Origin of the sequence: Streptomyces sp. Y7 (genome assembly GCF_043195415.1) — a bacterium.
Taxonomy (GTDB): Bacteria; Actinomycetota; Actinomycetes; order Streptomycetales; family Streptomycetaceae; genus Streptomyces.
In genome coordinates this window covers 1-57,671 of record NZ_JBIDDQ010000012.1, presented here as the reverse complement: position 1 = coordinate 57,671, position 57,671 = coordinate 1, and the positions used below count along the sequence as shown (strand labels likewise).

47 protein-coding genes, 2 tRNA genes and 1 pseudogene (1 of these 50 running past the window's edge) are annotated in these 57,671 nt (G+C 70.3%); 13 read left to right on the top strand and 37 right to left on the bottom strand.

Annotated features, from left to right (window positions below; genetic code table 11):
- The 8 genes from ACGFW6_RS26845 to ACGFW6_RS26810 form a co-directional block, all read right to left on the bottom strand.
- Nucleotides 1-639 carry the 5' end (the start) of a VCBS repeat-containing protein gene (locus tag ACGFW6_RS26845; protein ID WP_393514890.1) on the bottom strand. It extends 849 nt beyond the left edge of the window, so 639 of the gene's 1,488 nt are visible here — the first part of the coding sequence; the start codon lies at nt 637-639; the stop codon falls past the left edge of the window.
- 74 nt (nt 640-713) lie between these two features.
- Nucleotides 714-2,228, bottom strand: a complete 1,515-nt coding sequence (locus ACGFW6_RS26840) for an integrin alpha (RefSeq protein WP_393514887.1) — start codon at nt 2,226-2,228, stop codon at nt 714-716.
- A gap of 211 nt (nt 2,229-2,439) precedes the next feature.
- The gene (obgE, locus tag ACGFW6_RS26835) at nt 2,440-3,885 is read right to left on the bottom strand and encodes a GTPase ObgE (protein WP_393514884.1); all 1,446 of its coding nucleotides are present in this window, start codon (nt 3,883-3,885) and stop codon (nt 2,440-2,442) included.
- A 135-nt stretch (nt 3,886-4,020) separates the two neighbouring features.
- Nucleotides 4,021-4,275, bottom strand: a complete 255-nt coding sequence (gene rpmA, locus ACGFW6_RS26830; protein WP_010041940.1) for a 50S ribosomal protein L27 — start codon at nt 4,273-4,275, stop codon at nt 4,021-4,023.
- Between the two features lie 14 nt (nt 4,276-4,289).
- Entirely contained in the window at nt 4,290-4,610 is a 321-nt protein-coding gene (gene rplU, locus ACGFW6_RS26825; RefSeq protein ID WP_007381993.1) for a 50S ribosomal protein L21, read from the bottom strand.
- 247 nt (nt 4,611-4,857) lie between these two features.
- A complete protein-coding gene (locus ACGFW6_RS26820; protein WP_393514880.1) occupies nt 4,858-8,853 on the bottom strand; it encodes a ribonuclease E/G in 3,996 nt (1,331 codons plus the stop codon).
- A gap of 260 nt (nt 8,854-9,113) precedes the next feature.
- Nucleotides 9,114-9,905, bottom strand: coding sequence for a TIGR03936 family radical SAM-associated protein (locus ACGFW6_RS26815; protein WP_393514877.1), 792 nt, complete (start codon nt 9,903-9,905; stop codon nt 9,114-9,116).
- Between the two features lie 48 nt (nt 9,906-9,953).
- Nucleotides 9,954-11,072, bottom strand: coding sequence for a hypothetical protein (locus tag ACGFW6_RS26810; protein ID WP_393514874.1), 1,119 nt, complete (start codon nt 11,070-11,072; stop codon nt 9,954-9,956).
- 201 nt (nt 11,073-11,273) lie between these two features.
- On the opposite strand from ACGFW6_RS26810, the gene ACGFW6_RS26805 reads away from it, so the two are divergent.
- Nucleotides 11,274-12,716: a hypothetical protein gene (locus tag ACGFW6_RS26805; protein WP_393514871.1), complete on the top strand. Its 1,443-nt coding sequence runs from the start codon at nt 11,274-11,276 to the stop codon at nt 12,714-12,716.
- 16 nt (nt 12,717-12,732) lie between these two features.
- Here ACGFW6_RS26805 and ACGFW6_RS26800 read toward each other — a convergent pair whose 3' ends face one another.
- The gene (locus ACGFW6_RS26800; RefSeq protein WP_393514868.1) at nt 12,733-14,187 is read right to left on the bottom strand and encodes a hypothetical protein; all 1,455 of its coding nucleotides are present in this window, start codon (nt 14,185-14,187) and stop codon (nt 12,733-12,735) included.
- 230 nt (nt 14,188-14,417) lie between these two features.
- On the opposite strand from ACGFW6_RS26800, the gene ACGFW6_RS26795 reads away from it, so the two are divergent.
- The gene (locus ACGFW6_RS26795; RefSeq protein WP_393514865.1) at nt 14,418-15,260 is read left to right on the top strand and encodes an enoyl-CoA hydratase/isomerase family protein; all 843 of its coding nucleotides are present in this window, start codon (nt 14,418-14,420) and stop codon (nt 15,258-15,260) included.
- Here ACGFW6_RS26795 and ACGFW6_RS26790 read toward each other — a convergent pair whose 3' ends face one another.
- Complete coding sequence (locus ACGFW6_RS26790; protein ID WP_393514862.1) at nt 15,261-15,797, bottom strand: winged helix-turn-helix transcriptional regulator; 537 nt, start codon at nt 15,795-15,797, stop codon at nt 15,261-15,263.
- An 86-nt stretch (nt 15,798-15,883) separates the two neighbouring features.
- Between ACGFW6_RS26790 and ACGFW6_RS26785 the strand changes: the two genes are divergently transcribed.
- Entirely contained in the window at nt 15,884-16,231 is a 348-nt protein-coding gene (locus ACGFW6_RS26785; RefSeq protein WP_393514859.1) for a putative quinol monooxygenase, read from the top strand.
- Between the two features lie 7 nt (nt 16,232-16,238).
- On the opposite strand, the gene ACGFW6_RS26780 is transcribed toward ACGFW6_RS26785, so the two are convergent.
- From ACGFW6_RS26780 to ACGFW6_RS26770, 3 genes are all read right to left on the bottom strand, one after another.
- Entirely contained in the window at nt 16,239-16,595 is a 357-nt protein-coding gene (locus ACGFW6_RS26780; protein ID WP_393514856.1) for a carboxymuconolactone decarboxylase, read from the bottom strand.
- A 162-nt stretch (nt 16,596-16,757) separates the two neighbouring features.
- Nucleotides 16,758-18,368 carry an MFS transporter gene (locus ACGFW6_RS26775; protein WP_393514853.1) on the bottom strand — a complete coding sequence of 537 codons (1,611 nt, stop codon included), beginning with the start codon at nt 18,366-18,368 and terminating at the stop codon, nt 16,758-16,760.
- 255 nt (nt 18,369-18,623) lie between these two features.
- The gene (locus ACGFW6_RS26770; protein WP_393514850.1) at nt 18,624-19,037 is read right to left on the bottom strand and encodes an arsenate reductase ArsC; all 414 of its coding nucleotides are present in this window, start codon (nt 19,035-19,037) and stop codon (nt 18,624-18,626) included.
- A gap of 97 nt (nt 19,038-19,134) precedes the next feature.
- Here ACGFW6_RS26770 and ACGFW6_RS26765 point away from each other — a divergent pair, with 97 nt between their 5' ends.
- Together ACGFW6_RS26765 and ACGFW6_RS26760 are read left to right on the top strand one after the other, a co-directional pair.
- Nucleotides 19,135-19,443, top strand: coding sequence for an ArsR/SmtB family transcription factor (locus tag ACGFW6_RS26765; RefSeq protein ID WP_393514847.1), 309 nt, complete (start codon nt 19,135-19,137; stop codon nt 19,441-19,443).
- 36 nt (nt 19,444-19,479) lie between these two features.
- Complete coding sequence (locus ACGFW6_RS26760) at nt 19,480-20,250, top strand: aquaporin (protein ID WP_393514844.1); 771 nt, start codon at nt 19,480-19,482, stop codon at nt 20,248-20,250.
- 86 nt (nt 20,251-20,336) lie between these two features.
- On the opposite strand, the gene ACGFW6_RS26755 is transcribed toward ACGFW6_RS26760, so the two are convergent.
- Nucleotides 20,337-20,714: an ArsR/SmtB family transcription factor gene (locus ACGFW6_RS26755; protein ID WP_393514841.1), complete on the bottom strand. Its 378-nt coding sequence runs from the start codon at nt 20,712-20,714 to the stop codon at nt 20,337-20,339.
- Nucleotides 20,715-20,895: 181 nt separating this feature from the next.
- Here ACGFW6_RS26755 and ACGFW6_RS26750 point away from each other — a divergent pair, with 181 nt between their 5' ends.
- Nucleotides 20,896-22,260, top strand: coding sequence for an FAD-dependent oxidoreductase (locus ACGFW6_RS26750; RefSeq protein ID WP_393514838.1), 1,365 nt, complete (start codon nt 20,896-20,898; stop codon nt 22,258-22,260).
- Between the two features lie 249 nt (nt 22,261-22,509).
- The gene (gene gcvH, locus ACGFW6_RS26745) at nt 22,510-22,902 is read left to right on the top strand and encodes a glycine cleavage system protein GcvH (RefSeq protein WP_393514835.1); all 393 of its coding nucleotides are present in this window, start codon (nt 22,510-22,512) and stop codon (nt 22,900-22,902) included.
- A gap of 171 nt (nt 22,903-23,073) precedes the next feature.
- On the opposite strand, the gene ACGFW6_RS26740 is transcribed toward gcvH, so the two are convergent.
- From ACGFW6_RS26740 to ACGFW6_RS26690, 11 genes are all read right to left on the bottom strand, one after another.
- Nucleotides 23,074-25,047 (bottom strand): TIGR03960 family B12-binding radical SAM protein, encoded by a 1,974-nt coding sequence (locus tag ACGFW6_RS26740; protein ID WP_393514832.1) that lies wholly within the window; start codon nt 25,045-25,047, stop codon nt 23,074-23,076.
- An 88-nt stretch (nt 25,048-25,135) separates the two neighbouring features.
- The gene (locus tag ACGFW6_RS26735; RefSeq protein ID WP_393514829.1) at nt 25,136-26,638 is read right to left on the bottom strand and encodes a CHAD domain-containing protein; all 1,503 of its coding nucleotides are present in this window, start codon (nt 26,636-26,638) and stop codon (nt 25,136-25,138) included.
- A 165-nt stretch (nt 26,639-26,803) separates the two neighbouring features.
- Entirely contained in the window at nt 26,804-28,000 is a 1,197-nt protein-coding gene (rodA, locus tag ACGFW6_RS26730; protein ID WP_393514826.1) for a rod shape-determining protein RodA, read from the bottom strand.
- Nucleotides 27,997-30,258, bottom strand: a complete 2,262-nt coding sequence (mrdA, locus tag ACGFW6_RS26725; RefSeq protein ID WP_393514823.1) for a penicillin-binding protein 2 — start codon at nt 30,256-30,258, stop codon at nt 27,997-27,999. Before mrdA ends, rodA begins: the two co-directional genes overlap by 4 nt.
- 127 nt (nt 30,259-30,385) lie before the next feature.
- Complete coding sequence (gene mreD / locus ACGFW6_RS26720; protein WP_393514820.1) at nt 30,386-31,066, bottom strand: rod shape-determining protein MreD; 681 nt, start codon at nt 31,064-31,066, stop codon at nt 30,386-30,388.
- Nucleotides 31,067-31,079: 13 nt separating this feature from the next.
- Nucleotides 31,080-32,129, bottom strand: coding sequence for a rod shape-determining protein MreC (mreC, locus tag ACGFW6_RS26715; protein WP_393514817.1), 1,050 nt, complete (start codon nt 32,127-32,129; stop codon nt 31,080-31,082).
- 237 nt (nt 32,130-32,366) lie between these two features.
- Entirely contained in the window at nt 32,367-33,386 is a 1,020-nt protein-coding gene (locus tag ACGFW6_RS26710) for a rod shape-determining protein (protein ID WP_004001297.1), read from the bottom strand.
- 279 nt (nt 33,387-33,665) lie between these two features.
- Nucleotides 33,666-34,079, bottom strand: coding sequence for a nucleoside-diphosphate kinase (gene ndk, locus ACGFW6_RS26705; RefSeq protein WP_393514814.1), 414 nt, complete (start codon nt 34,077-34,079; stop codon nt 33,666-33,668).
- A gap of 81 nt (nt 34,080-34,160) precedes the next feature.
- Nucleotides 34,161-34,517: a DUF4233 domain-containing protein gene (locus tag ACGFW6_RS26700; protein ID WP_393514811.1), complete on the bottom strand. Its 357-nt coding sequence runs from the start codon at nt 34,515-34,517 to the stop codon at nt 34,161-34,163.
- Nucleotides 34,518-34,524: 7 nt separating this feature from the next.
- A complete protein-coding gene (locus tag ACGFW6_RS26695; RefSeq protein WP_393514808.1) occupies nt 34,525-36,027 on the bottom strand; it encodes a bifunctional folylpolyglutamate synthase/dihydrofolate synthase in 1,503 nt (500 codons plus the stop codon).
- Between the two features lie 171 nt (nt 36,028-36,198).
- Nucleotides 36,199-38,823 (bottom strand): valine--tRNA ligase, encoded by a 2,625-nt coding sequence (locus ACGFW6_RS26690; protein ID WP_393514805.1) that lies wholly within the window; start codon nt 38,821-38,823, stop codon nt 36,199-36,201.
- Nucleotides 38,824-38,959: 136 nt separating this feature from the next.
- Here ACGFW6_RS26690 and ACGFW6_RS26685 point away from each other — a divergent pair, with 136 nt between their 5' ends.
- On the top strand, nt 38,960-39,937 hold the full coding sequence (locus ACGFW6_RS26685; RefSeq protein WP_393514802.1) for a hypothetical protein: 978 nt from the start codon (nt 38,960-38,962) through the stop codon (nt 39,935-39,937).
- A 71-nt stretch (nt 39,938-40,008) separates the two neighbouring features.
- On the opposite strand, the gene clpX is transcribed toward ACGFW6_RS26685, so the two are convergent.
- The 5 genes from clpX to ACGFW6_RS26660 form a co-directional block, all read right to left on the bottom strand.
- On the bottom strand, nt 40,009-41,292 hold the full coding sequence (gene clpX / locus ACGFW6_RS26680) for an ATP-dependent Clp protease ATP-binding subunit ClpX (protein WP_030967070.1): 1,284 nt from the start codon (nt 41,290-41,292) through the stop codon (nt 40,009-40,011).
- A gap of 180 nt (nt 41,293-41,472) precedes the next feature.
- Entirely contained in the window at nt 41,473-42,153 is a 681-nt protein-coding gene (locus ACGFW6_RS26675) for an ATP-dependent Clp protease proteolytic subunit (RefSeq protein ID WP_107906539.1), read from the bottom strand.
- Nucleotides 42,154-42,203: 50 nt separating this feature from the next.
- Nucleotides 42,204-42,812: an ATP-dependent Clp protease proteolytic subunit gene (locus ACGFW6_RS26670; protein ID WP_030967072.1), complete on the bottom strand. Its 609-nt coding sequence runs from the start codon at nt 42,810-42,812 to the stop codon at nt 42,204-42,206.
- A gap of 359 nt (nt 42,813-43,171) precedes the next feature.
- Complete coding sequence (tig, locus tag ACGFW6_RS26665; RefSeq protein WP_393514797.1) at nt 43,172-44,566, bottom strand: trigger factor; 1,395 nt, start codon at nt 44,564-44,566, stop codon at nt 43,172-43,174.
- A gap of 218 nt (nt 44,567-44,784) precedes the next feature.
- Nucleotides 44,785-44,861, bottom strand: a tRNA-Pro gene (locus ACGFW6_RS26660).
- Nucleotides 44,862-44,992: 131 nt separating this feature from the next.
- On the opposite strand from ACGFW6_RS26660, the gene ACGFW6_RS26655 reads away from it, so the two are divergent.
- Both ACGFW6_RS26655 and ACGFW6_RS26650 read left to right on the top strand, forming a co-directional pair.
- A tRNA-Gly gene (locus ACGFW6_RS26655) sits at nt 44,993-45,063 on the top strand.
- Between the two features lie 217 nt (nt 45,064-45,280).
- Nucleotides 45,281-46,084, top strand: coding sequence for a hypothetical protein (locus ACGFW6_RS26650; protein WP_393514794.1), 804 nt, complete (start codon nt 45,281-45,283; stop codon nt 46,082-46,084).
- 99 nt (nt 46,085-46,183) lie between these two features.
- Here ACGFW6_RS26650 and ACGFW6_RS26645 read toward each other — a convergent pair whose 3' ends face one another.
- Entirely contained in the window at nt 46,184-48,325 is a 2,142-nt protein-coding gene (locus ACGFW6_RS26645) for a PQQ-binding-like beta-propeller repeat protein (protein WP_393514791.1), read from the bottom strand.
- Nucleotides 48,326-48,436: 111 nt separating this feature from the next.
- Nucleotides 48,437-48,631, bottom strand: coding sequence for a hypothetical protein (locus ACGFW6_RS26640; RefSeq protein WP_004001285.1), 195 nt, complete (start codon nt 48,629-48,631; stop codon nt 48,437-48,439).
- Nucleotides 48,632-49,242: 611 nt separating this feature from the next.
- Between ACGFW6_RS26640 and ACGFW6_RS26635 the strand changes: the two genes are divergently transcribed.
- Nucleotides 49,243-50,373 carry an acyltransferase family protein gene (locus ACGFW6_RS26635; RefSeq protein WP_393514788.1) on the top strand — a complete coding sequence of 377 codons (1,131 nt, stop codon included), beginning with the start codon at nt 49,243-49,245 and terminating at the stop codon, nt 50,371-50,373.
- Between the two features lie 57 nt (nt 50,374-50,430).
- On the opposite strand, the gene ACGFW6_RS26630 is transcribed toward ACGFW6_RS26635, so the two are convergent.
- Both ACGFW6_RS26630 and ACGFW6_RS26625 read right to left on the bottom strand, forming a co-directional pair.
- Nucleotides 50,431-50,913, bottom strand: coding sequence for an HD domain-containing protein (locus ACGFW6_RS26630; RefSeq protein WP_393514785.1), 483 nt, complete (start codon nt 50,911-50,913; stop codon nt 50,431-50,433).
- 23 nt (nt 50,914-50,936) lie between these two features.
- Entirely contained in the window at nt 50,937-52,118 is a 1,182-nt protein-coding gene (locus ACGFW6_RS26625; RefSeq protein WP_393514782.1) for a PP2C family protein-serine/threonine phosphatase, read from the bottom strand.
- 162 nt (nt 52,119-52,280) lie between these two features.
- Between ACGFW6_RS26625 and ACGFW6_RS26620 the strand changes: the two genes are divergently transcribed.
- Nucleotides 52,281-53,537: a GNAT family N-acetyltransferase gene (locus ACGFW6_RS26620; RefSeq protein ID WP_393514779.1), complete on the top strand. Its 1,257-nt coding sequence runs from the start codon at nt 52,281-52,283 to the stop codon at nt 53,535-53,537.
- A gap of 16 nt (nt 53,538-53,553) precedes the next feature.
- Here ACGFW6_RS26620 and ACGFW6_RS26615 read toward each other — a convergent pair whose 3' ends face one another.
- Together ACGFW6_RS26615 and ACGFW6_RS26610 are read right to left on the bottom strand one after the other, a co-directional pair.
- On the bottom strand, nt 53,554-54,363 hold the full coding sequence (locus ACGFW6_RS26615; RefSeq protein WP_393514776.1) for an Fpg/Nei family DNA glycosylase: 810 nt from the start codon (nt 54,361-54,363) through the stop codon (nt 53,554-53,556).
- 155 nt (nt 54,364-54,518) lie between these two features.
- Nucleotides 54,519-55,004: a ribose-5-phosphate isomerase gene (locus ACGFW6_RS26610; RefSeq protein ID WP_393514773.1), complete on the bottom strand. Its 486-nt coding sequence runs from the start codon at nt 55,002-55,004 to the stop codon at nt 54,519-54,521.
- Nucleotides 55,005-55,221: 217 nt separating this feature from the next.
- Between ACGFW6_RS26610 and ACGFW6_RS26605 the strand changes: the two genes are divergently transcribed.
- Nucleotides 55,222-56,688, top strand: coding sequence for an amino acid permease (locus ACGFW6_RS26605; RefSeq protein ID WP_393514770.1), 1,467 nt, complete (start codon nt 55,222-55,224; stop codon nt 56,686-56,688).
- Between the two features lie 90 nt (nt 56,689-56,778).
- On the opposite strand, the pseudogene ACGFW6_RS26600 reads toward ACGFW6_RS26605, so the two are convergent.
- Nucleotides 56,779-57,671: pseudogene (locus ACGFW6_RS26600) on the bottom strand (serine/threonine protein kinase); the annotation flags it as partial.

The window sequence follows — 57,671 nt, the reverse complement described above, 5'->3', positions numbered from 1 at the left end:
CTGCTCACCGCCGCCCGCCGCGCCGTCCCGCCCGAAGGGCCCCTTGACGACGCGGAGTTTGAACATGCTCTCGACGGCCACCAGATCCGGCGCACCGTCCCCGTTCACATCGCCGACGGTGAGCTTGCCCCGGTCGCTGAGCCGGTCGTAGGTGTCGTGCCCGTACGCCAGCGGGGCCCCGCCCGACAGCCCGTTCGGGCCGCCCCAGACGACCTGCACGAGGCCGGTCTCGGCACCCCCTTCCACGCTGTCCTCGCCGGTGACGCCGACTATGAGGTCGTCGTAGCCGTCCTGGTCCAGGTCCGCCGTGCTCACCGCGCTGCCGAACAGGTCGGCCGTCTCGGCGGAGTCCGTGACGCCGGGGGTGTTCTGGCTGATGACCTGCTTGGACGAGGTCTTCAGCCCGGTCGCCGAGCCGTACACCACGGCGACGTACCCGGCCTGCGTCTTCCCGTCGACGGTCGCCTCGGGCGCCGCCACCGCGAGGTCGGAGTAGCCGTCGCCGTTGAAGTCGTCGTGCCGCTCGACGGCGGCCGGCGCGCCACCAGCCGACGCCTGCGATGCGGGCAGGGCGACGGCCCCGGTGACGGCCATGACGACCGCGAGGCCCGTGCGCCAGGTTCCTCTGCGCCTGTTCATGGTGCTGTCTCCTGTCGTTTCGTGGGGGGATGGCCGTACGCGGATGTGGTCCTCGTACGAGGTCGTCGCCGCCGTCAGTCCGCCAGCGAGGCCCCGAACTTGGCTCCGGTCGCAGGGAGGCCCATCGTGGCGGAGCCGAACGAGAAGGAGCCGGCGGAGGTGATGCCGCCGGTAGTGGCGGAAAAGACCCACACGGAGCCGTTGTCGGCGTTCTCCGCGGGGTCACCGACGATCAGCCCGGCCTTCCTGTCGCCATCCGCGTCGACGAGGGCGGTCTCCGCACCGAAGCGGTCACCCTTCTCGGCGGTCCCGGGCACACCGCTGGTGTTCTGGCTGAACGCCTTGGAGCCGGTGCCGTTCAGACCCTTCGCGCTGCCACGCAGGACGAGCGCGGAGCCGGCATCGACGATGCCGTCCAAGTCCTCGCCGGGCAGCCCGGTCGTCACATCGAGGTAGCCGTCGCCGTTGGTGTCGGCGACGGACACGCCCGAACCCATGCCGTCCCCATGCTCGGCCGAGCCCGGCACACCTGCCGTGTCCTGGTTGATCCACACCGGCTCGCGGGTGGTGGAAACGCCGTTCGGACCGCCGTACACGACGGCCAGCCCGCCACCGCGGAAGGGCGGTTCGGCGCTGTCGTACATGTCGTCGGAGCGGCCGACGACGATGTCCCCGTATCCGTCCTTGTTCAGGTCGCCGATCGCCGCGTCCTCGCCGCCGATCATGCGGCCCTGGGCGTCCCTGAGCCAGCCCTTGAGGGTGAGCCCGCCGCTGCCGCCCGTGAGGAGGGCGGCGGCACGCGAGTCGGGCGACCCGTTCCTGCCCAGACGCACGACGACGTCGGCGACGCCGTCGCCGGTGACGTCACCGGACGTCAGGGAGTGGAAGCTGGTCGCCCGGTCGGAGGAGAGAGCGAAGTAGTCCTTCTTCGCGGGCTGTCCGGTCCGGGTGAAGGGACCGTGCCAGACAGTGCCGTCCCCGTTGTCCTGGTCGACGGTGTCGCCGTTCCAGTCGTCGGCACTCCCCGTCACCACGTCAGGTCGCTTGTCACCGTCCACGTCCGCGACAGTGAAGCCCCCCTGCCACTCCTCCTGCGGGGCCCAGGTCAGGGTCGTCGCCGTGGCCGAAAGCCCCTTGGGGCCGCCCCAGTTGACGACGAGGGCATATCCCTGGCCGATGTCCATCATGTACCGCCCGACGGACGACAGCAGGTCCGCGTACCCGTCTCCGTCCAGGTCGGCGCTCTGCAACCGGGTGCCGTACCCGCCGTTGTATTCGTCGCCGGGCCAGGTCAGCACCTGCCTGCGCGAGGTCGACAGCCCGCTGGAGGAGCCGTACAGCACACTGGCCGCGCCCACCTGCGTCTCGCCGTCCGGAGCGGTACCCGGCGCACCGATCGCCACGTCCGGATACCCGTCGCCGTTGAAGTCGTCGTGCAGCCGCTTGCTGCTCGGCGCCGCGGTCGTCGCCTCCGTGGCGGCGTCGACTGCCGGGATCGCCAGTGCGCCGGCGACGAGCGCGACGCCGGTGGCGAGGCCCAGGCGTCTGCGGCGGGACAGGGCGGTGCGGCGACGGGAACGCGGGGGCACGGCAACTCCGGCGGTCGAAACGGCGGTTGGAGTGCGTGAGAAGGACCAAGATCCTCATCCGCACCGCCCAGTACGACTCACCGGCATGCCGGGGGGTTGCCCTCGGGTACCCCGGGAATTTTCCCGTCGTTCACCGATTCGGCCGGCGCGGGGGCGGACACGACGACGCCGGGGCGCCTCACGGCACCCCGGCGTCGTCGGAAACGGCTGTCTAGAACGGCTCGAAGTCGTCGAACTCCCGCGACGCCTCGTCCCGTTCGGCCTCCTTGTCACGCCTGCGCTGCGCGGCGGGCCGCGGTGCCTCGAAGCGGTGGTCCTCACCCCGGCGCCCGAGCATCTCGGCTCCGGACATCATCGTCGGCTCCCAGTCGAAGACGACGGCGTTCTCCTCGGGACCGATGGCGACGCCGTCCCCGGCGCGGGCACCCGCCTTCATCAGCTCCTCCTCGACACCGAGGCGGTTGAGCCGGTCGGCGAGATAGCCCACCGCCTCGTCGTTGCTGAAGTCGGTCTGGCGCACCCAGCGCTCGGGCTTCTCGCCCCGCACCCGGAACAGCGGCTCCCCGCCGGTTTCCTCGGGCGTCACGGTGAACCCGGCGTCGTCGACGGCCTTGGGCCGGATCACGATCCGCGTCGCCTCTTCCGTCGGCTTCGCGGCCCGCGCGCCCGCCACCAGCTCGGCCAGCGCGAACGACAGCTCCTTCAGACCCATGTGCGCCACCGCCGACACCTCGAAGACCCGGTAGCCACGGGCCTCCAGGTCCGGCCGCACCATCTCGGCGAGGTCCTTGCCGTCCGGCACGTCGATCTTGTTCAGGACGACGATCCGCGGCCGGTTGTCGAGGCCGCCGTACTCCCGCAGCTCCGCCTCGATGATGTCCAGGTCGGAGACGGGGTCACGGTCGGACTCCAGCGTCGCGGTGTCCAGGACGTGCACCAGCACGCTGCACCGCTCGACGTGCCGCAGGAACTCCAGGCCCAGGCCCTTGCCCTGGCTGGCGCCCGGGATGAGGCCCGGGACATCGGCGATGGTGTACACGGTCGAGCCGGCGGTCACCACACCGAGGTTGGGCACCAGGGTCGTGAACGGGTAGTCCGCGATCTTCGGCTTGGCGGCGCTCAGCACCGAGATCAGCGAGGACTTGCCGGCGCTCGGGTACCCGACCAGCGCCACATCGGCGACCGTCTTCAGCTCCAGGACGATGTCCTGCAGGTCCCCCGGCTCACCGAGCAGCGCGAATCCGGGCGCCTTGCGCCGGGCCGAGGCCAGTGCGGCGTTGCCGAGGCCACCCCGGCCGCCCTGCGCGGCGACGTACGACGTGCCGTGCCCGACCATGTCGGCGAGGACGTTGCCCGCCTTGTCGAGCACCACCGTGCCGTCCGGCACCGGCAGCACCAGGTCCTGGCCGTCCTTGCCCGACCGGTTGCCGCCCTCACCGGGCTTGCCGTTGGTGGCCTTGCGGTGCGGCGAGTGGTGGTAGTCGAGCAGCGTGGTGATCGACTGGTCCACGGTCAGGATGACGTCGCCGCCACGCCCGCCGTTGCCGCCGTCGGGCCCGCCCAGCGGCTTGAACTTCTCACGGTGGACGGAGGCACAGCCGTGGCCTCCGTTACCCGCGGCGACGTGCAGCTCGACGCGGTCCACGAAGGTGGTCATGGTAGGTGCCTCCAGCACTGCGAAAACGTACGGATATGTCTCTTGCCTAACACGCGAAAGGCGGACCCGCCTTCCCACACGGGAAGTGAGGTCCGCCTCGCGAAACGTTCGGTCTGAGCCGTGAAGTCAGAAGACTCAGGCGACCGGAACGATGTTCACGACCTTGCGGCCACGGTGCGTGCCGAACTGCACCGAACCGGCCTGCAGCGCGAACAGCGTGTCGTCGCCGCCACGGCCGACGCCCGCGCCCGGGTGGAAGTGGGTGCCGCGCTGACGGACCAGGATCTCGCCCGCGTTGACGACCTGACCACCGAAACGCTTCACGCCGAGGCGCTGAGCGTTGGAGTCACGACCGTTACGGGTGGACGATGCGCCCTTCTTGTGTGCCATCTCTCCTCAGTCCCTTACTTCGCAGCCGCGGGGATCTCAGTGACCTTGATCGCCGTGTACTGCTGGCGGTGGCCCTGACGACGGCGGTAGCCGGTCTTGTTCTTGTAGCGAAGGATGTCGATCTTGACGCCCTTGTGGTGGTCCACGACCTCGGCCTGGACCTTGATGCCGGCCAGGACCCACGGGTCGCTGGTCACAGCGTCGCCGTCGACAACGAGCAGGGTCGAGAGCTCGACCGTGTCGCCAACCTTGGCAGTGGAAATCTTGTCAACCTCAACGATGTCGCCGACAGCAACCTTGTGCTGGCGACCACCGCTGCGCACGATGGCGTACACGCGGATCTCACTCTCTCGCTCGGGAACGGCACCCCCGCAGTCCAGCCGTCCGGCACGCGGACAGCCTCTCCAGGACACCCAGTGCTCCGGAGGAAGAGGTTTACGGGGATGTGGCGTGCCTATATCCACGGACACGCCGACGGTCAAGGTTACGGGGCGGTGGCCGAAGGGGTCAAACCGGGCCGGGCCCCAAGAGAGTGCGGCCGGTCACAGGGACCGGCCGCACCACACGTTCATGCGCCGTGTGTCACTCGTCGGTGGCGGCGGAGACCGTGGTCTTCTTCGCCGTCGCCTTGGCCGCGGCCGTCTTGGCGGTCGCCGCCTTCTTGGCCGTCGCCTTCTTGGCGGCCGTCTTCTTGGCCGCGGTCTTCTTGGTGGCGGCCTTCTTCGCGGTCGCCTTCTTCGCCGTCTTACGGGCCGTCTTCTTGGCCGGAGCGGCCTCCTCGACGCCCTCCTCCGCGACGGGCTCGGCCTGCGTCTCGCCCGCCGGGACGACCAGGACGGCCGCCTCCTCGGACGTGCTCGGCGCGGTGGCCTTGCGCACGGCACGACGGCGCGGACGGGCCGGGGCGGCGCTCTCCGCGGCCGGCCCGGGCTCGGCGGGAGCCTCCTCGGCCGGGGCCTCGGCGGCCGGCTCGGGCGTGGCGGCAGCCGTCTCGCCGACGGTCACCACGGTGGCCTCGGCCCCCGCGGGCGACCCGGCGGGCGCGGACACCTTGCGGGTGGCGCGACGCCGCGTACGGCCCTTGGGAGCGGCCTCCTCGGCGGCCGGGGCCTCGGTCGGCACGACCGCGTCCTCGACGGCGGCCGGCTCGGCCTTGGCCTCGGCGGCCGGCTCCGGCTGCACCGGACGCTCGATCTCCTCGGCGACGGTCACGTCCTGAGCGGTGGGCACCGTCTCGGCCTTCTTCGGCGCGCCCGCCGGAGCGGACACCCGCCGGCCCCCGCGACGCCGCGAACGGCCACCGCGTACGGCGGCCTCCGCCTCGGCGACGCTGCTGTACAGCTCCTCGTCGGGCGCGAACGCCGGCTCGGGCAGCGCGGCCGGCTCGGCGGCCTCGGCAGCGACCTCGGCCTCGGTCTCCGCCTCCTCCTCGGCCGTCTCGGCCGGCTCGGTGGCGACGGACGCCTCGTGGACGTGGTCGGGACCGGCACCGGCCCGCGCGCGCTTCTTGCGCTTGCCGCCTCCGCCGGTGGACGTCGGCTGCTCCATGTGCACGATGACACCGCGGCCGTTGCAGTGGACGCAGGTCTCGGAGAAGGACTCCAGCAGGCCCTGGCCCACCCGCTTGCGGGTCATCTGGACGAGGCCCAGCGAGGTCACCTCGGCGACCTGGTGCTTCGTACGGTCCCGGCCCAGGCACTCCAGCAGACGCCGCAGCACCAGGTCCCGGTTGGACTCCAGCACCATGTCGATGAAGTCGATGACGATGATGCCGCCGAGGTCGCGCAGCCGCAGCTGGCGCACGATCTCCTCGGCCGCCTCCAGGTTGTTCCTGGTGACGGTCTCCTCGAGGTTGCCGCCCTGACCGGTGAACTTGCCGGTGTTGACGTCGACGACGACCATCGCCTCGGTCCGGTCGATCACCAGCGAACCGCCGCTGGGCAGCCAGACCTTGCGGTCCAGCGCCTTGGCGAGCTGCTCGTCGATCCGGTACGTGGCGAAGACGTCGACCTCGCTGGTCCACTTCTGGAGCCGCTCGGCCAGGTCCGGCGCCACGTGCGAGACGTAGCCGTGGACGGTCTCCCAGGCGTCGTCACCGCTGACGACGACCTTGGAGAAGTCCTCGTTGAAGATGTCGCGGACGACCCGGACGGTCATGTCCGGCTCGCCGTACAGCAGCGTCGGGGCGTTGCCGTTCTTGGCCTTCTTCTGGATCTCTTCCCACTGCGCCTGGAGGCGCTCCACGTCGCGGCGCAGCTCGTCCTCGCTCGCGCCCTCGGCGGCGGTGCGCACGATGACGCCCGCGTCCTCGGGGACGATCTTCTTGAGGATCGTCTTCAGCCGGGCCCGCTCGGTGTCGGGCAGCTTGCGGCTGATGCCGGTCATGGAGCCCTCGGGGACGTACACGAGGTAGCGGCCCGGCAGGGAGACCTGGCTGGTCAGACGCGCGCCCTTGTGACCGATCGGGTCCTTCGTCACCTGGACGAGCACCGACTGGCCGGACTTCAGGGCGGACTCGATCCGGCGCGGGCCGTTGGCCATGCCCAGCGCCTCGAAGTTGACCTCACCGGCGTAGAGCACGGCGTTGCGGCCCTTGCCGATGTCGATGAAGGCGGCCTCCATCGACGGCAGCACGTTCTGGACCTTGCCCAGGTAGACGTTGCCGACGTACGAGGTGGCCTGCTCCTTGTTGACGTAGTGCTCGACGAGCACGTTGTCCTCGAGCACACCGATCTGGGTGCGCTCGCCGTGCTGGCGGACCACCATCACGCGCTCGACGGCCTCACGGCGGGCCAGGAACTCGGCCTCGGTGATGATCGGCACCCGGCGGCGGCCCTGCTCGCGGCCCTCGCGGCGGCGCTGCTTCTTGGCCTCCAGACGCGTGGAGCCCTTGATGGACTGCACCTCGTCGGACGGCTCGGCCTTCGGTCGGGGCTCGCGGACCTTGACGACCGTGCGCTCGGGGTCGCCGTCGCCGGGCTCGGTGTCCACGGAGGAGTCACCGGCGCGACGCCGACGGCGCCGGCGGCGCCGGCTGCTGGAGCTGGACCCGCCGCCGTCCTCGCCACGGGCGTCCTCCGCGTCCTCTTCCTCCTGCTCGGCGGTGTCCTCGGCGTCCTGCTCGGCCTGCGCGGCGGCGGTCTCGTCGCCGTCGGTGTCACCACCGTCGGCGTCCGCGGTCTCACCGCGACGACGACGCCGGCCACCACGCCTGCGGCGACGACGCGAACCGGTCTCCTCGGAGTCGTCGCCGTCGGCGATGTCCTCGCCGGCCTCTTCGGCTTCCTCGGTCTCGTCCTCGGCGGCGGTCTCGGCTGCCTGGGTCTCGGGCTCCTCGGCGTAGCCGCCGCGGCGCCGGCGACGGCGCCTGGAGGCGCCGGCCTGCTCCTCCGGGAACTCCTCCTCGACGTCCTCGGTCTCCGCCTCGGCGGCGGCCGCCGCGGCGGCGCGCTCGGGCGTCTGGAACTGGGGCTCGGTGAACACGGGCGCCTGGAACACGGCCACGGAGGGGCGCGCCGGACGCGGTGCGTCCTCGGCGTCCTCGGCGTTGCCGGAGGAGGCGGCCCGGGCGGGCTCGGCGAACCCGGCGGCGGCCCGGCGGACGACCCGACGGCGGCGGCGCGGTCCGGCGTCCTCACCGGTCTCGGCGGCCGGGGCCTCGGCGGCGGTCCCGGTGTCGCCACCGGTGGCCACGGGGGCCTCGGCCGTCACCGGCGCCTCGGTGGGCTCAGACGTCTCGGTGGGCTCCGGCGTCTCGGCGGCGGCCTCGGCTCCACGCCGCGTGGCACGACGGCGCGTGCGGCGCGGGGCGGTCTCCTCGGCGGCCTCGACGGGCTCGGCGACCTCCGCGGCGGCGGGCGCCTCGGCAGCGGCCGTGCTCTCGGCGGCAGGGGTCTCCGCGGCGTCCGGACCACCGGCGGGCGCGGTCACCCGGCGGGTGGCACGACGGCGCGTGCGGCGCGGGGCGGTCTCCTCGGCGGCCTCGACGGGCTCGGCGACCTCCGCGGCGGCGGGCGCCTCGGCAGCGGCCGTGCTCTCGGCGGCAGGGGTCTCGGCCCCCTCGACGGGCGCGGGGGCGCCGGCGGGTGCCGACGCGCGGCGCACGGCACGACGACGCGAACGGGGCGCGGCCGGCTCGGCGGGCGCCTCGGCGGCCGGGGTCTCGTCCTCGGCGACCGGCGCGGCGGCCGTCACGGGAACGACTGTCTCGGCAGCCTCGGCGGCCTCGGGCGACCCGGCGGGCGCGGACGCGCGGCGCACCGCACGGCGACGCGGACGACCGCTGGGCGCGGCCTCCTCGGCAGCCGCGACGGCCTCCGTCGTCTCTTCGGTCTCTTCGGCCTCGGCCTCGACGGCCTCGACGTTCTCCTCGGCCTTCTCGGCCTCGGTCACGGCCGCGACATCCGCGGCGTCCGCGACCGGTATGGCCGGCTCGACAACCTCCGTGGGCTGCGCCTCGGTGGCGGCCACGGGCGGTCCCGCCGGGCGGGACGCGGCACGACGCCGACGGCGCGGCGGCAGGGTGTCGCTCGGAGTGTTCAGTTCGGAACCCTCGGTGGGTTCGGTCGGTTCGAGCATGCGGGCGTTTCTCCCGTCAGGCTCCCGGGCGCCGCACCTGGTCCGGCGACATGCCGGTGACGTCCGCGGCTCGCGCGGTGCGCGACTGCCGCCGTCCGGGGCGCGGGCGCCGCACGGGAGCTCTCTGTGTCCTGTCTCGCCGGTTCCGTACGCCTCATGCGTACGGCCTGGCGAAAGTCTTCTGGTCGGTGCGCTGCCCGACCCAGGTGGCTCCCGAGTACGAGGGCGGCGCTTCGACGTCCGTCCCTACGGAACCTTCCTTACGCCGGCGCCGTCGCGGCGGCAGCGGGCTCGGCCTCGGTTGGGGCCGTCGCTGCCTCGCGGTCGGGCGCGAGCGGGTCGGTCACGGTGCCGGTCTCTTCATCGAACAGCCCCTGCGCCAGCCTGGTCACCGCTGCGGGGACCGGCGGCGCCAGGTCGGCCACGGCGCGGAGACCGGACAGGACGTCGTCGGGTCGTACGGCAGGCGTCACGTGCCGAACAACCAGCCGCAGTATCGCACAGGGCTGGTCGGTCGGCCTATCAGCCTGGGAACTGTGCGTTTCTGTTGTGTCTGAAGCGTCGGAGCTTTTCAGTTCGGCGACCGCGGGTCGGGCGTCGAAGGTGCGCACGCCGTTCTTGGTCATGCGCTGTACCTCGACGGACTCGGCGGCGTCGAACGCGGCGACCGCTCGCGCGGCGTCGGCCGGGTCCACACCGTCGAGCCGCAGCTCCCAGACGGACGCCGTGAGCCGGTCGGCGAGCCCGGAGACCCGGGCCTCGACCGCGTCCACGACGTCGAGCCCGGCGGGCAGCGACGCGTCGAGGAGCACTCTCAGCTGCTCCGGATCACGCGCCTCGGTGAGGGCGATCTCCAGATACTCCGCCTCACTGCCCGTGCCGGTGGGTGCGGCATTGGCGTACGACACCTTCGGATGCGGCGTGAACCCTGCCGAGTACGCCATCGGCACCTCGGCACGGCGCAGCGCACGCTCGAAGGCGCGCTGGAAGTCACGGTGGCTGGTGAACCGGAGGCGGCCGCGCTTGGTGTAGCGCAGTCGGATGCGCTGCACCGCGGGTGCGGGCGGCGGGCCTTCGGGCTGTCGCTTGCCCAGTGTCGTTCAGTCCTTCGTGAGAGCGGTCGTACTACTACCAAGAGTACGTGTCTCGCGGCCCCGAGGTTCCCGCGCGGGCACGGCTTCATGCTCCCGGGGCTCCCCGAACAGCATCCGCCGGAAGTCGGCGCGTGCCTGCCGTACGGACTCCCGGGCGGCGGCGAGGGCCTGCCGGGTGGCCCGGCCGACACTGCGCGCGGCTTCGGCCGCCGGCCGCAGTACCGCGTCCCGGACGACGTGCCCGACGGGCGTGAGCACCGTCCGGTACACCCAGCGGGCCGGCTCGACGAAGGTCCACCGGAAGACGTTCGCGAGGAACCGGCCGACGGCGAGCGAGATGTGGCCGGCGATCCGCCAGGCGTGCCCGAGGGCGTCCCAGATCTCCCTGCCGACGACGGCGAGCACCCGGCCGACCGGGGTGAGGACCCACCGGTACAGGCCCAGCGCGGGCAGCACGAACAGCACGCGCACGATCCAGTACAGGGCGATGCCGATGCCATTGACGACGGTGCTCACGAGCCACGCGACGCCCTTCGCGCACCAGGCGACGGCATGGCCGACCGGTCTGAGGACCCACTCGTACAGCCACAGGGCGGGTACCACGAGGAGGTACCGCGCCAGCCAGGCCACGGCGCCGAACACCCCGAGCCCGAGGGCGGCGAGCACCGCGCCGAGCCCCTTGAGAACCCACAGCACGGCGTGCCCGACGGGCGTGAGCACGCGCGCGTACAGCCATGTCAGCCCCGCGCCGATCCCGCGGGCGACCCACGCGCACGCGTGCCCGACGGGAGTCAGCACGTACCGGTAGAGCCACACCAGGGGTATGACCAAGAGCACGTTCCCCAGCCAGGCGAGGCCCTTGGCGACCGGCACCACGACGTACCGCCACAGCGCCACGAACGGCCACACGAAGAGCGCCCGGCCGAGCCACAGCAGCGCCCGGCCCAGCGGTCGCAGCACCGTGTCGCCGAGGAAGCGCCCCGCGACGACGAGGGCGTCCCAGGCCATCCGCACCGGCACGACCAGTACGAGCACGACGATCCGCACGGGCACCCGGATCGCGACGGCAAGACACCCCTCGGGCGCCGGGTGCTGCTGCCGAGCCGGTGGCTTCTCAAGGTCCATGCCCGTGTAGACGCCGGAGACACCTGTCCGGATCCCATTGCATCCCACAACTATCGGGATGTCCGCAGCGGTGGAGGCAACACCCGGCCCGGGGCGGGGCGTTCGCATTGCGGGATGCGCGGAGCGGGGGAACAGTGGAGGCACAGGCCCGGGTCGGCACACAGGTGAAGCGGTACAGCGCCCAGCGCATCTGGAACCATCATGGCCAGAACCACTCGGCGGTACGCCTTCCACAGGGTCCACGCATCCCTGCTCGCGGCGGCACTCGCGGTGCCGGTGGGGCTGACGGGTGCGGTGGCCCAGGCGGCGCCGGCCTCCACGCCGCCCCCGTCACCGACGTCCGACACACCCCCCTCCCCCGCCACGACGCCGCCGGCGGAGACTCCTCCGTCTCCCCAGCCGGAGGTGCCGAGCGATCCCCCGGCCGACTCCGCACCGGCCGACGAGTCGAGTCCGGGCGGCACAACACCCTCTGACCAGCAGTCAGACCCACCCGTCACCGAGGGCGAGACAACGGCCGAGCCCCCGCCGGAGCAGACCCGGGCGGTCGCGGAGGTGACGGCGGCTCTGCACGAGAAGCGTGACGAGGTGCCCGAGGAGCTCAGGTCGTCAGTCGACTCGCTGACGGCCACGCTCAGGGCCGTCACCGCCCCGGAGACGACGCCCCAGGACCGGGGCGCGGTCACCGAGAGCGCCGAGGCGCTGACCGCGACGCTCGATGTCATCGCCGACGACGGCACACCCGGCGAGCTGCGGGACCGGCTGACCGGGATCGTGCGGCAGGTGACCGCCACGCTGGAGGCGGGCCGGGGGCCGGAGGTGACGGCCGAGGACCGGTCGAGGCTCTTGCTGGTGTCGGCCCGGACGATGTCCGCCCTCGACATGATCGCGGACACCGGGACACCGGAGAGGGTGCGCGAGCAGCTCGCGACGATCGTCGAGGACCTCAACTACGCCATGGAGCACACCGGCGGTGGCGGAGAGACCGGGCGCACAGGAGTGCCCGTGAGTGCGTCGATCGGCTACCTCATCGACGGGGACCCGCCCCGGGGGCAGACCGGTTCGCACACGGCTGGGCAGCAGGAGAGCCCTTCGGGAGATCAGCAGGAGCTCCTGGACCGGGCCGAGCAGACCGGTCGGCAGATGAGGCGGGCGAGCGACCCCGATGCCTCGCGGGAGGACCGGTCCGAAGCCATGCGTGAGATGCGGAAGCAGACGGCCCGTATGAAGCACGAGCAGCGAAAGGCCGCCTCGGCTCAGAAGCCGTCGGGCGCTTCTCTCGGCAAGGCCGCCGAGGTGTGCGCGACCGCCCTGTTCGGTTCCGTCTCGGAGCGGAGACTTTCCGATGGGCTGGAGAAACTGACTCCCGAGAGCTGGGACAGCGTGGGAGTCAAGGACTTCTGGAAGGCCAGGGCCGAGGAGAGCGGCATGCTCGACGTCCGCGCCTTCCTGCGCAACAGCCAGAACACACACGCCCCCTTCCCGGTCACCGACCTCATAGCCGGTCTTGCCGACATCGTGCGGGTGGACGAGCTGAACTCGAAAGTCGGCGGGAAATCGGTGGCCCATTGCAAGCAGTCCGCCATGTACCTGGAGGAGCGGGGGATCTATGCGGGGGACTGGAGCGACAGCGACGATTCGTAGGCGGCGAGGACCCTCGTCACGGGCCGGCGGATCTCAGCAGTTCCGCGACCGGGACCTCGGCATCGGCCCGAATGTACGCGGCGCCGTACCGGTCCATCTCCCTCCGCACCTCGTTCTGCGAAGCGGCCTTGTCCCAGTGGGTGAGGGAGGAGACCGCGGCGAAGGGCTGACGCCCCGGCGCCCAGGTCGCCCACACGAAGCGGGGCTTGCGCGTCACGTTGATGAGGTTGTTGTTGTGCCGGACTCGTCCGCTGTAGACGAGCTGCTGGCCGCACGTTTCCCAGGGGCAGTAGTACCCCTCCTCGCTCGGCCGCCATGTGTAGTGCGGATTCTTGAACTCGTCTACGTCCAGTTTTCCCCGGTCCTTTCTCATGTAGGAGACCTGCATGGTCACGGCGACGGTCCCGAAAGGCGCGTCCTTGGGAATCTGGAACACGTGGTCCACCGAGTATTCCTGCCCGACTTCGAGCCAGTTTCCGGGTCCGTAGACGTGACCGCTGCTGATGACGACCTTTCTGAGGACGGCCGCGTAGCGCTCCAGGTCCCCGAGCGTGGTCCCCTTTCCCGCGCTCTGTCTCCACTCCCGCAACATGTCCGCGCTCCCGGGGGTTTCGGCGTACGTGGCGCCTCTGCCGCGGACCGTGTAGATGTCATTGGTGATGTAGACGGGAATGCCGCCGGTGTTCTTCACATGGAGCGTCACCGGCACATGCACGAAGGGCCTCCCCCGATCCGCCCGCGCCACCCCGAACTTCGCCTTCAGGGAGAGGTGCATGGGGGCCGCCGTCGGCTGGTACATGGTCGAGTACGCCAGGCTGACGCCGGTCAGGAGCGCGGTGACGACCACCCCGGCGGCGAACCGCTTCGGCCGCGGCACCCCCTTCCAGCAGTCCTCCCGCACCAGGACCACGAGCGCCCAGACGGACCAGCACCACAGCGGCAGGAACATCAGCAGGTACGGCGTGTACTCCGTCTCCTCGAGCCACATGAACAGCAGCAGGCTGTCCGTGGCCAGCGCGATGAGCACCCCGAGCAGGACGATCGCCCCGGACGCCCTGAACTGCCGTCTCCCGAAGTAGTCGAGGGCCGTCGCCGCGGCCACACCCTGCACCAGACCGGTCAGCACGAAGAGGACCCCGGTCATGCGCTGGGCGAAGGTGAGCGCCCCGGTGGCGTCCGGCCAGCCGACCATCGCGCCGAGCACCATGGAGGCCAGCAGCCCGGCCGTCATCAGGGCGAGGGTCGCGCGTCTTCGCCACGGGCGGTCCGGCCACGTACCGCTGTCGCCACCGCGCCAGCAGATGAACGCCGGGTCGTCCAGGTCGGTGTCGTCCGGGAAGCCGAGCCGCCGCAGGATGCGGCGCAGGTCGCCCGGCGACCAGGCACTGCCCACCGTTTCGCTGCCCCTGGTCACCCGGCGAAGCCCGCGGCTGTCCGGCGCCTCGACGACGACCCAGGGGCGAATGCTCATGCCCCCAGGCTCGAACGCAGCCCACCCTCACGCACCTGGGGCTCCCCCGTTCGGCAGCCCCCGGGCGGGCGCCGTCACGCCGTACGGGAATGGTGCCGCCGGGGTCCGATCGCGCCGGACGCGACGGCGCCCGTGGGCGCGCCCGCTCACCGCGTGACCCCGGGCGGACCCTCGTACAGTGAAGGGACGGATCGCCCCGAACGGCAGGTGCTCGTCGGCAAGGAGTGATCATGAGCTTCGCCTACTCGTCGATCCACACCCGGCAGGAGGACGGCGTCCTGTTCGCCACCCTCGCCGCGGGTCCCCTGAATCTCATCGGCGTCGATCTCGTACGCGACCTGGTCTCGCTCGTCGGCACGCTGTACGACGACCCCGGTGACGTGCGGGTCGTCGTCATCGAGAGCGCCTCGGCCGAGTACTTCTCGGCGCACGTGGACCTCACGGCGATCCCGCAGTACACGGCGGAGGCGGCGAAGGCCGGCGGTCCCGGTGACGCCTCGCTCGGCATGTTCCTGTACAGGCTGGCGCACGTCCCGGTGATCACCGTCGCGAAGGTGCGCGGCCGGGCCCGCGGCGGCGGCAACGAACTCGCCCTGGCCTGCGACATGATCTTCGCCGCCCGCGAGAACGCGGTCTTCGGGCAGTTCGAGGCCGGCACCGGAGCCATGCCCGGGGCCGGCGGGGTGCAGCATCTGACCCGGCGGCTGGGCCGTGCCCGCGCCATCGAGGCCATCGCCGGCGCCGACGACTTCGACGCCGACCTCGCCGAACGGTACGGCTGGATCAACCGCGCCCTGCCCGACGCGGAGCTGGACGGCTTCGTGGAACGTCTGGCCAAGCGGATCGCCGGCTTCCCGCCCGCCGGGGTCAGGGCCGCCAAGCGCGCCGTCAACGACCTCACGCTGCCGGCCCCGGCGAACGTGCGCTCCGACGCGGCCACGTTCGTCGCCCTGGTCGGGCTGCCCGAGACCCGTGCGCGGCTGGATCATCTGTCGAGCAGGGGCCTGCAGACACCCGGCGACGTCGAGCGCGACCTCGGCCGGGCCGTCACGGAGTTCGACGGCCTCCGATGATCAGCTGGGGGCCGGGGCCGGCGCGATCGGTTCGAGGAGTCGTCGTGGGGTGTTGACCGCCCTGGACACGGGGTCGCCGTCGGCGCCCTCCGGCTCGAATCCGGGCCCGGGTTCGATGCGCACCTCCGGGACCGGAACGACCGATCCGCAGTCCTGGCAGCGCCCCTCGGCGTCGAGCAGTCCGCCGTCCCGGTCGTGGCGCTGGGCCCGCTTCACTCCCGCCGGGGAGTAGAAGGTGTCTCCCCAGTTCATCAGGGCGCGTACGACGGGCCACAGTTCGACGCCCTTGGCCGTCAGCCGGTACTCGACCCCCGTGGCCGCGTCCTCGTCACGGGTGAGCACGCCCTCCTGCACGAGGGACTTCAGCCGGTTGGCCAGTACGGCGCGCGGGATCCTGAGCTGGGTGGCGAAGTCCCCGAACCGGCGCACCCCGAAGAACGCGTCGCGGACGATGAGGAGCGTCCACCGCTCCCCCACCACTTCCAAGGTGCGCGCCAGCGAGCAGTTGCCGTCCGCGTAGGTGCTGGGGAGTGTCATGGCCCCATTCTACCTGCACCGGTTCACTCACTGAACCGAGCCGTGCTACGGTCGATTCTCGAGGGCAGTTCAGTCACTGAACCGCCATGAACGAGCCGTGGAGGCTGACCATGTACCAGTTCCTCGTGTCCTTCACCGTCCAGCCCGAGCACCGCGACGACTTCGTCCGCGCAGCGGGCAGGACCGCTCGCGCCTCCCTCGCGAACGAGCCCGGCTCCCACCGGTTCGAGGTCATCGCGGACGAGCAGAACGCGGACGTCTTCTACCTCAACGAGGTCTACGAGGACGTCGACGCGTTCCACGCGCACGCGGGCGGCCCCTACTTCGCCGCGTTCTTCGCCGAGGCCGGCGCCTACGCGCAAGGCCCGACGTGGCTCATGCGCGGAAACCTCGTCACCGACGAGGTCTCCGCTCCTGCCGACCTGAGGCCGTGAGGCGAGCTCAGGACCCGGTGCGGCTCTGGGCCTCCGCCTGAGCGATGGCTTCGGCTTCGCTCTCGGCCATCGCCAGCGTGACACCGAACGCCTCGGCGATGTGCCCCGCGGCCGACATCACACGCGCGGTCCCCACGACGGGGGCGATCGCGACGAGCAGGTCCTGCAGGTGCTCGACGGTGAACTCGGCCTTGATCGCTGGGTTGATGTGCGCCAGATAGGAGATCGCCGGTGCGTCCATGGCCACGAGCGCGGCGATACGGGACAGGATGAGCGTCCGCTCGTCCATGTTGCAGTGCTCGAGGGAGTCGATCGTCATCGCGGCGATCGTGTCGAGTACGGGAGTCTCGGATGCAGTGGCCATGACGGGGACCGCCCTCCGGTGCCGGGAACGTGACCGCACCACCCGCGCGCGTCGAACCGCATCACCCGCTCCACGCGGGAATCGCCCCTGGGTGTACGGCGGTTGCCCCTCAAGCGTAGGCGCGGTCCGCCGGGGGCGCGCGTCGAGCCGGACGGGCCGCGCCTAGGTGGAGCGGGGCTGGGTCGTCGGGATCCTCGACGTGAAGAACAGCGCCAGGGCGCAGGCGAACCCGAGGATCGCGAGCGCGGCCCGCAGACCGTCGAGCCGGGCGTCGGCGTTGGCGTCCAGCGCCGCCTGAGCCACCTCCGGCGCGACGCCCGCCTCGTCGAGAGCGGACTTCAGCTGGGCGTCCGACAGGAACGTCACCCCGTCCTGGAGCTCGACGGCCGCCTGCTCGCTGACCTCGGCCGGGATCGCCGGGTTCTGTTCGAGGTTGGCCAGGAAGGACGAGGCGAGCGCGGCGATCAGGATCGACCCGGCGAGTGCCGTACCGATCGAGGAACCGAGGTTGGTGACGGCGTTCTGGATGCCGCCGACCTCCGCGCTCCGCTCGTCCGGCACCGCCGAGACGGTGACCGACCCCAGCTGGGACGCCAGAGCGCCGGTGCCCAGCCCGACCAGCAGGAACGGGATCGTCACGATCTCCGCCCCGGCGTCCGCGTCCAGCGCCGCCATCAGGACCACCGCGCCCGCCAGCAAGGAACAGATCCCGAGCCGGACCACCCGCCGCGGCGAGACGTCCGGCAGGAAACGGGGGATCAGGGTCGCGGCCGCCAGCAGGGTCAGGGAGAGCGGCAGCAGGCGGGCGCCGGTCTCCAGCGCGGACAGGCCCAGCGCGACCGACAGATAGAGGGGTACGACGAAGAACACGCCCATCAGGACGAGGTACTGGAAGAAGAACATGATCAGGCCGCCGGTGAACTGTCTGTTCTGCAGCAGCGCCGGCTCGATGAGCGGATCCCTGCGCCGCTCCACCAGGCGTGCCTCCCAGTGGAGGAAGAGCCAGATCAGCAGCACACCGGCCAGCATCAGCCATACGACCGGTGAGATCCCGAGCCATGCGGGCCCCTCCGGCTTCGGCCGGAACCACCCCCACTCGTCCGAGCGGAGCACGCCGTAGACGAAGACCCCGAGCCCGAGGGCGCACAGGACCGCGCCCACGAGGTCGATGCGCGGGCGCTCGCCGGCCACGGTGTCGGAGATACGGCGGGCGAGCACCAGGATGCCGAACACCACCAGCACCTCACCGGCGAACACCCAGCGCCACGACAGATACGTGGTGGCCAGCCCGCCGATGAGCGGCCCGAGCGCGATCGCCACGGCGCCGGCGGCCGCGACGAGTCCGTAGGCGGCGGGACGTCGTTCGGCCGGGAAGTTGCCGGCCACCAGCGCCACGATCGCGGGCAGGATGAGGGCCGCTCCGATGCCCTCCAGGAAGGACCAGCCGAGCAGCAGTACCGGCAGGTTCGGGGCGAGCGCCGTGGTGAGGGAGCCGCATCCGTAGACACAGCAGCCGATCATGAAGGCCCGTCTGCGGCCGATCAGCGCCCCGACCTTGCCGCCCGGGATCATGAACATCGCCATCACCAGCGTGTACGCCGTGATGGCACCCTGGATCCCGGTCACCGTCGTGCCCACGTCGTCGGCGACCGACGCGATGGAGACGTTCATGACGGAGCTGTCGAGCGCCATCAGGAACTGACCGGCCGCGAGTGTCCACAGGACGAGCCGTGCCCTCGCCGAACCCTCGGCCGTACCTGTCCTGGACGTCATGGCCCAAGCATTGCCGTCGCCCGGGCCCGGATCCTTGCCCCGCCACGGAGTTCAGCCGCTCGGCGCACAGAATCGGACGGGTGGGCGGGGCTGCCGCGAGCGCGTGAGGACGCCACCGAAGACGAGCCCGGGGTTGCCGTCGGACCATCGTGAACTCACCGACGAGGACGCCGCCGGCCATGTCGACGTCGAGGCCCGACCCCGCACGCCGTGCCGGGTGGGGCGACGACCGGCCTGAGGGTGCGCGGCAAGCGCTCAGTGCTGTGGCGGTGCGTCGAGTTCGGTGAGGAGGGTGCGGACGCGGCGCTCGATTTCGTCGCGGATCGGACGGACCGCCTCGACGCCCTGCCCCGCAGGGTCCTCCAACTGCCAGTCCAGGTACCGCTTGCCGGGGAAGACCGGGCAGGTGTCGCCGCAGCCCATGGTGACGCAGACGTCGGACTCCTTGACCGCGTCGACGGTGAGCATCTTCGGGGTCTCGGCGGAGATGTCGATGCCGACCTCGGCCATGGCCGCGACGGCGGCCGGGTTGACGCCCGCGCCCGGGTCGGAGCCCGCGGAACGCACCTCGACGCGGTCCCCGGCGAGGTGGGTCAGCCACGCCGCGGCCATCTGGGAACGGCCGGCGTTGTGGACACAGACGAAGAGCACGGAGGGCTTGTCGGACATCGGGATCTCTCTTGATCTCACGCCTGCACGGCGGCAGAGGAGGGCACGCATCAGCACCCGGTGGTGTCAGCCACCACTGATGTGAGAGTATCAGCGCATGCTGACGTCAGTCGACACTGATCTGATGCGGGTTCTGGCCGACCCGCTCAGGCTCCGGATCGTGACCCTGCTCGCCCAGGAGACCCTGTGCACCACCCACCTGGTGGAGGAGACCGGCGCCAAGCAGACCAACCTCTCCAACCACCTGAGGGTGCTGCGCGAGGCCGGGATCGTGGAGACCGAGCCGTGCGGCCGGTTCACGTACTACAGGCTGCGCGCGGACGTCATCGCCTCGCTCGCGGGCCAGTTCGCCGACCTGGCCGAGTCCGCGCGCACCGCGGCCGGCAACAAGCGGTCCTGCCCCTGATCTCTCGCCGACCCGGCGACCGCACCAAGGAGTCCTGTGACCGCCACGCGCGAGTCCGCCGCGGAATCGGCGATACCGTCCGCCGAGCCACAGCCCGCTCCGGGCGCCACGCCGCCCCGCAGGCCACTCGCGGCCCGGGCCGCCGCCGAACTGGTCGGCACCGCGGCCCTGGTGGCGATGGTGATCGGCTCCGGCATCCAGGCCACCGAGCTGACCCGGGACGTCGGCGTGCAGCTGCTGGCCAACTCCCTGGCCACCGTCTTCGGCCTCGGCGTCCTGATCCTCCTGCTCGGCCCGGTCTCGGGCGCGCACTTCAACCCGGTCGTCACCCTCGCCGAGTGGTGGACCGGCCGGCGCGGCGGCGCGGGTGTGACGCTCCGCGAGGCGGCCGTCTACGTCCCCGCGCAGATCGTCGGCGCGATCGCGGGCGCGATCCTGGCGGACGCGATGTTCGGCAGGCCGCTCGTGGAATGGTCCACGCACGACCGGTCCGCCGGGCATCTGCTGCTGGGCGAGGTCGTCGCCACGGCGGGCCTGATCCTGCTGATCTTCGGCCTGGCCCGCACCGACCAACTGCGCTTCGCGCCCGCTGCCGTCGCCTCCTACATCGGCGCCGCGTACTGGTTCACCTCGTCGACGTCCTTCGCGAACCCGGCAGTGACCATCGGCCGCACCTTCAGCGACACGTTCGCGGGCATCGCGCCCGGCTCCCTCGCGGGCTTCATCGGCATGCAGCTGATCGGCGCCACGGTCGGGCTGGCACTGGTGGCGCTCATCTTCACGCCGGGGCCAGAAGCCGCCAGCTGACACGAGCGCTCGCGAAACGCCCCAACTGACGCGGACGCTCCAACCGACACGGACGCCGCAGCCGACGCGGACGCTCCAGCCGACGGTCAGGCGGCCTGAGTTCCGGTGATCAACAGCCGGCCCATGGCCGCGAGGACGGACGGCTCGACGCGGTAGTAGACCCAGGTGCCGCGCCGCTCGGAGGTCAGCAGGCCGGCCTCCTTCAACTTCTTCAGGTGGTGCGAGACGGTCGGCTGGGAGACACCGACGTCGGAGATGTCGCACACGCACGCCTCGCCGCCCTCGTGCGAGGCGACCGCGGAGAACAGCCGCAGCCGGACCGGATCCCCCAGCGCCTTGAACATCCGGGCAGCGGTCTCCGCCTCCTCCGCGGTGAACGGACGCTCGGTCAGCGGCGGGCAGCACGGCGCCCCGGCCTCCGACGCCTCGGAGTCGAGCAGCGGCAGAACCCTCGTATTCGACATGCATCTATGTTGACATACGTCGAACCAGCCATCCAGGGCCTCACCGAGCACCCCCACCCCCACCCCCACCCGGCGGCACCAAGCCTGATTCGACATACGCCTATATTGACACCCATCAACACAGGTGTGATCCTGAACCCCGCGCAGTACATCGACAAACGTCGAAACAAAGGGGAATCCCGTGAACGCGCCCACCACCGACCCACTCCCCGTCGCGGTCATCGGAGCCGGCCCCGTCGGCCTGGCCGCCGCCGCCCACCTCGTCGAGCGCGGACTCGAACCGCTGGTCCTGGAGGCCGGCCCCAGTGCCGGCACAGCCGTACGCGACTGGGCGCACGTCCGGCTGTTCTCCCCCTGGTCCGAGGTCACGGACCCCGCCGCCGAGAAGCTCCTCGCCCCCACCGGCCGGCCCCGCCCCGACGGCGCCGGGTACCCGACCGGTGCCGACTGGGCGGAGGGTTACCTGCAGCCGCTCGCCGACGCGCTCGGCGACAGGGTCCGCTACGGCGTCACCGTGACCGGCGTCGCCCGCGCGGGACGGGACCGCGTCGTCGACGCCGACCGCGACCAGCAACCCTTCACCCTCCACGTCCGGACGTCCGACGGACACGAGGAGCGCCTGACCGCCCGCGCCGTCATCGACGCCTCCGGCACCTGGTCCCTCCCCGGCCCGATGGGCGCCGACGGCCTGCCCGCCCTCGGCGAGAGGACGGCCGCCGACCACCTCTCCTACCGCGTGCCCGATCTGAGGGACCCCGCCGCCCGTGCCCGGTACGCGGGCAAGCGCACGGCCGTCATCGGCTCCGGCGCCTCCGCCTTCACCGCGCTCGCCCACCTCGCCGACCTGGCCGAGGACGAGCCCGGCACGCACGCGGTGTGGATCCTACGCCGGGGCATCGGCGCCGGCACCTACGGCGGCGGCGAGGCCGACCAGCTCCCCGCGCGCGGCGCGCTGGGCCTGCGCGCCAAGGCCGCGGTCGAGGCCGGCCACGCCGGTGCGGTCACCGGCTTCCGTACCCGGGCCGTGGACCGAGAAGGCGACCAACTGGTCCTGATCGCCGAGGACGGCCGGCGCCTGGACCCGGTGGACGAGGTCATCGTGCTGACCGGCTTCCGCCCCGACCTGTCCTTCCTCTCCGAGGTGCGCCTCGGTATCGACGAGCGCCTCCAGGCCCCGCTCGCGCTGGCCCCGCTCATCGACCCGAACGTGCACTCCTGCGGCACGGTCCCTCCGCACGGCGTGAACGAGCTGTCCCACCCGGAGCGGAACATCTACCTGGCCGGCATGAAGTCCTACGGCCGCGCCCCGACCTTCCTCGCCATGACCGGCTACGAGCAGGTCCGGTCCATCGCGGCGGCCCTCGCCGGCGACCGCGAGGCCGCCGAGCGCGTCGAACTCACCCTGCCGGAAACCGGGGTGTGCGGCGGCGCGGGTCTGTACGACGCCCCGGCCACCGCTCAGCCCAGCGAGAGCGAAGGCTGCTGCCCGCCCCCTGCCACCCTGCAGATCGGCCTCGGCACACCGACAACACCCGCCGACTGCTGACGACGGACGTCCACACAGCAAAGGCCACGACCGGCCCGGGCGCCCGATCGCGGCGCCACACCGCCCTGCTCACACTGCACGCTCTGAAACACAGAGGCCGTGACGCTGCTACTCCTCAAACTTCCCGTCACTTTACGCATCTATATGACTACACAAAGTAAGATAGAGAAGGAGTGGCACAGCGCGAGCAGGCCGGCGCGCGCACTGAGCAACCCACGGATCCCGTTCAGACACGTCCTGGAGGCTTTGATGACCAATGTTCCGGGTGACCTGAAGTACTCCAAAGACCACGAGTGGGTGCAGTCCCTGGGCAACAACCGGATCCGCGTGGGCATCACGGACTACGCGCAGAAGCAGCTCGGGGACCTCGTCTACGTAGAGCTGCCTGCGGTGGGTAGCCAGTGGGATGCGGGCGACAACTTCGGCACCGTGGAATCCGTGAAGTCCGTGAGCGAGCTCTATATGCCGGTGACCGGCACGATCGCAGCAGTGAACGAAAGCCTGAGCGACCCCATGGGACCCGATCAGATCAACGACGACCCCTACGGCGACGGCTGGATCGCCGAAGTCACGGTCGCCGACGCCGCCGCCCTGAAGGGTCTGCTCACACCCGCCGAGTACGAGAAACTCGCCAGCGAGTAAGGCTCGCGAGATCACGCCTACCGCGACGGGCCCCCCGGTCTCGCATGGGCGTCTGCCCGTACAGCAATGAGCCCCCTCCCGATCGGGAGGGGGCTCAACATCGCCAACTGGGCCTCAAAAGGCTTCGCGCGACTCAGACCCACTCGACCTCTGAGTCGCATGCTCGCCCACTCAGTGAGAGTGACCGCTCGGCGCCGGCGCCGCGTTCTTGACCGTCAGAGGCAGCAGCTTCTTGCCCGTCGGACCGATCTGGATGGACGTGTCCATCTGCGGGCACACCCCGCAGTCGAAGCACGGGGTCCAGCGGCAGTCCTCGACCTCCGTCTCGTCGAGGGCGTCCTGCCAGTCCTCCCAGAGCCAGTCCTTGTCGAGGCCGGAGTCGAGGTGGTCCCAGGGGAGGACCTCCTCGTAGGTGCGCTCGCGCGTGGTGTACCAGTCGACGTCCACGCCGAACGGCTCCAGCGCCTTGTCCGCGCAGCTCATCCAGCGGTCGTAGGAGAAGTGCTCGCGCCAGCCGTCGAAGCGGCCGCCGTCGTCGTAGACCGCGCGGATGACCGCGCCGATGCGGCGGTCGCCGCGGGACAGCAGGCCCTCGACGATGCCGGGCTTGCCGTCGTGGTAGCGGAAGCCGATCGAGCGGCCGTACTTCTTGTCGCCGCGGATCTTGTCGCGGAGCTTCTCCAGGCGGGCGTCCGTCTCCTCCGCCGAGAGCTGCGGGGCCCACTGGAACGGCGTGTGGGGCTTCGGGACGAAGCCGCCGATCGAGACCGTGCAGCGGATGTCGTTCGAGCGCGACACCTCGCGGCCCTTGGCGATGACGTTCATCGCCATGTCGGCGATCTGGAGCACGTCGTCGTCGGTCTCCGTCGGCAGGCCGCACATGAAGTACAGCTTCACCTGGCGCCAGCCGTTGCCGTACGCGGTGGCGACGGTCCGGATGAGGTCCTCCTCGGACACCATCTTGTTGATGACCTTGCGCATCCGCTCGCTGCCGCCCTCGGGCGCGAAGGTGAGGCCGGAGCGCCGGCCGTTCCTCGTGAGCTCGTTCGCCAGGTCGACGTTGAAGGCGTCCACGCGGGTGGACGGGAGCGAGAGGCCGATCTTGTCTTCCTCGTAGCGGTCGGCCAGTCCCTTGGCGATGTCGCCGATCTCGGAGTGGTCCGCCGACGACAGCGACAGCAGGCCGACCTCCTCGAAGCCCGTCGCCTTCAGGCCCTTGTCGACCATCTCGCCGATGCCGGTGATGGAACGCTCACGCACCGGGCGGGTGATCATGCCCGCCTGGCAGAAGCGGCAGCCGCGCGTGCAGCCGCGGAAGATCTCCACCGACATGCGCTCGTGGACCGTCTCGGCCAGCGGGACCAGCGGCTGCTTGGGGTACGGCCACTCGTCGAGGTCCATCACCGTGTGCTTGGACACCCGCCACGGCACACCGCTCTTGTTCGGTACGACACGGGCGATCCGGCCGTCGGGCAGGTACTCCACGTCGTAGAACGCCGGGATGTACACCGAACCCGTCCTCGCGAGGCGGAAGAGGACCTCCTCGCGCCCGCCGGGGCAGCCCTCCGCCTTCCATGCGCGGATGATCGCCGTCATGTCCAGCACGGCCTGCTCGCCGTCGCCGATGATCGCCGCGTCGATGAAGTCCGCGATCGGCTCGGGGTTGAAGGCGGCGTGGCCGCCGGCCAGGACGATCGGGTCGTCGATCGTGCGGTCCTTGGACTCCAGCGGGATCCCGGCCAGATCCAGGGCGGTGAGCATGTTCGTGTAGCCCAGCTCGGTGGAGAAGCTGAGCCCGAACACGTCGAAGGCGCGGACCGGCCGGTGGCTGTCCACGGTGAACTGCGGGACGCCGTGCTCCCGCATCAGCGCCTCCAGGTCCGGCCACACGCTGTACGTGCGCTCGGCGAGGACGCCCTGCTGCTCGTTGAGGACCTCGTAGAGGATCATGACGCCCTGGTTGGGCAGCCCGACCTCGTAGGCGTCCGGGTACATGAGGGCCCAGCGGACGTCGCAGGACTCCCACGGCTTGACCGTGGAGTTGAGTTCTCCGCCGACATACTGGATCGGCTTCTGCACATGCGGGAGCAGAGCTTCGAGCTGCGGGAACACGGACTCGGTGACCGCAGCGGCTTCGGCAGGCATCTCGCGAACCTTCGTGGGCTGGACGGAACTGACAGGGGTGACCATCTAGCCTAACGCGACCGTGGACACCCCCCGTACGTCCGAGGGCTCACAGGACGTCCGTCGCGTCCTTGATGTCGTCCCAGACCCCCGGCAGCTCGGCCTCCACGGCCGCCGCGTGCTGCTCCTCACGTCCGTACAGCAGTCCGTAGGTGAAGGCGCTCTCCCCCGCCGCGTGCGCGACCGCGGACAGCTCGCGCAGGGTCCCACGGGCCATGACGCTGTCCTGATGCTCGCCGAGCAGGTTCTGCAGGGACTTCATGGTCTTGACCAGGTCCTTGGCCGGCTTGCCGAGCGCCGGGACGGCGGCCTCCGCCGCGTACCGGGTGCGCTTGGTCTTCTTGCGGGCCTCGTGGATGGCGACGTCCCGGTCGGCGCCGGGGTCCAGCTCCAGCGCCTGCTCGACCAGCGCGGTCACCTTCCCGAAGTCCTTCTTCACGGCCTTGGGCAGCACCTTGCCGGGCTTCTGCCCGGCGGCCTCACGCAGCGGCGGATCGGTCAGCAGTCCGTCCAGGACGTCGAGCAGATCCAGATAGCGGCGGGAGTCGAGGACCCCGATCAGCCGTCTGCTCGCCCCGCCGGGCCGGTCGCCCGCCCAGTGACGCACCCGCTCGGCGACCGGCCCGGAGACCAGCGTGTGGGGCACCTCGTCGAGAGCGGCGCTGAGGCGTTCGTTGAGCACCTCGCGATCCCGGTCCACGCCCAGCTCGCCGGCGAGCCACTTCAGCTCGTCGGCGATGGGGTCGGTGACCGTCCGGTCCAGGACCATGCGGAAGGACTTGAAGGTGCTCCGCAGCCGGCGGGTCGCGACCCGCATGCTGTGGACGGAGTCCTCGGCGTCCTGGCGTACGGCCGGGTCGAGCCCGACGATCCCGTCCCGCTGCGCCCGCACATACGCGAGCACATGATCGCCGGCGGTCACGAGCTCCTCGGCGGGCCCGGGGGCGAGCTTCTTCGGAGCGGTCTCGGCCAGCGCCCGGGCGAGCTTCGACGCCGACTTCGACGGCCGTACCCCCGCCTTGCGCAGTCGCTTCTCCACCTTGTCGAGGAAGACCGGGTCGACACCGTCGGTCAACTCCACCTCGATCTCGCTCCACTGGGCGCTGCCGTCCCCGCCGGCCAGCCGCTGCGCGTGTACGGCGTCCACGCTGACCTCGGCGAGCACCCGTCCGTCGGCGTCCACCAGGTCGCGCACATCACGGTCGGAGCGGAGCCGGACCACCGGCACCAGTTCGGCGTGCCGGACCCGGGAGCGGACGAGCCCGGCGAACGTGTCGGGCAGATCGTCGGACAGCGGCGCCTGGATCTCGTCCCGCACCCCTTCGGCGACGGGGAACTTCAGATGCCAGCCCGCGTCGGATCCGCCCGTTCTGCGGCGGAGGGTGATCGAAGACGCCACGAGGCGCTCGTCCGGGGTGTCGTAGTAGGTGGCGTCGAGATGCGCGACGCCCTTGTCGACGACGGACGCGACCCCGGCGACGCCGGTCAGATCGGGCAGGCCGCTGTCGTCGGATTCATACTTCCGCTCGATTTCGCGCTTCGTGTCCGCCATGAACCGAATCTAATCGGAGTCGCGGCCGGATGACAGGGCTTACCAGCCATGAACCGCAGGCGAACGGGCGGTGAAGGCAGGGGGACCGGCCGATTCCGCTCACGGACCCGGCGGCATGGGGACGCCATGCCGCCGGACACCACCTGCCTCAGCCGAACACGGAGGTCAGGCCGACATCGGTCGTTGGACCCGGATCGACTGGAGCAGCCCCACGGCCACCCACACCGCGAACATCGACGATCCGCCATAGGAGACGAACGGCAACGGCAGACCCGTCACCGGCATGATCCCCAGCGTCATCCCGACGTTCTCGAACGACTGGAACGCGAGCCACGCCACGATCCCGGCCGCGACGATGGTCCCGTACAGCTCGGTCGTCTCACGGGCGATCCGGCACGCCCTCCACAGGATCACGCCGAGAAGCACGATGATCAGCCCACCGCCGAGGAAGCCCAGCTCCTCCCCCGCCACCGTGAAGACGAAGTCGGTCTGCTGCTCGGGCACGAACTGGCCGGTGGTCTGCGAGCCGTGGAACAGCCCCGCTCCCGACAGGCCGCCCGAACCGATCGCGATGCGCGCCTGGTTGGTGTTGTAGCCGACGCCCGCCGGGTCGAGTTCGGGGTTGGCGAAGGCCGCGAAACGGGCGATCTGGTAGTCGTCCAGGACGCCCAGCTGCCAGACCGCGATCGCGCCCATGGTCCCCGTGCCGATGAGTCCGAAGACCCAGCGGTTGGAGGCACCGGAGGCGAGCAGCACGCCCAGCACGATCACCACCATGACCATGACCGACCCGAGGTCGGGCATGAGCAGCACGATCAGCATCGGCACGGTGGCCAGACCCAGCGCCTGCATGACCGTGCGGTGGTCCGGGTACGGCTTGTCACCGGCGTCCACTCTGGCCGCCAGCAGCATCGCCATGCCCAGGATGATCGTGACCTTCACGAACTCCGAGGGCTGCAGCGAGAAGCCGCCGGGCAGCTTGATCCAGGAGTGGGCGCCGTTGATCGTGGAGCCGAGCGGCGTGAGCACCAGCAGGATCAGGAAGACCGACAGGCCGTACAGGATCGGCACGGCCGTGCGCAGCGCGCGGTGGCCGAGCCACACCGTCCCTATCATCAGCGCGAGCCCGATGCCGGTGTTCAGGACGTGCCGGATCAGGAAGTAGTACTGGTCGCCCTGGTTGAGCTCGGTGCGGTTGCGGGTCGCCGAGTAGACGAGGAGCGCGCCCATCATCGACAGGGCCGTCGCCGACAGCAGTATCGGCCAGTCCAGCCGGCGAGTTATCGAGTCGCGGGCGAACAGGCGGGTCCAGCCCGCCCGTTCCGGCCCGTACCCGGAGACCTGGAAACTGTTGCCGGTCATGTCGGCATCCTCCGGCTTCCCCGCTTGCGGCCACCGCGTCGCCTGCGCCGGGTGTCCCGGTTCTCGGCCGTCGGCGTCGCCACCGTCCCGGCGAGCTGCTGCTCGTCCGTGGAGTCCTCGCCCTGCTGGGTGACCCGCTGTTCCTTCGCCGGGTCCTTGGAGACCTTCGGCGAGGCCATGGTGCCGTCCGTGCGGACCTTCGGCAGGCTCTTCTGCGGCGTGGGCAGCAGCGCGTTCTTCTTGTTGATCGTGCCGTCGTCGGAGACGCCGTACAGCGCGTCGTAGATGTTGCGGACGGCCGGACCCGAGGCGCCGGAACCCGTACCACCCTGGGAGATCGTCATGACGACCGAGTAGTCCTTGGTGTACGTGGCGAACCAGGAGGTCGTCTGCTTGCCGTAGACCTCGGCGGTACCCGTCTTGGCGTGCATCGGGATCTTGTCCTGGGGCCAGCCGACGTCGGCGAACCGCCAGGCCGCGGTACCGCGGGTGGCGACACCGGCGAGGGCGTCGTCCATCGCGGCCAGCGTCTTGCGGCTTATCGGCAGCTTGCCGTGCGACTTGGGCTCGATCTCCGCGACGGACTTGCCGTCGGCGCTGACGACGGCCTTGCCGACGGTCGGGTCGTAGAGGGTGCCGCCGTTGGAGATGGCCGAGTAGATCGTGGCCATCTGGATCGGGGTGACGAGGGTGTCGCCCTGTCCGATGGAGTAGTTGACGGAGTCACCGGCACGCATCCGGTTGCCTTCGAGGCAGTTCTCGTAGGCGATCTGCTCGGCGTACGAACCGCCCTTCTTGCCGTACTTGCACCAGGCGTCCTTGTTGGCCTTCCAGTAGTCCTGCTTCCACTGGCGGTCGGGGATGCGGCCGGTGACCTCGTTGGGCAGGTCGATGCCGGTCTCCGCGCCGAGGCCGAACTGGTGCGCCGTCTTGTAGAACCAGTCGTTGGGGTTCTTCTTCGGCTTGGTGCCGCCGTCCCGCTTCCACTCCTCGTGGGAGAGCCGGTAGAAGACGGTGTCGCAGGAGACCTCCAGGGCCCGGCCGAGACTGATCCCGCCGTACCCCTTGGACTCGAAGTTCTTGAAGACCTGGCCGCCGATCGAGTACGAGCTGGAGCATTCGTAGGGGCCGTCGAAGGAGTAGCCGGCGTTGACCGCGGCGGCCGTCGGGACGACCTTGAAGATCGAGCCGGGTGCCGACTGGCCCTGGATGGCCCGGTTGAGCAGCGGGTAGTTGGAGGCCTTGCCGGTCAGCGTCTTGTAGTCCTTGGCGGAGATGCCGCCGACCCAGGCGTTGGGGTCGTAGGTCGGGTTGGACGCCATGGCGACGATGCGGCCGGTCTTGGCCTCCATCACGACGACGGCGCCCGAGTCGGCCTTGTACCGCTCGTTGGTGTTGCGGTCCCACTCCTGGCGGGCCTTCTTCATGGCGTCGTTCAGCTCGTACTCCGCGATGCGCTGGACGCGGGCGTCGATGCTGGTGACGAGGTTCGAGCCGGGCTGTGCGGCGTCGGCCTGGGCCTGGCCGATGACGCGGCCGAGGTTGTCGACCTCGTAGCGGGTGACGCCCGCCTTGCCGCGCAGCTCCTTGTCGTACTGGCGCTCGAGACCGGAGCGGCCGACCTGGTCGGACCGCAGGTACGGCGAGTCGGTGTCCTGGGCCTTCTGGAGCTCCTCGTCGGTGACCGGGGAGAGGTAGCCGAGGACCTGGGCCGTGTTGGACTTGCCGGGGGCCGGGTAGCGGCGCAGGGCCTGGGGCTCGGCGGTGATGCCGGGGAAGTCCTCGGCGCGCTCGCGGATCTGGAGGGCCTGCTTGGCGGTGGCCTCGTCGGTGATGGGGATCGGCTGGTACGGCGAGCCGTTCCAGCACGGCTGCGGCGTTTCCGCGTCGCACAGCCGGACCTTCTCCATGACCTCCTGGGGCTTCATGCCCAGGACACCGGCGAGCTTGGTCAGGACGTCCTTGCCGTCGTCCGGCATCTTCAGCAGGTCCGTGCGGGAGGCGGAGACGACCAGCCGGGTCTCGTTGTCGGCGAGGGGCACGCCGCGGGCGTCCAGGATGGAGCCGCGCACGGCGGGCTGGACGACCTGCTGGACGTGGTTGCCCGACGCCTCCTTGGCGTAGGCGTCGCCCTCACGGATCTGGAGGTACCACAGGCGCCCGCCGAGGGTGCCGAGGAGCGAGAGGACGAGGATCTGGATGACGATGAGCCGGATCTGGACGCGTGGCGTCCTGCCGGTCTCCGGGATGTTGGTCACTGCGCTGCCTCCCCCTCTCAGTGCGTGTACGGGTGCGGATACGACTGGATGCGTTCGAGTGGTGAACGTCCGGCCCGTGTGGCCCGGTTCCGGTCGGCCTCACCCGTCCGGGTGAACTCCGCTGTCCTCACAGCCGCTTGACCCCCTTGATGCGCCCGGCACGCGCCGTGCGCGCCCGCACCGCCTTCACCTTCAGACCGCCCAGTCCGCCGCGCTGGCCGCCGATACGCAGGCCGGTGCCGCCGGAGAGCCAGCCGGAGGAGATGTCGGCCTTCTTGGCCTGGGAGCTGGTGTCGGCGAGCGGGTCGTTCTCCGCGCGCCGCGCCAGCGCCATGATCCCCGGGACGACGAACGGCGCGAGCAGCAGGTCGTACAGGGCCGCCGTGAACAGCAGGCTGCCGAGCCCGACATGGCGGGCGGCGGTGTCCCCGACCAGGGCACCGACTCCCGCGTACAGCAGGGTCGTGCCGATCGCCGCGACGACCACGACGACCATGGGCCCGGTGGCCGACTTCAGCCGGCCGTTGTCCGGCTTGATGAGCCCGGCGAGGTAGCCGATCACGCACAGCACCAGCGCGTAGCGGCCGGCGGCATGGTCGGCGGGCGGCGCGAGGTCGGCGAGCAGACCGGCGCCGAAGCCGACGAGGGCGCCGCCGACATGGCCGTAGACCATGGCGAGGCCCAGCACGGTGAGCAGCAGCAGATCGGGGACGGCGCCCGGCAGATGCAGCCGGGCCAGGACGCTCACCTGTACCACCAGGGCGACGACGACCAGAGCGGAGGAGAGCAGGATTCGGTTGACGCGCATGGGGCTTCAGCTCCTACTGCTCTTGCTCGTACGGGTTCTGTCCGTCGCCCGGAGGCTGGTACTGGCCGTCGGCCCGGGGCTGGTACAGCCCGTCGGCCAGCGGCTGGTCCTGACCGTCCGTCTGCGGCTGCTCCTGGCCGTCGGCCGGGGGCTCGGCGCCCGGCGTGACCGTGACCGTCACCGTGGGCGTGGGGGTCGGCCGGGGCTTGGCGGGGAGCACCGTGTCGCGCGGGTCCTTGGTCGGGGCCTGCACGACGACGCCGACGATGTCGAGCTTGGAGAAGCCGACGTACGGCGTGACGTACAGGGTGCGGGTCAGATCGCCGCCGGACGGGTCGACGCGGGAGACGACACCGACGGGAACGCCCGGCACGAAGGGCTTGTCGGCCTGCGAGCCGAAGGTGACGAGCCGGTCGCCCTTCTTCACCTCGGCCTTGCCGTTGAGGAGTTCCACGCGCAGCGGGCGGTCCCCCTGGCCGGAGGCGAAGCCGAGCTCGTCGGTGGACTCCATGCGCGTGCCGACGGTGAAGTCGGGGTCGTTGGCGAGCAGCACGGTCGCGGTGTTCGGGCCGACGGTGGTGACCCGGCCGACCAGCCCGTCGCCGTTCAGGACGGTCATGTCGCGTTTGATGCCGTCGTTGGCGCCGACGTCGATGGTGATGGTCCAGGAGAAGCCCTGGGCCGCTCCTATGGCGATGACCTCGGCGCCCTTGATGCCGTACTGGCCCGCGCCCGCGACCTTCAGCATCTTGTCGAGCTGCTTGAGGCGGCTGTTGTCGCGGTCCTCGCTGCCGAGCTTGGCCTTGAGGGCGGCGTTCTCCTGCTCCAGCTGGGCGAGCCGGTCGTGGCGCTCGCCGGAGTCACGGATCGCGGCGACGGCGTTGCCGACCGGGTTCACCGCGGTCGACACTCCGTCCTCGATCGGACCGAAGACCGTGGCAGCGGCCTGGCGGGCACCGTCGACCGGGGAGTCCTCACCACCGCGGATATCCACCGTGATCAGTGCGAACGCGATGGCGATCAGCAGCACCAGGAGCAGCCGGCTCTCTCGTGTGTCCCTCACGTGCGGCGGCCGTGCCCTTCCTCACTAGGAATTCGTCGAGCCCCTGGGAAAACCGGAGGGGCTCTGCGTACGGGGATTGTGCGAGGTTATGCGAGTTGTGGGGGGAGATGCGAGCAGAGTGAGTGATGCGTGGTTCGTGTGCGAGGTTTCGCGGCTCTTCGTGGAGCTTATGCCTCCATATCAACGATCCGCCGTACGAGAGGAGATCATCCCGTACGGCGGAACCGAAGAGTTACGTCATCTGCGCGGCTGGGCGTCGAGCACCTGCTGCAACGCCTCGAACTCCTCTACGCACTTGCCGGAGCCGAGCGCCACGCTGTCCAGCGGGTCCTCGGCGATGTGGATCGGCATGCCGGTCTCGCGCCGCAGCCGCTCGTCGAGGCCGCGCAGCAGGGCGCCGCCGCCGGTCAGAACGATTCCTCGGTCCATGATGTCGCCGGACAGCTCCGGCGGGCACTTGTCGAGGGTCGTCTTGACGGCGTCCACGATGGCGTTGACCGGCTCCTCGATGGCCTTGCGCACCTCGGCCGCGGAGATGACGACGGTCTTCGGCAGGCCGGACACGAGGTCCCGGCCACGGATTTCGGTGTGCTCGTCGGAATCGAGGTCGTACGCCGAACCGATCGTGATCTTGATCTGCTCGGCCGTCCGCTCACCCAGCAGAAGGGAGTACTCCTTCTTGATGTGCTGGATGATCGCGTTGTCCAGTTCGTCGCCCGCGACGCGGATCGACTGGGCGGTGACGATGCCGCCGAGGGAGATGACCGCGACCTCCGTGGTGCCGCCGCCGATGTCGACCACCATGTTGCCCGTGGCCTCGTGGACCGGCAGGCCGGAACCGATGGCCGCGGCCATGGGCTCCTCGATGATGTGCACCTGGCGGGCGCCGGCCTGGGACGACGCCTCGATGACGGCGCGGCGCTCGACGCCCGTGATGCCCGAGGGCACACAGACGACGACTCGGGGGCGAGCCAGATAACGCCGCTTGTGGATCTTCAGGATGAAGTAGCGGAGCATGCGCTCGGTGATCTCGAAGTCGGCGATGACGCCGTCCTTCAGCGGGCGCACGGCAACGATGTTGCCGGGCGTGCGCCCGATCATCTTCTTCGCCTCGGCGCCGACGGCGAGGATGCCGCCGGTGTTCGTGTTGATCGCGACGACGGACGGTTCGTTGAGTACGATCCCGCGACCCCTGACGTACACCAGCGTGTTGGCGGTCCCGAGGTCGACAGCCATGTCACGGCCGATGAACGACATTGAGTTCCCCATCAGGATTCGTCTGGCCTTCCCGGGAGCTTTTGATGGCTTGTCAGGTCGGCGAAGTGGGTGCTGTGACGTGAAGGCTTCCATCGTAGACGCGCCTGCACGAACACTGCGGGAGGGTCTTCGCCATTGTCAGCAGATGGCGAGTCGCCCCGCTTGTGGAGACGGGCCATCGGGGGCACTCGTTCCCTCGATCGCCACGCATATGCATTTGGTATGCACTCAGGTGCGGAGATTCAATCTCCACACCCTCTCCGTTCAACTACGAACGCGTTACGCACGCCCCGGGAAGAAGATCTTCACCTCGCGCTCGGCGGACTCCTCGGAGTCGGAGGCGTGGATGAGGTTCTCGCGGACGATGACGCCGTAGTCACCGCGGATCGAGCCGGGCGCGGCGGCGATCGGGTCGGTCGGACCGGCGAGAGCGCGCAGCCCCTCGATGACCCGCTCACCCTCGACGATCATGGCGACGACCGGGCCGGAGGCCATGAACTCCACCAGCGGCTCGTAGAAGGGCTTGCCCTTGTGCTCGCCGTAGTGCTGCTCCAGGGTCTCCTGGTCCAGGGTGCGCAGCTCCAGCGCGGTGAGCTGCCAGCCGGCCTTGCGCTCGATACGGCTGATGATCTCGCCGGTCAGGCCGCGGCGGACTGCGTCGGGCTTGAGCAGGACGAGGGTGCGCTGGGTCACGGGAGGGCTCCTTCTTACAGCCGGTGTGCGGTGATGCCGGTGGACGGTGGGATGAGGTTACAGGGCGTGTCCGGGCGCCTGTTACGCAGCGTCAGGTGTGGAGGAGTCCGCCTGGGCGGCGAATCTCGCCTTCGCCTCGTCCACCTTCTTGCCGTAGTGCACAGAAGCCCACCAAAGTGCCGCGAAGATCGCGCCCAGGAAGAACATCGTGGGAACAATGAATCCGGACGCGATGAGCGCGATCTGCAGAGCCCAGCCGAGCGCGATCCCGCCGGGCCGGGTCACCACGCCGCACAGCAGCACGCACAGGAACATCGCGATCCCGCTGACGGTCCACACCGTCGACATGGCCAGATCGGGGTCCTTCATCGCCACCAGACCGGCGAAGCCGATGACGAAGAACTCGCCGATCAGGGTCGAGGAACAAAGGGTACGCATCTCGGATTCAGCCCTTCCCCAGCAGCAGCCGGGCCTCGCCGACCGTGATGACGGACCCGGTGACCAGCACACCGCCGCCCGTGAACTCGCCCTCCTCCTCGGCCAGCGTGATCGCGGCCTCCAGGGCGTCCGGCAGCCGCGGCTCGACCTGCACGCGCTCGTCGCCGAACACCTCCACGGCGATGGCCGCGAGTTCGTCGGCGTCCATCGCGCGGTGGGAGGAGTTCTGCGTGACGACGATCTCGGCGAAGATCGGCTCGAAGGCCTCCAGCAGCTCCCGCACGTTCTTGTCGGCGCTCGCGCCGACGACGCCGATGAGCCGGCTGAAGTCGAAGGCCTCCCCGATCGCCTCGGAGACCGCCCGCGCGCCCGCCGGGTTGTGGGCGGCGTCCAGGACGACGGTCGGAGAGCGCCGTACGACCTCCATCCGGCCCGGTGAGGTGACGGCCGCGAACGCCTTGCGGACCGTGTCGATGTCCAGCGGCTCGGCGCGCGCGGCGCCCACGCCGAAGAACGCCTCGACGGCGGCGAGCGCGACGGCGGCGTTGTGCGCCTGGTGCGCGCCGTGCAGCGGCAGATACACCTCGGGGTACTCGCCGCCCAGTCCGCGCAGGGTGACCAGCTGTCCGCCGACGGCGACCTGTCGTGCGACGACGCCGAACTCCAGGCCCTCGCGGGCGACGGTGGCGTCGACCTCGACGGCCTTCTTCAGCAGCACCTGGGCGGCGTCCACCGGCTGCTGGGCCATGATCACCGTGGCGTCCTGCTTGACGATGCCGGCCTTCTCGACGGCGATCTCGCCCGGGGTGGAGCCCAGCCGGTCGGTGTGGTCGAGGTCTATCGGCGTGACGACGGCGACGTCCCCGTCGATGACGTTGGTGGCGTCCCAGGAGCCGCCCATGCCCACTTCCACGACGGCGACGTCGACGGGCGCGTCCGCGAAGGCCGCGTACGCCATGCCCGTGAGCACCTCGAAGAAGGACAGCCGGTACTCCTGCGAGGTGTCGACCATCTCGATGTACGGCTTGATGTCGTGGTACGTCTCGATGAAGCGCTCGGCGGAGACCGGGGCGCCGTCGAGGCTGATCCGCTCGGTGATCGACTGGACGTGCGGCGAGGTGTAGCGGCCGGTGCGCAGTTCGAAGCCGCCGAGGAGGGCCTCGATCATGCGGGCCGTCGACGTCTTGCCGTTGGTGCCGGTGATGTGGATCGAGGGGTACGAGCGCTGGGGCTCGCCCAGGACGTCCATGAGCGCGGCGATGCGGCTGACCGAGGGCTCCAGTTTCGTCTCGCCCCAGCGGGTCGCCAGCTCCGCCTCGACCTCGCGCAGGGCCTTGTCGACCTCGGGGTCCTCGGGCCGCGCGGGTACGTCCGCGCTCGGGGCTCCGCCCTGGGTGCGCAGGGTGCGGCTGCCGGCCTCGATGACCGCGAGATCGGGGTCGCGGTCGGTCTCCGCCGCGATGATCTCTTCGAAGGGGTCGAGGGGGTCGGGCTCGTTCTGGTCGCTCACGGGGCCAGTCTACGGAGCGGGACCGACAGTGTGCCCAGGGAGTGGGGTGCCGGGGGTCGCGCGGCGGCTGCGGGTGCGTTGTGGCTGGTCACGCGGCTCCCCGCGCGCCTGACGTACGTGAGGGCCCCCGGCGCCTGACAGCACCGGGGGCCCTCACCGCCGTACGAACACCTACGCCTGCGGCAGGCGCTCCAGCTGGGCGGCGATCCGGGCGATGTCCTCCTCGGCCTTCGCCAGGCGGCCGCGGATCTTGTCCACGACGTTGTCCGGGGCCTTCGCCAGGAAGGCCTCGTTGCCGAGCTTGGCCGTGGCCTGGGCCTTCTCCTTCTCGGCGGCGGCGAGGTCCTTGGCCAGACGCTTGCGCTCGGCGGCCACATCGATCACGCCGGACAGGTCGAGCGCGACCTCCGCACCCGCGACCGGCAGGGTCGCCGTGGCCGAGAAGCTCTCGCCCTCCGGCTGGAGGCGCAGCAGCTGCCGGATGGCCGGCTCGTGCGCGGCGAGCGCCGTGCCGTCCAGGGTCAGGCGGGCCGGGACCCGCTGGCCCGGCTGCAGGCCCTGGTCGGCGCGGAAGCGGCGGACCTCGGTGATGACGGACTGGAGCGACTCGATCTCCCGCTCGGCGCCCTGGTCACGGAAGCCGCTGTCGGCCGGCCACTCGGCGATCACGATCGACTCGCCGCCGGTGAGCGTGGTCCACAGGGTCTCGGTGACGAACGGGACCACCGGGTGCAGCAGCTTGAGGGTGACGTCGAGGACCTCGCCGAGGACGCGCTGGGAGACCTCGGCCGGCTCGCCGCCCGCCTGGAACGTCGTCTTGGACAGCTCGACGTACCAGTCGAAGACCTCGTCCCACGCGAAGTGGAAGAGGGCGTCGGAGAGCTTCGCGAACTGGAAGTCCTCGTAGAGCGCGTCGACTTCGGCGACGACGGAGTTGAGGCGGGAGAGGATCCAGCGGTCCGTCGACGACATCTTCGACGCGTCGGGCAGCGGTCCGTCCACCGTCGCGCCGTTCATCAGCGCGAAGCGGGTCGCGTTCCAGATCTTGTTGGCGAAGTTCCGGGAGCCCTGGACCCAGTCCTCGCCGATCGGGACGTCGACGCCCGGGTTGGCGCCGCGGGCGAGGGTGAAGCGGAGCGCGTCGGAGCCGTACTTGTCCATCCAGTCCAGCGGGTTGACCGCGTTGCCGAAGGACTTCGACATCTTCTTGCCGAACTGGTCGCGGACCATGCCGTGCAGGGCGATGGTGTGGAACGGCGGGGTGCCGTCCATCGCGTACAGGCCGAACATCATCATCCGGGCGACCCAGAAGAAGAGGATGTCGTAGCCGGTGACCAGGACGGAGTTCGGGTAGAACTTCGCGAGCGACTCGGTCTGTTCGGGCCAGCCGAGGGTCGAGAAGGGCCACAGGCCGGAGGAGAACCAGGTGTCGAGGACGTCGGTGTCCTGGTGCCAGCCCTCGCCGGTCGGGACCTCGTCGTCGGGGCCGACGCAGACGACCTCGCCGTTCGGGCCGTACCAGACCGGGATGCGGTGGCCCCACCACAACTGCCGCGAGATGCACCAGTCGTGGAGGTTGTCGACCCAGTCGAAGTACCGCTTCTCCATCTCCTGCGGGTGGATCTTGACGCGGCCGTCGCGGACCGCGTCACCGGCGGCCTTGGCGAGCGGGCCGACCTTGACCCACCACTGCATCGAAAGGCGCGGCTCGATGGTGGTCTTGCAGCGCGAGCAGTGGCCGACGGAGTGGACGTAGGGCCGCTTCTCGGCGACGATCCGGCCCTCGGCGCGCAGCGCGGCGACGATGGCCGAGCGGGCCTCCAGCCGGTCCAGGCCCTGGAAGGGGCCGTGGGCGGTGATGACCGCGTGCTCGTCCATGATCGTGATGGCCGGCAGGTCGTGCCGCTGGCCGATCTCGAAGTCGTTCGGGTCGTGGGCCGGGGTCACCTTGACGGCACCCGTGCCGAACTCGGGGTCGACGTGGGTGTCGGCGACGACCGGGATCGAGCGCTCGGTCAGCGGCAGTTTGATGAGCTTGCCGACCAGGTGCTTGTAGCGCTCGTCGTCCGGGTGGACGGCGACGGCGGTGTCACCGAGCATCGTCTCGGCGCGGGTCGTGGCGACGACGATGGTGTCGTCCCCGTCGCCGTACTTCATGGAGACGAGCTCGCCGTCGTCGTCCTGGTACTCGACCTCGATGTCCGAGATGGCCGTCAGACACCGGGGGCACCAGTTGATGATGCGCTCGGCGCGGTAGATCAGCTCGTCGTCGTAGAGGCGCTTGAAGATGGTCTGGACGGCCTGGGACAGGCCCTCGTCCATGGTGAAGCGCTCACGGGACCAGGCGACACCGTCGCCGAGGCGGCGCATCTGGCCGCTGATCTGCCCGCCGGACTCGCCCTTCCACTGCCAGACGCGCTCGACGAACGCCTCACGGCCGAGGTCGTGCCGGGACTTGCCCTCCTTGCCGAGCTCGCGCTCGACGACGTTCTGGGTGGCGATGCCGGCGTGGTCCATGCCGGGCTGCCAGAGCGTCTCGAAGCCCTGCATGCGCTTACGGCGGGTCAGGGCGTCGATGAGGGTGTGCTCGAAGGCGTGCCCGAGGTGCAGGCTTCCGGTGACGTTGGGCGGCGGGATGACGACGGTGTACGGCTGCTTGTCGCTCTTGGCGTCCGCCTCGAAGTAACCGCGCTCTACCCAGCGCTCGTACAGCGGCCCCTCTACATCGGCCGGCGCGTACTGGGTCGGCAGTTCGGAGTCGGGCGCTGGTGGCTGCTGCTGAGCGTTCTCGGTCACGGGCTCAGTTTAGGGGTGTCTCGGGCGTGTCCCGAAACGCCTTTGTTCTGTAACGGTGGGCACCCCGATGCCATGCGTTGCCTGTGTCTGCGCCAGGATGTCAGGAACACATAAGCATCTGGAGGGGAACCCAGGAATGAGCTACAACCAGCCGGGCCCGTACGGCGGGCAGCCCCAGCAGCCCGGTCCGTACGGCGGGCAGCCGCAGCAGCCCGGGCCCTACGGCCAGCAGCCGCAGGCGCCGCAGCCCGGCTACGGCTACCCCCAGCAGGCTCCGCAGGGCCAGCCCGGATACGGCTACCCGCAGCAGCCCCCGCAGGGCGTCCCGCCCCAGCAGCCCCCGTACGGTCAGCAGCCGCCCTACGGCCAGCAGCCGTACGGCATGCCGCAGCCGCCGGCGCCGGGTGGCGGCGGCAAGAAGACGGGCCTGATCATCGGCGCGGTGGCCGTCGTGGTCGCGATCGGCGTCGGCGCGTACTTCGTGCTGGGCGGCGGCAGCGGCGGCGCGGGCAGCCTGGAGGACGACGGGGCGCACAAGCTGGCCACGCCGGACAAGCTGCTCAGCGAGTACACCCGGGCCACGAAGGTCGGCGAGAACCTCGGCGGGTCCAACGACACCGCCGACGACCTGGAGAAGAGCGGCGTCAAGAACGGCGAGAGCGTCGTCGGCGTCTACTCGACGGCGGACCTGAGCGGTTACGACCCCAGCGACCCGAGCACCACGCCGGACCTCTCCGAGCTCGCGACGGCCAAGGGCATCACGTACTTCGGCGCCTACGGCGAGGTCGCCGACCCCGAGGCGGCCCTGGACAAGTTCTTCGCCGACTTCAAGAAGTCGGCCGAGAAGGACTCCTCCGGCTCCTCCGCGGCGGGCAAGACCGAGCTGGTCGGCGAGGCCGAGTCCGTCGACCTCGACGGCGCGGTCATGAAGTGCCAGGCCGCCAAGGGCACCGACCCGGCCACCAAGAAGGAGAAGACGGACTGGTTCTGCGCGTGGGCGGACTACAGCACCATCGCGATGGTGTCGCCGGGTGACGCCACCCAGGGCATCTCCAAGGACGTCGCCGTGGACATCACCACGAAGGTCCGCGCGGAGATCCGCGTCAAGGCCTGACGCCCGAGGCGTCAACCGCGAAGGGGCCCCGGTCGGTTGACCGGGGCCCCTTCGTGTGTCCGTGGTTGCGGCTACGCCGACTTCTGCTCCCCCGGACCCCGGCGCGCGTCGCGCGGGATCAGGGTCGGGTTCACGTTCGAGTGGACGACGTCGGCGGTGATGACGACGCGGGCCACGTCCTTGCGGGACGGGATCTCGTACATCACGCCCTGGAGGACTTCCTCCATGATGGCGCGCAGGCCGCGGGCGCCGGTCTGGCGGAGGATGGCCTGGTCGGCGATGGCCTCCAGGGCCTCGCGCTCGAAGTCCAGCTCCACGCCGTCGAGTTCGAAGAGCCGCTGGTACTGCTTCACCAGGGCGTTGCGCGGCTCGACCAGGATCTGGAGCAGCGCCTCGCGGTCGAGGTTGTGGACCGAGGTGATGACGGGGAGGCGGCCGATGAACTCGGGGATCATGCCGAACTTGACCAGGTCCTCCGGCATGACGTCCTCGAACTGGTCCTTGGCCTCGAGCTCGCGCTTGGAGCGGATCGTCGCGCCGAAGCCGATGCCCTTGGCGCCGGCCCGGGATTCGATGATCTTCTCCAGCCCGGCGAACGCGCCGCCCACGATGAACAGGACGTTCGTCGTGTCGATCTGGATGAACTCCTGGTGCGGGTGCTTCCGGCCGCCCTGCGGCGGGACCGAGGCGGTCGTGCCCTCGAGGATCTTCAGCAGGGCCTGCTGGACGCCCTCGCCGCTGACGTCCCGGGTGATCGACGGGTTTTCACTCTTGCGCGCGACCTTGTCGATCTCGTCGATGTAGATGATCCCGGTCTCGGCCTTCTTGACGTCGTAGTCGGCCGCCTGGATCAGCTTCAGCAGGATGTTCTCGACGTCCTCGCCGACGTACCCGGCCTCCGTCAGCGCCGTCGCGTCGGCGATGGCGAACGGGACGTTCAGCATGCGGGCGAGGGTCTGGGCGAGGAGGGTCTTGCCCGAACCGGTCGGGCCCAGCAGCAGGATGTTGGACTTCGCCAACTCGATGGCGTCGTCACGGCCTTGGGCGCCGCCGTTCTCGCCGGCCTGCACGCGCTTGTAGTGGTTGTAGACAGCGACGGAGAGCGCCTTCTTGGCCGCTTCCTGGCCGACCACGTACCCCTCGAGGAACTCGTAGATCTCGCGGGGCTTGGGGAGTTCCTCCCAGCGCACCTCGCTCGTCTCCGCGAGCTCTTCCTCGATGATCTCGTTGCAGAGATCGATGCACTCGTCGCAGATGTACACACCAGGGCCTGCGATGAGCTTCTTGACCTGCTTCTGGCTCTTGCCGCAGAACGAGCACTTGAGCAGATCGCCGCCGTCACCGATGCGTGCCACGGTGTGCTTCCCCTTCGCCTGGGAGACGCCTGGACGTTTTCGAATCCAGCGGCTCCTGGTGCTGCCTTATGTCGACGGTACCTTGCCTGGCCCCCCGTTCGGGCCCCCCTTGGCGCGGTTCACTTTGACGTGCACCGTCTCAAACCGTGCCAAGGGGCAGCAGACACTACCGGGTCCGCGTCAGCGAACGTCGGCGTTGTTCATCTTCCGGGTGGAGATGATCTGGTCGATCAGCCCGTACGACAGCGCGTCCTCGGCCGTGAGGATCTTGTCGCGCTCGATGTCCTCGCGGATCTTCTCGATCGCCGTGGTGGAGTGCTTGGCCAGCATCTCCTCCAGCTGCGAACGCATCCGGAGGATCTCGTTGGCGGCGATCTCCAGGTCGGAGACCTGACCGCGGCCGGTCTCGCTGTAGGGCTGGTGGATCAGCACACGGGCGTTGGGCAGCGCCATGCGCTTGCCGGGCGTGCCTGCGGCCAGCAGGATCGCGGCGGCGGAGGCCGCCTGGCCCATGCAGACCGTCTGGATGTCCGGCTTCACGAACTGCATCGTGTCGTAGATGGCCGTGAGCGCGGTGAAGGAGCCGCCGGGGCTGTTGATGTAGACCGAGATGTCCCGGTCGGGGTCCATCGACTCCAGGCACAGCAGCTGCGCCATGACGTCGTTGGCGGAGGCGTCGTCGATCTGCACGCCGAGGAAGATCACGCGCTCCTCGAAGAGCTTCGCGTACGGGTCGTACTCGCGGATGCCCTGCGAGGTGCGCTCGACGAAGCGGGGGATCACGTAACGGGACTCGGCGGCGGGGCCGGTGTACTCGGCGCGCGTGCGGTCGTACAGGCCGCTGCCGGGGAAGTCGTTCACTGTCTGTCTCCTAGAGGCTGTGGCGGTCGGCTGAGGGCGTGCAGGGGGCCTCAGGCCGCCCCGGTGCCGCCGCCGCCCGGCATACCGGCGGCCGTCGGGATGACGTCGTCGATGAGGCCGTACTCCTTGGCCTCGAAGGCGTCGAACCAGCGGTCACGGTCCGAGTCACGGGTGATCTGCTCGACCGACTGGCCGGTGTGCTGCGAGGTGAGCTCGGCCATGCGCTTCTTGGTGTGCAGCAGCCGCTCGGCGTGGATCTTGATGTCGGAGGCCGAGCCGGCCAGGCCCGCGGAGGGCTGGTGGATCAGGATCTCGGCGTTCGGCAGCGCGAAGCGCTTGCCGGGGGTGCCCGCGCTGAGCAGGAACTGCCCCATGGAGGCCGCGAGGCCCATGGCGATGGTCACCACGTCGTTCTTGATGAACTGCATGGTGTCGTAGATCGCCATACCGGCCGTGATCGAACCGCCCGGGCTGTTGATGTACAGGTAAATGTCCTTGTCCGGGTCGGCGGCAAGGAGCAGCAGCTGTGCGGTGATCTTGTTCGCGATGTCGTCGTCGACCGGCTGGCCGAGGAAGATGATCCGCTCGCCGAGCAGCCGGTTGTAGACCTGGTCGCCGAGGCCACCACCGATAGAAGGCTCGCCGGCGGCGTAGGGCATCAGATTCGTCACGTCTCCACCTGCTCGTCTTACGACGGCGCCGGGCCGTCTCACGTGTTCCCTGCGGGGGCCCGGCGGTTTCGCCGACTTCCCTGCCCCCATACTCATGGACCCTAACGCGCAGGCTGTGCGGTGCCATCCCGGTTCCATGAGTGTTCGCCGGGGGCGTAGAGCGGTTGGTGGGGGGCCGCCGCCCACTCGCCATGACCTTGGGGTGCGGGTGCGGGTGCGGGTCCGTCGTGGTCGTTCGCGCAGTTCCCCGCGCCCCTTTCGGGGCGCTGCATGGCCGTACGGCAGAAGGGTCCCGGGGAGATCGCTCCCCCCGGGACCCTTCTTACGAGCTACGCGGTGCCGTGGGCTCAGGCCTCGGACTTCTCCTCGGCGGCCTCGTCGGCGGTGCCCTCGGCGGCCTCGACGGTCTCCGTGGCCTGCTCGACGTCGTCCTCGTCGTCCAGGTCGATGACCTCGCCGTTGGTGTCCTTGACGACGGCCTTCTCGACCACGACGGCCAGGGCCTTGCCGCGGGCGACCTCGCCGACCAGGAGCGGAACCTGGCCGCCCTCGACGACGGCCTGGGCGAACTGGTCGGGGGACATGCCGGAGGAGGCGGCGCGACGCATGAGGTGCTCGGTGAGCTCCTCCTGGTTGACGTTCAGCTTCTCCTGCTTGACGAGCTCGTCGAGGACGAACTGCGTCTTGATGCCCTTGACCGCGGCTTCCTTGGTCTCGGCGTCGAACTCTTCCTCGGTCTTGCCCTGGATCTCCAGGTACTTCGCGAGGTCGAGACCCATCTGGCCGAGCTGGTGGTGCTCGAGGTTGTGCTTACGGGTGTTGATCTCGTCCTCGAGCAGCTTCTCGGGGACGGGCACCTCGACGAGCTCCAGCAGCTTCTCCAGGACGCGCTCCTGGGCCTGCGTGGCCTGGTCGTACTGCTTCATGTTCTCGAGGCGCTTGCGGCTGTCGGCCTTCAGCTCGTCGAGGGTGTCGAACTCGGAGGCGAGCTGCGCGAACTCGTCGTCCAGCTCGGGCAGTTCGCGGGCGGCGACCTGGGTGACCTTGACGGTGACCTCGGCCTCCTTGCCGGCCGCGGAGCCGCCCTTGAGCTCGGAGGTGAAGGTGGCCTCGCCACCGGCCTCCAGGCCCTTCACGGCGTCGTCGATGCCGTCGAGCAGCTCGCCGGAGCCGATGGTGTAGGAGACGCCGTCGGCGACGCCGTCCTCCAGGACCTCGCCGTCGACCTTGGCCTCGAGGTCGATCGTGACGACGTCGCCGTCCTCGGCGGCGCGCTCGACCGGGGCGGTGGACGCGAAGCGCTCACGCAGGTCGGAGACGGCCTTCTCGACGTCCTCGTCGCTGACCTCGACGGCGTCGACCTCGACCTCGATGCCGGAGTAGTCCGGGATCTCGATGGCGGGGCGGATGTCGACCTCGGCGGTGAAGTTCAGCGTCTCGCCGTCCTTCAGCTCGGTGATGTCGACCTCGGGCTGGCCCAGGACGTTGAGCTCGGCCTCGTTGACCGCCTCGGTGTAGAACTTCGGAAGCGCGTCGTTGACCGCCTCCTCCAGGACCGCACCGCGGCCGAACCGCTGGTCGATGACGCGGGCCGGGATCTTGCCCTTGCGGAAGCCCTTCACCGTGACCTGCTGGTTGATCTTCTTGTACGCCGCGTCGAGGCTGTCCTTGAGCTCCTCGAAGGGCACCTCGACAGTGAGCCGAACCCGGGTCGGGTTCAGGGTCTCCACGGCGCTCTTCACGGTTCGGTCTCCTTGTGGCTGACTTCTTGGTTTCTGCCGGAGCCAGACTGGTCCGGCGGATTCGCCGCCCGGAGGACTTCGTACTTCGTACGGTGTCGTACGGAGAGAGACACGGGCGTGCAGCTTGCATAGTAACGGCAGCGGGGACACGCCCCCAAAGGGATCACGGAAGGCGATCTCGCGAGGTCGTCGCGCATGTGGCCGGTCTTCACCGGTCCTGGTCGGGGTGGCGGGATTTGAACCCACGGCCTTCCGCTCCCAAAGCGGACGCGCTACCAAGCTGCGCCACACCCCGTGCTGGTGCGACACGTAGGGTACATGCCCGCAGGCAGTGGGACCGCCGCATTTACGGGGTGTGCGACGAGGGGGGCCGACCCGCTACGATGCTTCCTGTGCCGCGGTCATCTGACCTGCGGCGCGTCCTGTGCGGGCGTAGCTCAATGGTAGAGCCCTAGTCTTCCAAACTAGCTACGCGGGTTCGATTCCCGTCGCCCGCTCTGTACGCCGAAGGCCCAGGTGAGGGGTTGTTCTCCTCTCCCTGGGCCTTCCGTGTTCCGTAGGCCGTGTTCCCCAGGCCGGATCCGTCCCCGAGGGGTGCCCTCGGTCCTCCGGCATGCGCCGCAGCACGCTCCAGGCGCATGCTGGAAGGGCGGTCGCGCCCGAGCATTCCCCGAAACCCGGGCTCGCCTCGAGCGTGACCACGAGGAGCGCGCGATGTCGCATCAGTTGAACGCCGCACTTTCGGGACGAGCCCCCACAGCGCTTGCCGAAGACGTCTCCCTCGCGACTCCGCTGGCCGCACCCCGCCTCTCCGGCCGCGACGCTGTCTCGGCAGCTCTCGCCACGTACCAGCAGGCGCTCGGCGCGCCGGAAGCGACCGTCCGGCTCAAGGGGGACGGGGTGGAGGCGGTCGTGTACAGCGCGAGCCCCGGCGGACGCGAGACGGAGATCGTGGCGCTGGCGCGGCAGGGCGACGCGGGCCTGATCGACACCATCGACGTCTACGGTCGGCCGTGGCCCTTCATGGCCGTTCTGCGCGAGGTGATCGCGCAGTCGGACCCCGCCCTCGCGGACCCGGACCTCGGATCCGGACCGTATGCCCCGCAGGGGCCGACGCCGGTTTGGGTGGACCATCCGACCGTCCCGCCGCTGGCGCACGATGTCACCCTCTACTCCCCCATCCTGAGCGAGGAGCCGACGGGGAAGGCCGTCGTCGGGCCCGTCCTCAAAGCGGCGGCGCAAAGTTTCAGCGACCTCAAGGTCCGTACCGTCCTCGACGTCGACGGCCGAACGGCCTTCGCCGTGGTGATCGACGAACACGTGAACGGTCACGTACAGCAACTCGTGGAGATCTTCAGCCTCGACGACGCGGGCGAGGTCGCGGAGATCCGCATCTTCACCCGCCCATGGCTCGTGACCGCCCACTTCCGGAAGAACATGTACGCCCTGCTGAAAGACACCCTCGGCCCCGAGTTCTGGGCGGGGCCCGACCCGCAAGGCCCTTTGCCCGCCCCGTGACATCTCGTCGCTGCTGGGCGGCGAGGCGCCGCTCGCCGATCGTCGGGAGGGATCGCACCGCTGCGGGCCGTGATCCGGCCCGGCGCGGTCGGCCTGCCGTCAGCTTCTCAGGGTGTGGACGTCCACCGTGTACACGGAGCGGATTCCGTAGGGGACGTAGAGGGCGTCGCCGACGAGGGTCAGCGGGGCGCCGAGGCCGGTGCTGTCGGCGGTGCCGCCGTCGTCGCGGCCCTGGAGGGTGGCCTCGACCGCGCCGGTGCGCAGGTTCAGGGCGGCCAGGCGGCCGCTGGGGGACGCCAGGTAGAGGTGGGTCCCGGAGGCGATCGGCGGGCCGGGTGACTCCACGGTGGAGTTGCTGTCCCAGAGCCGGCGGCCGGTCTCCGGGGCGACGGCGCGGACGCTTCCGCTGCGGAACGTGACGTAGAGCGTGCCGTTGAGGAGGGTGGGCGTCGCGGTCTCGGGCTGGGGCTCGGACAGCCGCACCGTCGTCACGATGTGCGAGGCGGCGTTGATCAGGGTGAGGGTGCGGCGGGTTCCGGTCGTCTCCAGGACGATCAGGCGTCCGTCGACCTGTCCGACGATGTCCTGGCCCTTGTCCACGGTCACCGTCCAGCGGGGACGCCCGGTGGCCGGGTCGAGCTGCGCGAAGCTCGTGCTGGTGACGGCGTCACCGGCCCACTTCTGGCACACCAGGTAGGCGTGGCCGGCGGCGCTGCGCAGCAGACACATCCGGCTGTCCGGGTCCGGCAGCGGGCGCTTCCAGCGGACCTTGCCGTTCTCGGCGTCGAGCAGGGCGTACTGCTGTCCCTTCGCGCCGTAGACGGTGACGACGCCCTGCGGGACGGCGGTGGAGTAGCCCTGCTCGGAGTTCGGCTCCGTGGACTCCTGCCCGTCGCCGGTGACCGTCTTCCAGATCACCTTGCCGGTGTCGGCGTGCAGCGCCTGCACCGTGTAGCGGGAGGGGCTGGAGTCGCCCTCGGTCCGGTCGTCGGCGCCGTAGACGTACACGCGGCCGCCGCGGGCGGCGATGACGGTGCCCAGGTCGCCGCCGCCGAGTTCGTCGGGGGTGTCGTCGATCGGGCGGGCCCAGGTGTTGCTGCCGTCGGCGAGGGCGAAACGGGTCGCCATGACGTCGTCGCCGGCGCACACCAGCGACCGGCCGGTGGCCGCGCAGCGGCTGAACGGGCCGTCGGGGCCGATGGGGTCCTCGTCGCCGTTCGGGTCCCTGGACTTCTTGTGCCACTCCTGCCAGCCGGCGGGCAGGTCCCGTGCGCTCGGGGTCGGCTCCGAGTCGACCGCGAGGAGGGTGAGGGCGCTCGCGCCGGTCACCAGGAGGGCGCCCAGAGCGGCGGCGAGGCGGAGGCGCCCGCGCCGCCGGGGGCGCGGTGGACCGGGGGCGTCCGCGGCGGGGGCGGGGCGGGGGTCGGGGAGTTCGCCGTTGCGCAGGAGGTGGAGCAACTCGTCCGGCGACGGGCGGGACTTGGGGTGCTTTTCCAGGCAGAACTGCACGAAGGGGAGCAACTCGGACGGAACCCCGTCGAGTTCCGCGTCGCCGTCGACGACGCGGATGGCCGTCTCGTAGGGGCTCGGACTGTCGAAGGGACCGCGGCCGGTGGCGGCGTAGGCGACGACCGAACCGAGGGAGAAGACGTCGGCGGCGGGCCCCACGTCCTGCGGGGAGGAGAACTGCTCGGGGGACATGAAGGGCGGGGTGCCCATCACGCGCCCGGTCTGGGTGAGCACGTCGGACGCGGCGAACTCGGTGGCGCGGGAGATGCCGAAGTCGATGACGCGGGGGCCGTCCTCGGCCAGCATCACGTTGGCCGGTTTCAGATCCCGGTGGACCATCCCGGCGCGGTGGATGTCACGGATGGCCTCGGCGAGGCCGGCGGCGAGTTCGCGCAGCCGGGGCGGCGGCAGGGGGCCGTGGCGGCGGACGTGGGTGCCGAGGTCCTCGCCGGGGATGTAGAGGGTGGCCATCCAGGGGCGCGCGGCGTCGGCGTCGGCGTCCACGACGGGGGCCGTGAAGGCGCCGCTGACCTGGCGGGCGGCGGCCACCTCGCGGCGGAAGCGGGTGCGGAACTCGTCGTCGTCGGCGTACTGCGCGTGCACGACCTTGAGAGCGAGGCGGCGGCCGGAGGCGGAGCGGGCGAGGTACACCACACCCATGCCGCCGGAGCCGAGGCGGTCCTCGATCCGGTAGCCCCCGACCTCAGCCGGGTCCGTTTCGCGCAGCGCCATCCCGTACGTCCCCCGTCCGCATCGCCGTTCCATGACGTTCGACGATCACGAACGAGGGTATCCGTACCCTTTCGGGCCGCCCCACGGGCCCGGGAAGCCACCCCACGGGCCCTAGAACTGGATGGAGTTGATGGTCTCGGCTATCGAGTTGAGGAACCGCTGGATGTCGTCGGCCATGCCGGTCGAGGCCAGGAAGAAGCCGAACAGCACGGCGACGACGGCAGGGCCGGCCTTCAGGGATCCGCCTCGGATCAGCACCACCAGGACGATCGCCAACAGCAACACCACTGACAGCGAAATGGCCACAACAGATCACACCCTCGGTCGGTCCGCTCTCCCGGCCCGGGGACGCGACCCCGCGCACCCCCGCCAGAACCATCGTGCCACCAACCGGGCCCCGCTATGCGGCACGTGACGTTTCGTTCGCCACACCTGTGCCGGATCTGTGACGGTCCCCGGGCGTGCCGACCTCTCGCATCACACCCGTACGTCATTTCGGCGAGACCATCGCGTAGAGAATTCGACGGGATCGTTTCCATCGCCACACAACGTGTTCGCCGGTATTTCGAATTCACGGCACGGTGATCATTTCATCGGCGTCACCTCCTTGCCATATGCACTACTTAGTCAGGATGAATCCGGACAAGAAGGGTGACCAACGGGTGTCCGGCAGGTGCATGTTCGCTGTACACGCGAAGTCCCGCGCAATAACCGCTAATGACCTCGGGGGTTTTACGAAATCCCACAGGCAACGCTAGGGTGCCTCAGATGTTCCACGCTGCCTCGTCCCCCGCATACGCAGCGAGGTCCTGGATCCGCTACCCGGGCTTCCGACGGGAGGGTCTGTGACGGACTCGCTGCGACCGCACGGCCACAACAGAGCGCCACTCCCCCCGACACAGCAGTCGGCGGACGGAGTGCCGAGTCCGCGCTCACCGCAGGGCAGGAAGGCTCAGGGCGACGCCAGAGCCGCCTCCAGCGGTGCCAAGCAGCGCGACGCGTTCTTCGACAACGCCAAGTACCTGGCGATCGTGCTCGTCGCCATAGGCCACGCCTGGGAGCCGATCAAGGGCGACAGCCGCATCCTGGAAGGCGTGTACACCGTCGTGTACACCTTCCACATGCCGGCGTTCATCATCATCTCCGGCTTCTTCTCGCGCAGTTTCGACGCGAGCCCGAACCGGATGAAGCGCCTGATCACCGGCGTCGCGGTGCCGTACATCGTCTTCGAGACGGCCTACCCGCTCTTCAAGCGGTGGATCGACGAGGACCCGGGCCAGGACATCAGCCTGCTGGACCCGTGGTACCTCACCTGGTTCCTGTGCGCGCTGTTCATCTGGCGGATGACGACACCGATCTGGAAGATGGTGCGCTGGCCGCTGCCGATCGCGCTCGGCCTCGCCATGGCGGCGACCGTCACCCCGGAGATCGGTGACGACCTCGACCTCCAGCGGGTCCTTCAGTTCCTGCCGTACTTCGTGCTGGGCCTGATCATGAAGCCCGAGCACTTCCACATGGTGCGCACGCGTGCGGTGCGGATCCTGTCGGTGCCGGTGTTCACGCTCGCGCTGGCCTTCGGCTGGTGGGCGGTGCCGCGCATGAACACCGCGTGGTTCTACCACCGGGACGCCGCCCAGGAGCTGCACGCCCCGTGGTGGACCGGGCCGGTCATGGTGCTGGCGATGTTCGGCTGCTCGCTGCTGCTGACGGCCTGCTTCTTCGCCTGGGTGCCGCGCCGCCACATGTGGTTCACGGCGCTCGGCGCGGGCACGCTGTACGGCTACCTGCTGCACGGCTTCGTCGTGAAGGCCGGGGACTACCAGGGCTGGTTCGAGCACGCCTGGCTGCAGCGTCCGCTCGGCGAGATCTTCGTCAGCGTCGTCGCGGCCGTCGGCGTCACGCTGCTGTGCACCGCGCCGGTGCAGCGGGTCTTCCGGTTCGCGATGGAGCCCAAGATGGAGTGGGCGTTCAAGCGGGACGCCGCCGAGCTGGCACGGGAGCGGGAGAAGCGCGAGGGCGCGACGGCCCGCGAGAAGGTCAACGCCTGACCCCGCGCCGTTCCTTCACACCAAGGAGAGTCACTCTCCGGTTCACAGCGTGGAGAGTCACTCTCCGGACAGACCGAGAAGCGCGCGCATCCGTGCGTACTTCTCGGTCAGTCGTTTCCGGGTCCCCTCGTCCAGGACCGCCAGGCGCGCCGGGTCCGCGTTGTGCGCCAGGTCCGCCTCCTTCACCAGCAGCGCGCCCGGGGTGGCGAGGATCCGCGCCGCGTAGTCCTCGGGCGGCTCTCCGGCGCGCTTGGTGACCGCGCGCACCACGTCCTTCGTACGACGGCTCAGCGCCGCCTCCTGAAGCCACTGCTCGGACAGCGCGTCGTCCTCCACGGCGTCGTGCAGCCAGGCCGCGGCGATCAGCTCCTCGTCACCGCCACGCGCGCGTACGCCCTCGGCGACGGCGCTCAGATGCTCGGTGTAGGGCCGCCCGGCCTTGTCGGTCTGGCTCGCGTGGGCGGCGCGGGCGACGGCCTCCACGGCGGCGAGGGACAGCGTCCCGTGCGGAGTGCTCTGGGGCTGGGGTGTCTCGGTCACCCGCCCAGTGTCGCCCCTCCGGCTCAGCGGGTGGCAGCCGTCGTCGTCGGGCCCTCGCGGGAGATCAGCAGAAGCGCCCGGTCGTCGTTGACGTCCTTCGCCACCGCCTCGATGAGGTGCCAGGCGGCGCCGTGGAAGCCGCCCGCGACATAGCGGTCGGCCTCGCCGGTGAGGCGGTCTATGCCCTCGACGATGTCACGGTCGGAGGTCTCCACGAGGCCGTCCGTGAACAGCATCAGGACGTCGCCGGGGCGCAGCGAGCCCTTCACGGGGTCGAACTGGGCGCCGTCGTACACACCGAGGAGCGGGCCCTCGGCGGCCTTCTCCTCCCAGCGGCCGCTGCCCGCGCTCAGTTGCAGGCCCGGCGGATGGCCGGCCGAGTACAGCTCGTAGTCGCCCGAGTCGAGATCGAGGACGAGGTGGATCGAGGTGGCGAAGCCCTCGTCCCAGTCCTGGCGCAGGAGGTAGCCGTTGGCGGCGGGCAGGAAGGCGTGCGGGGGCAGGCTGCCCAGGAGGCCGCCGAAGGCCCCCGAGAGCAGCAGGGCGCGGGAGCCCGCGTCCATGCCCTTGCCGGACACGTCCGTGAGAACGGCCTCCAGGGTGCGGCCGCCGTTCGTGCGGGCCGCCACCACGAAGTCGCCGGAGAAGGACTGACCGCCGGCCGGGCGCAGCGCCATCTCGCGATGCCAGCCGTGCGGGAGCTGCGGCAGTTTGCTCTGGACGCGGATGCGCTCACGCAGGTCGAAGAGCATGGTGCCGCCGCGCCGCCAGGGCACGCCGACCCGGCTGCGGAACTGCGCGATGAGCAGGCCGAAGAAGCCGCAGGCCGCCACGACCAGGACCACGCCCGGGGTGACCCTGGAGGGGCCCTCGGTGTACGGACCCAGCTGCACCGACTCGACGATGAGGGCGGTGGCCGCCGCCGCGTACAGGCCCAGCAGGCTCGCCGGGCGCAGCAGCAGCCCGCCGGCCACGATCGGCAGGACCAGCGCGGCCGGGGAGAACCACACCGAGTTGGCCATCGTGGCGGTGCAGATCAGCGGCACGGTCAGCAGCAGCCCGGCCAGCGCGACCCAGTCCGAGCCGTCACCGCGGAAGTAGTCCACGGCGCTTCTGCGCACGCCGACGCGGGCCCGGTGCCAGTGCATCCTCAACCGGGCCATGAACGTCTCGGCCGCCGTGCGCCGCTCTCGTCCTGCTGCCATTAGTTCGGGACCCTATCCATCGGACCAGCTGCTTGGCACGGGAGGTCGCACTTGTCCCCCGTCCGAGGCTCAACTTCACAGTGAACTTCACGGAAAGGCGTCCCGGCGCCACCAAGGAGAAATTCCCTCGCTCGTCCCGCATTGCGCTGGTAGGCATGGTTCATGGCGAAAGACAGTGTGAGCGAGGCCGACCGCCTGGAGCTGCGGGCGCTGCGTCAGGACGAGTGGGACATCTGGTACGACACGCTCATCCGCAGCTTCGGCGGAGTCGCGGAGGCGGCCGAGGAGCGGGAGTTGTGGAACTCGCTCACCGAGGTCGACCGGTCCATCGGGGTCTGGGACGGTGCCGCGTGCGTGGGGACGGCCGGGGCGTTCAGCTTCCGGCTCACGGTGCCCGGTGGCGCGGCCGTGAGCGCCGCGGGCGTGACGATGGTCAGCGTCGCCGCCACGCACCGCAGGCGCGGCGTCCTGACGTCGATGATGCGCCGGCAGCTGGACGACGTGCGCGCATGGGGCAGTCCGCTGGCCGTACTGACCGCCTCCGAGCCGGCGATCTACGGCCGGTTCGGCTACGGCATCGGCACCTACCAGGTCAGCACCGAGATCGACACCGCACGCGTGTCGCTGTCCGTGCCGCCCGGCACCGATGACGTACGGCTGCGCTACGCCGTACCGGCCGACGTCCTCGACGTGTGCGAGGCCGTGTACGCGCGCCGGGTGTCCCGTCGGCCCGGGATGATCGCCCGGCTGCCCGGCTGGGAGCGGCTCGGGCTGCTCGACCCGGAGAGCGACCGGGAAGGCGCGTCGCCGATCCAGTGCGTGCTGGCGGAGCGGGACGGTGAGGTCGTCGGTTACGCGCGCTTCCGTGTCAAGCCGGTGTGGGACGGCAACGGCCCCAGCGGTGAGGTGCTGCTGAGGGATGTGCAGGCCCTGGACCCGGCCGCGGAGGCCGCGCTGTGGCGGTTCCTGTTCGGCATCGACCTGACGTCCACGGTGAAGGCGTGGTCGCGGCCGATGGACGAGGCGTGGCAGCACCAGGTCTCGGACATCCGGCGGTGCGTGGTCCGGGTGAAGGACGCCCTGCACGTACGGCTGGTCGACGTCGGGGCCGCCCTGGAGGCGCGGACGTACCAGGCGCCGGTGGACGTGGTGTTCGAGGTGGAGGACGACTTCTGCCCCTGGAACACCGGGCGTTGGCGGCTCAGCGGGGACGCCAAGGGCGCGTCGTGCGCGCGTACGACGGATCCGGCCGATCTCGCCCTGTCCGTACGGGAGTTGGGGGCGGCCTATCTCGGCGGCGTGAGCCTCGCGGCGCTGGGCGCGGCCGGGCGGGTGCGGGAGCTGCGGCAGGGGGCGCTGGCGGAGGCGTCGGTGGGCTTCGCGTCGACGGTGGCGCCCTGGCTGCCGCACGGCTTCTGACGGGCGCCCGACTGCCTTACGGCTGCTGGCAGTTCGGGCACCAGAAGAGATTGCGGGCGGCGAGGCCGGCGGTGCGGATCTCGCCGGCGCAGATGTGGCAGGGCAGGGTGGCCCGGCGGTAGACGTAGACCTCGCCGCCGTGGTCGTCGACGCGGGGCGGGCGGCCCATCGCCTGCGGGGTGTGCTCGGGGCGGACGGTGTCGATGCGGTTGTTGCGGACGCCCTCGTGCATGAGCTCGACGAGGTCCGCCCAGATGACGTCCCACTGGGCGGGGGTGATGTCCTTGCCGGCGCGGTACGGGTCGACGCCGTGCCGGAAGAGGACCTCGGCGCGGTAGACGTTGCCGACGCCCGCGATGACCTTCTGGTCCATGAGCAGGGCGGCGATCGTCGTACGGCTGCGGGAGATCCGCCGGTACGCCTGGGCCGGGTCGGCGTCGTCGCGCAGCGGGTCCGGGCCGAGGCGGTCGTGTACGGACTGCTTCTCGGTGTCGGTGATCAGGGCGCAGGTGGTGGGGCCGCGCAGGTCCACGTACGCGGCCGTGTTCGCCAGGCGGAGCCGGACGGTGTCCGTGGGCGGGGGCGCGGGGGCGTCGCCGAAGTCGACCTTGCCGAAGAGGCCGAGGTGGATGTGGATCCAGTCGGCGTCGCGGAAGCCGAGGAAGAGGTGCTTGCCGTGGGCCTCGGTGCGGGTGAGTTCGGCGCGGTCGAGGAGGGCCGCGGCGTCGGAGAACTTGCCCTGGGGGCTGGTGACCCGGGGGGCCGTGCCGAGGAAGGCGGCGGCGTAGTCCTGGGCCAGCCGGTGGATGGTGTGCCCCTCAGGCACGGTGGCTCCTTCTGTGCGTGAAGGGGCGGCGGCCCCTTCGGCCCCGGCCGGGGGGCTCTGCCCCCTGGACCCCCGTCGGCCTGAACGGCCTCGTCCTCAATCGCCGGACGGGCTGAGATGTGCCGGCCGGCGTGAGGACGGGGCGCCCGTCGAAACTACTGCTGCGGGTGGTGCGGCGGGATCGGGGGCAGGTCGCCCGTCGTCTCGTAGGCCGCGAGCATGTCGATGCGGCGGATGTGGCGCTCGTCACCCGAGAACGGGGTGCCCAGGAAGGTCTCGACGAACTTCGTCGCCTCTTCCGTGGTGTGCATGCGCGCGCCGACCGCGACGACGTTGGCGTCGTTGTGCTGACGGCCGAGCTGCGCCGTCTCCTCGCTCCAGGCCAGGGCCGCGCGGACGCCCTTCACCTTGTTCGCGGCGATCTGCTCGCCGTTGCCCGAACCGCCGATCACGATGCCGAGGGACTCGGGGTCCGCGGCCGTCCGCTCCGCCGCGCGGAGGCAGAAGGGCGGGTAGTCGTCCTGGGCGTCGTAGATGTGGGGGCCGCAGTCGACGGGGTCGTGGCCGGCCGCCTTCAGCCAGTCGACGAGGTGGTTCTTGAGTTCGTAGCCCGCATGGTCCGAGCCGAGATACACGCGCATGGGACGAGTGTGACACGGCTGTTTCCGGGCAGCAGCGTCGGGTGTCGATCGTGTCAATTGTGACCTGAGCCATGGAAGCTCAAGGAAACCTCAAGTAACAATCCCGAATCAAAGGTTCCCGAATCCGTTCTCCTCCGATTCACTGGTCCGACTCGTACGCCACACGCAATCCGCTTGTGCGAGGACCGCTCCCCACGGCGCAAAGGAAATCCCTTCCATGACTTCGCAGCCGACAAAGAAGACGGCCGAACCGGCCCCCGGGGGCCACGGCCTACAGGCCGGGCTCAAGAACCGCCATCTGTCCATGATCGCCATCGGTGGCGTCATCGGTGCCGGCCTTTTCGTCGGATCCAGCTCCGGTATCGCCACCGCAGGACCCGGCATCCTCCTCTCCTACGCCCTCGTCGGCACGCTCGTGGTGCTGGTGATGCGGATGCTGGGTGAGATGTCCGCGGCCAACCCGACGTCGGGCTCGTTCTCCGCCCACGCCGACCGTGCGCTCGGCCGCTGGGCCGGGTTCTCCATCGGCTGGCTGTACTGGTTCTTCTGGGTGGTCGTGCTCGCGGTCGAGGCGACCGCCGGTGCGGTGATCCTGGAGGGCTGGATCCCGGCCGTCCCGCAGTGGGGCTGGGCCCTGATCGTCATGGTGGTGCTGACCGCCACCAACCTGGTCTCCGTCGGCTCGTACGGCGAGTTCGAGTTCTGGTTCGCGGGGATCAAGGTCGTCGCGATCGCCGCGTTCATCGTCATCGGCGGACTGGCCATCTTCGGGCTGCTGCCGGGCGTCGACAGCGACCAGGCCGGGCTGAGCAACCTGACCGACCACGGCGGATTCCTGCCGCACGGGCCGGGGGCGATCCTCACCGGTGTGCTGCTGGTCGTCTTCTCCTTCATGGGAAGCGAGATCGCCACCCTCGCGGCCGGTGAGTCCGAGAACCCGCAGCAGGCCGTCACCAAGGCGACCAACAGCATCATCTGGCGTGTGGCCGTCTTCTACCTCGGCTCGATCCTCGTCGTGGTCTCCCTGCTGCCCTGGGACAGCAAGGCCATCGCCGACAAGGGCTCCTACGTCGCCGCGCTCGACTCCCTCGGTATCGCGCACGCCGGTCAGATCATGAACTTCATCGTGCTGACGTCGGTGCTGTCGTGTCTCAACTCCGGCCTCTACACCGCCTCCCGCATGGCCTTCTCGCTCGGCCAGCGCGGGGACGCGCCCAAGGGCTTCGCCCGCACGACCGGCAACGGCGTGCCGCGCACCGCGATCCTCGTGTCCGTCGCGTTCGGGTTCGTCGCCGTGTTCTTCAACTACAAGTTCCCGGACTCCGTCTTCCTCTTCCTCGTCAACTCCTCCGGTGCGGTCGCGCTGTTCGTCTGGCTGGTGATCTGCTTCTCGCAGCTGCGCATGCGCAAGATCATCCAGCGGGAGTCGCCGGAGAAGCTCGTCGTGAAGATGTGGCTGTACCCGTACCTGACCTGGGCGACGGCCGCGCTGATCGTGTTCGTGCTCGGCTACATGCTGACCGACACCGAGCACGACGGGCGCAAGACGGTGCTGCTGTCGCTGCTGGTCGCCGCGGTCGTGCTGGCCATCGCCTTCGTGAAGGAGAAGGTCAGGCGCGGGCGTCCGTCGGGCGTCGACGCCGTGGCCGCCTCGGCGGAGCGTGACGAGGTCAAGACCGGCTGAACGTAGATCTTCCGTAGCTTCGGTAGCTCTTCGGCGGAGGGGCGGTGGGTGCGTAGGTGCGCACCGACCGCCCTTCCGCCTTCTGTCGGGTCACAGCACCGTGAAGGTGTCCCTCACCTTCTCGTACGTTTTCAGGGCCTGCTCCTCGACGTCCGGTCGGTACCAGGTGTTGATCTGGTACGACTTCCCGTCCACGGTGAAGCCGAGCAGCTGAGCGTGCCAGGGGTCGCCCTTGAGGGTGAAGGTGTACTCCCAGACGACCGCCGGGTATCCGCGGAAGGTCGTGCGTTCCAGGCGGATCTTGCTGTAGTCGCCCTTCTGGGCGTCCTGTTCGGACTTCTGCCAGGAGTCCATCAGATCGTCGCGGGCCAGGGAGGACTTGGCGGCGAGTTCCTGTCTGGCGTCCGGTGCCGTGTAGTGCACCTCCGACCCGGTCTGTACGTCCCGTCGCCAGCCCTCGGGCGGCACCCACGCGAACCCGCCCGCCTCACGGCGTGAGCCCGGCGGCAGGCTCTGCGGCCTCGACGTGCCCTCGACGGTCGACGAGGGGGAAGAAGGGGAGGACGCGGTCGACGAGGGCGTCGGCGACCCGCCTGCCTCGTCGTCCTTCGGCGCTCCGAAGTCGGTCGCCAGGACCACGGCTACGACGGCGCCCGCGGCGGCGATGCCGACGGCGGCGAGGATTCCCGTACGACGATGCCCGCCGCGGCGTCGGGGGCGGGCCGCCGGAACCGCCGGGCCGGGGAACTCGCCGGGCGGCATCGCGCCGTGCGACGGTGCCCCGCTCTGCGGAACCCCCGCGCCGGGAGCCGGCCGCCGCTCGGTCACCGCGTCGGACCGCACCAGCGAGACGCCGGCGCGACGGGGCGCGGGCCCTGTGGAGTTGCCTGCCGGTGTCGCCGAGTGCACTTCGGAGCGGGATTCCGGGGCGAGTTCCGTGGAGGCGTTGGGGCGGCGGGGGGTTTGGGTGGTCGGGGTGGGTG

What these genes read in the sequence shown, in the direction of transcription:
- ACGFW6_RS26805 (WP_393514871.1), top strand. Translation starts at nt 11,274, where the DNA reads ATGGCCAGAACCACTCGGCGGTACGCCTTCCACAGGGTCCACGCATCC.
- ACGFW6_RS26790 (WP_393514862.1), bottom strand. Translation starts at nt 15,797, where the DNA reads ATGACACTCCCCAGCACCTACGCGGACGGCAACTGCTCGCTGGCGCGC.
- obgE (WP_393514884.1), bottom strand. Translation starts at nt 3,885, where the DNA reads ATGACCACCTTCGTGGACCGCGTCGAGCTGCACGTCGCCGCGGGTAAC.
- ACGFW6_RS26625 (WP_393514782.1), bottom strand. Translation starts at nt 52,118, where the DNA reads ATGGCAGCAGGACGAGAGCGGCGCACGGCGGCCGAGACGTTCATGGCC.
- ACGFW6_RS26740 (WP_393514832.1), bottom strand. Translation starts at nt 25,047, where the DNA reads ATGCCTGCCGAAGCCGCTGCGGTCACCGAGTCCGTGTTCCCGCAGCTC.
- ACGFW6_RS26735 (WP_393514829.1), bottom strand. Translation starts at nt 26,638, where the DNA reads ATGGCGGACACGAAGCGCGAAATCGAGCGGAAGTATGAATCCGACGAC.
- rodA (WP_393514826.1), bottom strand. Translation starts at nt 28,000, where the DNA reads ATGACCGGCAACAGTTTCCAGGTCTCCGGGTACGGGCCGGAACGGGCG.
- ACGFW6_RS26765 (WP_393514847.1), top strand. Translation starts at nt 19,135, where the DNA reads ATGCTGACGTCAGTCGACACTGATCTGATGCGGGTTCTGGCCGACCCG.
- ACGFW6_RS26645 (WP_393514791.1), bottom strand. Translation starts at nt 48,325, where the DNA reads ATGGCGCTGCGCGAAACGGACCCGGCTGAGGTCGGGGGCTACCGGATC.
- ACGFW6_RS26780 (WP_393514856.1), bottom strand. Translation starts at nt 16,595, where the DNA reads ATGGCCACTGCATCCGAGACTCCCGTACTCGACACGATCGCCGCGATG.
- ACGFW6_RS26685 (WP_393514802.1), top strand. Translation starts at nt 38,960, where the DNA reads ATGAGCTACAACCAGCCGGGCCCGTACGGCGGGCAGCCCCAGCAGCCC.
- ACGFW6_RS26755 (WP_393514841.1), bottom strand. Translation starts at nt 20,714, where the DNA reads ATGTCGAATACGAGGGTTCTGCCGCTGCTCGACTCCGAGGCGTCGGAG.
- ACGFW6_RS26605 (WP_393514770.1), top strand. Translation starts at nt 55,222, where the DNA reads ATGACTTCGCAGCCGACAAAGAAGACGGCCGAACCGGCCCCCGGGGGC.
- ACGFW6_RS26800 (WP_393514868.1), bottom strand. Translation starts at nt 14,187, where the DNA reads ATGAGCATTCGCCCCTGGGTCGTCGTCGAGGCGCCGGACAGCCGCGGG.
- ACGFW6_RS26700 (WP_393514811.1), bottom strand. Translation starts at nt 34,517, where the DNA reads ATGCGTACCCTTTGTTCCTCGACCCTGATCGGCGAGTTCTTCGTCATC.
- ACGFW6_RS26620 (WP_393514779.1), top strand. Translation starts at nt 52,281, where the DNA reads ATGGCGAAAGACAGTGTGAGCGAGGCCGACCGCCTGGAGCTGCGGGCG.
- ACGFW6_RS26810 (WP_393514874.1), bottom strand. Translation starts at nt 11,072, where the DNA reads ATGGACCTTGAGAAGCCACCGGCTCGGCAGCAGCACCCGGCGCCCGAG.
- ACGFW6_RS26785 (WP_393514859.1), top strand. Translation starts at nt 15,884, where the DNA reads ATGAACGAGCCGTGGAGGCTGACCATGTACCAGTTCCTCGTGTCCTTC.
- ACGFW6_RS26710 (WP_004001297.1), bottom strand. Translation starts at nt 33,386, where the DNA reads ATGTCGTTCATCGGCCGTGACATGGCTGTCGACCTCGGGACCGCCAAC.
- ACGFW6_RS26770 (WP_393514850.1), bottom strand. Translation starts at nt 19,037, where the DNA reads ATGTCCGACAAGCCCTCCGTGCTCTTCGTCTGTGTCCACAACGCCGGC.
- mreD (WP_393514820.1), bottom strand. Translation starts at nt 31,066, where the DNA reads ATGCGCGTCAACCGAATCCTGCTCTCCTCCGCTCTGGTCGTCGTCGCC.
- ACGFW6_RS26650 (WP_393514794.1), top strand. Translation starts at nt 45,281, where the DNA reads ATGTCGCATCAGTTGAACGCCGCACTTTCGGGACGAGCCCCCACAGCG.
- ACGFW6_RS26670 (WP_030967072.1), bottom strand. Translation starts at nt 42,812, where the DNA reads ATGCCCTACGCCGCCGGCGAGCCTTCTATCGGTGGTGGCCTCGGCGAC.
- gcvH (WP_393514835.1), top strand. Translation starts at nt 22,510, where the DNA reads ATGACCAATGTTCCGGGTGACCTGAAGTACTCCAAAGACCACGAGTGG.
- ACGFW6_RS26820 (WP_393514880.1), bottom strand. Translation starts at nt 8,853, where the DNA reads ATGCTCGAACCGACCGAACCCACCGAGGGTTCCGAACTGAACACTCCG.
- rpmA (WP_010041940.1), bottom strand. Translation starts at nt 4,275, where the DNA reads ATGGCACACAAGAAGGGCGCATCGTCCACCCGTAACGGTCGTGACTCC.
- ACGFW6_RS26610 (WP_393514773.1), bottom strand. Translation starts at nt 55,004, where the DNA reads ATGCGCGTGTATCTCGGCTCGGACCATGCGGGCTACGAACTCAAGAAC.
- ACGFW6_RS26795 (WP_393514865.1), top strand. Translation starts at nt 14,418, where the DNA reads ATGAGCTTCGCCTACTCGTCGATCCACACCCGGCAGGAGGACGGCGTC.
- ACGFW6_RS26775 (WP_393514853.1), bottom strand. Translation starts at nt 18,368, where the DNA reads ATGACGTCCAGGACAGGTACGGCCGAGGGTTCGGCGAGGGCACGGCTC.